Genomic DNA, 56632 nt, shown 5'->3' on the forward strand with positions numbered 1-56632 from the left:
CCCAGATCCACAATCAGGTCATCGCCATTCTCGATTTCCTCAAATTCGAAGTCATCGGGGCCGAAATCCACGTCATCAGGGTCCAGCGGCGTGTTACCACCCGCAATGGTCGCATCAACGTTGGTCTGGTGCAGGTTGCGGATAGACTGCAAACGCCCCGAAAAGCCATAGGTGCGCTTGTCCTGCAGCATGCTTTCGCCATCAAAGCCCAGCCCACCCCAACGCACACCAAATTCGTCGGAAATATCGTTGGTGGCCACAACAACACGCGCCTCAATCAGCACCTGCTGCACCGGAACATCCAGCTGCTCAATCAACTCGCGAATGTCCTGCAGCTTGGCCGCAGTATCCTGAACGATCAGTGTATTGGTGCGCTGATCGACCACGACAGAACCACGCTCGGAAACCAGTGCATCTCCTTTCCCGCCAGCATTACTGATCAGGTTTTTGAGCTCACCGGCATTGGCATAGTTGATATTGATGTACTGGGTACGAAGAGGAGCCAGCGCTTCGATTTTTTTCTGGCTTTCGAGCTCCAGCTGTTCACGTGCCGCGATCTCATCTGCCGGCGCCACCAGCAAGACATTGCCGACCTGGCGCTTGTCCAGCCCTTTGGTCTTGAGAATCAGCTCCAGCGCCTGATCCCAGGGTACATTCTGAAGACGCAGAGTAATGCGACCATCAACCGTATCCGACGCCACCAGATTCAAGCCGGTGAAATCAGCGATCAACTGCAAGACAGAGCGAACCTCGATATCCTGAAAATTAAGGGATAGCTTCTCACCGGTGTACTCAAAAGCATCCTTCTTTTTGCGCTCTACTTCTGCTCGCGTAACCGGCTTCACATTAATACTGAACTGGTTATCGGCTTGGTAGGCCAGATATTCCCACACTCCGGTGGGCTCAATTTCGATGATCGTGCTGCCATCTGCGACCTTGACATCGACCATTTTTACCGGGGTCGCGAAGTCAGTGACATCAAGCTTGCGAATCAGTTCGTCAGGCACACCAGCGCCTACAAACCTGGCAACGATACGCCCCCCCTCTTCCTGGACATCCACAGGAATAGACGCCTTGGAAAGATTGACAATGACCCGGCCCTCGCCTTCATCGCCACGTCGAAAATCCACTCCGTTCACCGCCGACTCGCCAGATGCCACAGATGTCTCTGTCGCCGTGGTTTTCTCTCCGCCCAGCATGACAACCAGCGAATCACCGTCAACACTGGTGGTGTAAGCAGTAAGAGAATCCAGATTGAAGATCAATCGGGTTCGATCTTTCGCTTCAACAATGGTGACACTGCGGGCATTACCGGTGCCTAGATTCTGTCGTTTGCCGGCAACATCGGTGTCAGCACCCAGCAGATCCAGAGCGATCCTGGCGGGCTGCTCAATGCTATAGCCTTTGGACTCTGGCACTCCGCCTTCGAACTTGAGGCGCACCTCCATGGAGTCCCCGGACAATGAATTCGCCTCAATCGACTTCAGGGTCGAAGCATCGGCAATGGTGCTGAGGCCCCCCAGCATGCCAACCAGGGCCACCCCCACCAGACGCCGGGAAGCGCTTATATTTTTCTTCATCTTTGTAGTTTTCATAACTGGATCCCCAGCGACTGTTATTCGGTGATTGAAACGTTACTGGCACGCTCTACCCAGCCGTCACGACCATCCGGAACGACCTCGACAAGACTGACTTTTGCTTCGGACACATCCCTGACCCGCCCGAAATTTTTCCCCATATGACTACCTGGCCGCACCCGCGTCACCGCCCCGGAAGGATCGGCAATCAGCGCCTGCAACGGCTCACCCGGACGCGCGATGGTGCCCACCATTTTCAACGCATCCAGTGAGAATCGTTCCAGATATTCCTTCGGCCGCCCCAGATCAGGCTCCACCTTGCGCCCATCCGGCACGGCAATCAGCTTTTGATCCACAGGCGGACTAAACGGCGAACGCAACTGATGCGCAGAATAAGCATAGGAGGCCACAGGCTTGAACTCCGGCGGCGGCTCGATACGCCCGCGAGGACGGGCCTTGATTTCTTCCAGCCGCGCATCCAGCTCACCGAGATTCGCCCCCGAACTACACCCCCCCATAGAGAGAAAAGTCAGAAGCACAACGGGAAATAGCATTATTTTTTTCATCATGCCCCCTTACCTTTTCTTACCCTTGCCCGATTTTCCGGACTTCGCGTCATCCTTGCTGGAATAGCGATAGGTTTTAGCTGTGATATCCAGATACAACAACCCCAATGCCGCGAGGTTGTTTTTGCTCCCTTCAGGGCGAGATACCGTGTAATCGTGCAGAGTGACAATACGAGGAAGCGCTGCCACACCAGACACAAACGATCCAAAGCTATGATAGTCACCAATGGCCTTGATCTGAATGGGGAGTTCCACATAGAACTCTTTCTCTGCCTCATTCTTCAGCGCGATTTCTTCGAATTCCAGACCACTCCCCAAACCCGTATGAGTGATATCCTCCAGAAGCCCGGGCACCTCTGTATCTTTCGGCAACTGCTTCAACAACGCCCCGAAGGTCTGCTCCATTTCGGCCAACTGTTTGCGGTACTGATCCAGATTGTGTGCCTCAAAGGCCTTTTTCTCGAACGCCGTCAAAAGCGTCTCTTCTTCAGCCCGCTGGCGTTCCAGCTCCACATTCATGTCACTGATTGCAAGGAAGTAACCCAGCCCAAGCACAAGCAACAAGACCAGCACAGCGGCAACAGCCTTGACCGGCGCAGGCCAGCCACCCACATTCTCAAAGTCCAGGGAGTTGATTTGATCAACCAGCTCCCGCAAATCCATATTCTTCAACTCAGAGGCATTCATTATTTGTTTTCCTCTTTGTTGGTACTGGAAGCCTGCTTGACCGTTAATGTGAAGCTGTTCACTTCCGAACCGTCAGCACCGGCGCTCACATTCAGGAGGTTTGCTCCTTCAAACCAGTCGGACTGGTCGAGATTACGCATCAGCCTGGAGATCCGGTTGTTGCTCTCCGCCAGCCCATTGATGGTGAACAGATTTCCCTGACGTTTGATCTGGTTGTAATACACGCCATCAGGGAGGGTCTTCACCAGCTGGTCAAAGACATAAACAATGGAGGGGCGATTACCCTGCAGACTCTGAATCACCTCCATGCGAGCAACCAGTTCAGCGCGGCGCTCCCTGAGCTCCTTGATTTCCTTGATCTTCTCGTCAAGCTCTGCCGTCTTGGCCTGAATATGGCTGTTGCGGGCGCGCTGGTCCGCGGTTTGCTGATCCACACTGCCCTGCCACACCCAAAACAACAGCCCCCCAATGAGAGCTGCCACCACCAGCATTACGATGAATTCCTGCTGCTGCTGTGCGCGACGCTCTTCACGCCACGGCAACAGGTTAATTGTTGTTGTCATTGCTCAAAGCTCCTCAGCGCCAACCCGCAGGCGATCATCAAGGCCGGCGCGTCATTGGCAATGGCAGAGGCACTGACTTTATTGGCCAACGCCATGTCACTGAACGGATTGGCCACAGAACAACTGGCCCCCACCTTTTCCTGGACCAAATCATCCAGACCTGCGATGGAGGCAGACCCTCCCGCCAACAGGATGTAATCCACTTCGTTGAACTGGGTAGAACCGTAAAAGAACTGCAGGGAACGATTCACTTGCTGAACCACCGCATCCTTGAAGGGCTGCAGCACTTCACTCTCATAGTCATCGGGCAGTTCGCCGGTCTTCTTGGCTAGCCCTGCCTCTTCCATGGAAATGCCGTAACGACGCTGAATTTCCTCAGTCAGCTGCTTGCCCCCAAACAACTGCTCACGGGTATACACACTCCGCCCCTGGTGAAAGACATTGAGCGTAGTCATGGTCGCGCCAACATCAAAAACAGCCACAGTCTCGAGCTCATCCGAATTCGGCAGCCCCGGCAACACCAGTTGAAAGGCCCGCTCCATGGAATAGGCCTCCACATCCACTACCTTGGCTTGCAGGCCACCAATTTCAACGGCATCGGTGCGCATTTCCACATTTTCGGTGCGGGATGCGGCAACCAGTACCTCTACGCGCTCTTCATTCCCCTCAACAGGTCCGACGACCTGAAAGTCCATACGGACTTCATCCATGGGGTAGGGAATATACTGATCCGCCTCGGCCTTGAGCTGCGCCTCCAGATCATCTTCGCTGAGGGAAGCATCCTGCTCGATCAATTTGGTGATTACCGCGGAGCCGGATACAGCAACAGCACAGGTTTTGACACCTGGGCGTGTACGGCTGACCAGGCGGGCGATGGCATCCCCCACACCTTCGACATCCGCAATATTTTTCTCGACAACCGCATTGGCCGGCAGGGGCTCTACCCCATAGCTCTCAACCTTGTAACGGCTACCGGATTTGGACAGTTCCAGCAGCTTCACTGCGGTAGAACTGATGTCGATCCCCAGTAGTGTCTGGGCCTTTTTTCTGAGGAAAGGCAGCACTGTCGTCGTCCCGTCTGGTTATTATTGAAGTGTTTTTTCTTGCTAAAGATACACTTACAGGTTTTTTATGTCGAATTACTTTAGGTGTAAGTAATAGCAGAACAGATATTAGATCACAACAACCTTTCCACCATATAATGATCCACTTCACGGGCCGGCTAGGCCTTTCTACCGATCCCAGCCAGTAGTTGCCGAAAACATGCGTTTACCCACCTGGACCCGATTCCTCCTCCTCCTCGCCACTGCCGGCGCGGGCGGCGGGCTGCTCATTCTTGCCGCAAGCTACCTCTATCTTGCCCCACAGCTGCCCCCTGCCAGCCAGATCCGCGAGGTTGAATACCAGATCCCCCTGCGCATTTATAGCCGGGATATGAAGCTTATTTCAGAATACGGCGAGAAGCGACGCCAACCCGTATCCTACGACCAGCTCCCCCAGCCCCTGGTCCAGGCTATCCTGGCCGCCGAGGATGAACGCTTCTTTACTCACAATGGCGTCGACCTCAAAGGCCTGCTCCGTGCCGCCGTGGAACTGGCCCGCTACCGCGAAATTCGCTCAGGCGGCTCCACCATCACTATGCAGGTGGCTCGGAACTTTTTCCTAGGCCGCGAGCAGCGCTTCCTGCGCAAATTCAACGAAATTGTGCTCGCCATCCAGATAGAACGGGTGCTCAGCAAGGAAGAAATTCTGGAGCTGTACCTCAACAAGATCTATCTGGGCCACCGTGCCTACGGCGCCGAAGCCGCTGCCCAAGTGTATTACGGCAAATCCATCAGTGACCTCAGCGTCGCCCAGCTGGCCATGATTGCCGGCCTGCCCAAGGCCCCCTCCGCCTATAACCCGATCACCAATCCGGAACGCGCTCTGGTGCGACGCAACTGGATTCTTCTGCGCATGGAAGAAACCGGCGCCCTGACCCACGAAGAACGGCTCGCCGCCCAGCAAGCACCGGTATCCGCCCGTTTCCACGCCGCACAACCCGAAGTGGATGGCGCCTATTTTGCCGAGATGGTTCGCCTGCAAGCCATGGAATTGCTGGACGGCGACCTTTATACCGCCGGCATCCGCATCGTCACCACTCTGGACAGCGCCCGACAGACCGCCGCAGTCAATGCTCTGCGCGAGGGCCTGCATAGCTATGACGAGCGTCACGGCTACCGGGGCCCGCTCACAAAGATTGACGTCAGCGCGCTACCCTCACTCCCAGACATTTCCGCCGCCTCCAGCGAAGCGACGCCTGAACAGGAAGCCCTTGCCAGCAACGACGACGAGGCGGAACTGAACAAGACCATCACCGGCCTGGATCCGGATATCGCGGCCTGGGCGGCCCTGATCAAGGACCAGCCGCGCATCGGCCCACTGAACCCCGCCATCGTCACCGCCATCACCGACAAGCAGGCCGACCTGCTGTTCCGTGACGGCAAACGTGCCCAATTGGCCTGGGACGACATCCGCTGGGCGCGCCCCTACATCAACGACAAGTACGTAGGTGATGAGCCAAACAAGACCAGCCAGGTACTCAAGCCCGGCCACGTTATCCATGTTCGCCCCTCAGGCAGCGACGAAACGCGCCGCTGGCGACTGGCTCAGCTGCCCCGCGCCCAGTCTGCGCTGGTTTCCCTGGATCCGGACAACGGCGCCATCGAGGCCATGCAGGGCGGCTACAGCTTCTCCGTGTCCAACTTCAACCGGGCAGTACAGAGCAAGCGCCAGGCTGGCTCCGTGTTCAAACCCTTTGTTTATACCTCCGCACTGGAAAACGGCTTCACCCCCGCCTCCATCATTAACGATGCCCCTGTGGTGTTTGACGATGAGAAACTGGAAACCGCCTGGCGTCCCACTGGCGCCAGCGGCAAGTTCTACGGCCCGACCCGGATGCGGGAGGCCCTGTACCGCTCCCTGAATCTGGTCTCCATCCGCATTCTCCGCCAGATTGGCATCAGCCAGGCCATGGGCACACTGGACCGTTTTGGCCTGCCCACTGATTCCTTTCAGCGGGACCTGTCACTGGCCCTGGGTAGCGCCAGTGTCACGCCCATGGAAATCGCCAGCGCCTACAGCATTTTTGCCAACGGCGGCTACCGGGTTTCCCCCTGGGGCATCCTGCGGATTGAAAAGGAAAATGGCGACGTACTCTGGCAGGCGCCTGAGGTGGTGCTCTGCGAGAAACAAGATTGTCAGCAGCCAGACAGTGACGTCGAACTGGAAGCCGTTGACGCTCCCCCCTCCCTGGCCGAGGTGCTGCATAGCGACGAGAGCCTCAACAGCGACGCAGATGGCGAAAAAGAACACCCGGTGATTCAGCCTGACCCGGTGATGGCCCCCAGAGTACTGGATGCACGTATCGCCTGGCTGATGAACTCCATGCTTCAGGATGTGGTACGGCGCGGCACCGGTCATCTTGCCAACTCCCTGGGGCGCCGGGACCTGGCCGGCAAGACCGGCACCACCAATGACCAGGTGGACGCCTGGTTCTCCGGTTACTCCCCGGAGCTGGTCGCCACTGTCTGGGTTGGCTTTGACAACCCCAGCACCCTGGGCTGGGGCGAGTACGGCGGCAAGGCGGCATTGCCTATCTGGATGAGCTACATGGGCCCCGCCCTGCAAGACACTCCTGATCGGCAGATGGAGCAGCCCCGCGGCATCACCACGGTGCGCATCAATCCGGAAAACGGCCTGCTGGCCCGACCCCAGAACCCGGATAGCATCACCGAGTACTTCATCGAAGACCAAGTCCCCGACCTGGAGCCACCTCTTGGGCTGGCCGGCGGCAACAGCGCCCCGGAACAGATCTTTTAGAGAGACACTTAATGCAGCACGCAACACGGAAAGGCGCGAAGCCTGCTGCATGCGTAAAGCCATAAAAAAACCGCCTTACGGCGGTTTTTTTATGGCTGGTGCTACTGATTACAACTCCGGGAAAATTTCATCCAGGGAGTTGAGCGGGTAGTGGGACGGATACCCCTTGCGGGCCACACCGCAGTCCACAGCCGCTTTAGCCACCGCAGCCGACACCTTGCCCAGCAGACGCGGATCATTGGGCTTGGGGATAATGTACTCCGGACCAAAGGTCAGCGGCTCACCACCGTAGGCGTCCAGCACTTCCTGGGGCGGCGCGGTACGCACCAGCTCGGCAATGGCATGCACCGCGGCAATTTTCATTTCCTCGGTGATAGAGGTGGAGCGCACATCCAGGGCGCCCCGGAACATGTACGGGAAGCACAGTACGTTGTTCACCTGGTTCGGGAAGTCGGAACGCCCCGTAGCCACGATGGCATCGGGGCGAGCCGCCTTGGCCACTTCCGGGCGAATTTCCGGATCCGGGTTGGCCAGTGCGAAGATGATCGGCTTATCCGCCATCTTCTTGACCATTTCCGGTGTCAGCATGTCCGGGCCGGACACCCCGATAAACACATCTGCACCTTCCAGTGCATCATCCAGGGTGCGCTTGTCGGTATCGTTGGCCAGCGCAGCCTTGTACTGGTTGAGGTCATCGCGGCGGCTGTGGATCACGCCCTTGCGATCCAGTACCAGGATATTTTCCTTGCGCGCACCCATCTCCATCAAAAGTCGCACGGAGGCAACACCGGCTGCGCCGGCGCCCACACACACCACCTTGATGTCTTCAATGCGCTTTTTCTGGATCTCCAGAGCATTGATCAGACCGGCGCCAACCACAATCGCCGTGCCGTGCTGATCATCATGGAAGACCGGCACATCGCAAAGTTCCTTGAGGATGCGCTCAATCTCGAAGCATTCCGGGGCCCGGATATCTTCCAGATTGATACCACCAAAGGTTCGGTGAATGCGCACCACGGTATCGATGAAAGCCTGGGAGTCTTCCGAGTCCACCTCGATATCAAACACGTCGATACCGGCAAACAACTTGAACAGAATGCCCTTGCCTTCCATCACCGGCTTGGACGCCAGCGCCCCAAGATTACCCAGCCCCAGGATCGCAGTGCCGTCGCTGATGACCGCCACCAGGTTTCCCTTGGAGGTGAAACGGTATGCCAGCTCCGGCTCACGCGCGATCTCGCGCACCGGCTCTGCCACACCCGGGCTGTAGGCCAGGCTCAAATCACGGCTGGTCGCCGCAGGCTTGGTTACCTCAACACTGATTTTCCCGGGCCGCGGCTTGGCGTGATACTCCAAAGCCGCCGTTTTCAAATCCTCGGACATGGTGGTCTCCGCTGGTCCCTGTGAGGGATATACACTGTGTACGCAAGGTCAATAAAGCAAAAAGCACCCGGCTGGGTGCTTTTTACAAGACATGATAACGCGAAGAGAAGCTGGCGTTAGCCTTTCTTGCTGCGCATCACGCCGAAACGCTGCTTGAACTTGTCGATCTGGCCGCCGCTGTCAGCCTGCTTCTGCTTGCCTGTGTAGAAAGGGTGGCAGGCAGAACATACGTCCAGAGACATGTCACCACCACGGGTGGAACGGCTCTCGATCACGTTGCCACAGCTACAGGTATAGGTAGCTGCCTGGTATTCGGGATGGATCTCTGCTTTCATGGTCTTGCTCCGGTATGTGTCGCTTCCTGCCTCTCCGACAGGCACCACACGGCTTGCGTCTGAAAAAAAGAAGGCGAATCATAGCAGCTTGGCTCCAATCCGCAAGCGCCGCGGCACCGTGGCCCTCAGGACCACTCAATATCAGGAAACCTTGTGTCAGCCCGACCCACTCTGCAAATCGCCTTGCCGGTTCCCCTGCCAGGCTGCTTCGACTATCTGTATACCGGTGACGAACCGCCATCCAGGGGCTGCCGGGTACAGGTTTCCTTCGGCCAGCGCACCCTGATTGGCATTGTTCATGGCCACGGCCACAGCGATTACCCGAAGCTCAAACCGGTCAAAGCCATACTCGATTCTGACCCCATCATACCCGCGGAGCTGTATGCCTTGTGTGAACGGGCCGCCCGCTATTACCACTACCCGCTGGGCGAAGTGCTCAACGATGCCCTGCCCAGCCTGCTGCGCCAGGGAAACGACCCTCAGGCCAGCCAGGAAAAGCGCTGGAAGCTGACCGAGCGAGGCCAGCATGTCCTCGACGACCAGGTAAAGCGCGCGCCACGCCAGCTGGAAGCCTTGCAGGTGCTGCGCGAACACCCCAAGGGACTGAGCAGCGCCATGCTCGGTGCTCTGGAAGTCAGCCCACAGGCGCTCGCCAGCTTGCGGAACAAGGGGTGGGCCGAGCAGATCCTGCTCGAAACGCCCATGAACACAGCCCGGGAAGTCCTCGCCGAGCCCCCCCTGCCCGCCAACGCCGAGCAACGCGCCGCCATCCACGCCATTCAGGATGCCAGCGGCTTTATTCCCTTTCTGCTCGACGGCGTCACCGGTAGTGGCAAGACCGAGGTTTACCTGCAGGCCATGGCCCCGGTGCTCGCCGCCGGCAAACAGGTGCTGGTGCTGGTGCCGGAAATCGGCCTGACCCCACAAACCGTGCAACGCTTCCGGCAACGCTTCAATGTTCCCGTGATCACCCTGCATTCCGGCTTGACCGACCGCGAACGACTGGATAACTGGCTGGCAGCCCGGGACGGCAAGGCGCGCATCATCATCGGCACCCGCTCCGCCATCTTCACTCCGCTCAGTGACCCGGGGCTGATTATTGTCGACGAAGCCCACGATAACTCGCTGAAACAACAGGACGGGTTCCGCTATCACGCCCGGGATCTGGCGACCTGGCGCGCCCAGAGTCTGGATATCCCGGTAGTGCTGGGCAGTGCCACCCCGTCACTGGAGACCTTGCAACTCGCTCGTGACGGACGTTTTAGCTGGCTGAAACTCTCTCGCCGCGCCACCGAGCAACAGCGCCCTCACATCGAAATCCTCGACGCCACCCTGACGCCGCCCAACCAGCCGCTGCTGCCCACCTCGCTGCAAGCCATCAAACAATGCGTCAGCGACGGCAATCAGGCGCTGGTATTCATCAACCGGCGCGGCTACGCCCCAATGATCCTCTGCGGGGACTGTGGCTGGCAGGCAGAATGCAAGCGCTGCGACAGCTTTCTCACCTGGCACCGCAGCGAGAACAGCCTGCGCTGCCATCACTGCGACAGCCAGCAGCGCGTACCCACCCATTGCCCTGAGTGCGGCTCCAGCGCCATCCATGAAGCCGGCAGCGGCACCGAGAAGCTCACCGAACTACTGGAACAATCGCTACCCGTCCCGGTGATCCGGGTGGATCGCGATGCCACCCGCCGTAAAGGCGAGCTGGACAGCAAACTGGCGACCATTCGCAAGGGCGAACCCGCCGTGTTGGTAGGCACCCAGATGCTCGCCAAGGGACACCACTTCCCCAAACTGGCGCTGGTGGTGATTCTGGACATGGACGCCGGCTTTCTCAGTGCCGACTTCCGTGGCCCGGAACAAGCCGCCCAACTCTTGCTCCAGGTGGCTGGCCGCAGCGGCCGGGAGGGTAAGGGCCGGGTACTGCTGCAGTCACGTCACCCGGATCATCAGCTTCTGCAGCTGGCCGCCAGCGGCGACTACCCAGCCCTTGCCAGTGCCCTGCTGGAAGAGCGCCGTATGGCCGCCCTGCCCCCCTTCGGGCATCTGGCTCTGTTCCGCTGCGAAGCCATGACCCTCGGCAAGGCCCAGTCCTTCCTCCAGGAACTGGCTATCCAGCAGGTGGCAGAAGGCGTAAACGTCCTTGGCCCAGTCCCCGCACCCATGGAACGACGGGCAGGCCGATACCGGGCACAGCTATTACTGCAAAGCCACCAGCGCGCGCCGCTCCATCAAACCCTGGAACACCTGCTGGCCACCGCCCGCAGCCTGCCCCAGGCCCGCCAGTGCCGCTGGCACGTGGATGTGGACCCGATCGATATGCTTTAAAGACGCTTCTTACCACAGAGGGCACAGAGGAAAACCAACGCTCCGTTTATAGGGGCGGGAATGTGAACCGGTCTGACGTCTGACGCCAAGAAACGGGAAGCCGACAACAGCGCCTGCCGCTCGACCAATGCGACAACTCAAGGAAGAGCATTGCACGGCCATGTCGACTTGGCCTGTATTCGTTACCATTCAGCGTTACCATTCAGAGTACCGCCCCAGATCAGCTGGCAGGTTTTCAACTCAGTGACTTCTGTGCCCTCTGAGGTAAAAAAACAGCCTTACCCATGCGCCCACCGGGCTTTTCCCGTACAATCGCCGGCCAGTCAAACGGCCCCGACGGACCCCATGAAAGAACGCCTGATTTCCCTGATTGAAGCCGCCCTCGATACCCTGATTGCTGACGGCACCCTGCCCGCCGATGCCAAACGTCCGGTGCAGATCGACCGCACCAAGGACAAGAGCCACGGTGACTTCGCCACCAATATCGCCCTGATGCTGGCCAAGCCCGCCGGTATGAAGCCCCGCGATCTGGCAGAAAAGCTGATTGCCGCCCTGCCGGAAGACAGCGCCATCGCCAAAACCGAGATTGCTGGCCCTGGCTTTATCAACTTCTTCCAGGCCAGCGACTGGCTGAACGGCCTGCTCGATCAAGCCCTCGCTGACGAACACCTGTCCGTGGCCCGTCCCGCGCAGCCCCAGACTGTGGTGGTGGATTACTCCTCCCCCAATCTGGCCAAGGAAATGCACGTGGGGCACCTGCGCTCCTCCATCATCGGCGATGCCGTGGTACGCACCCTGGAATTTCTCGGCCACAAGGTGGTTCGCCAAAATCACGTGGGCGACTGGGGCACCCAGTTCGGCATGCTGCTGGCCTACCTCGGCGAGCAGAAAGGCGAGGAAAGCGACGCGGAGCTGAGCCGTGAACTCAGTGACCTGGAAGGCTTTTACCGGGCAGCCAAGCAACGCTTCGACGAGTCTGAAGCATTCGCCACACGCGCCCGCGGCCTGGTGGTCAAACTGCAGGCCGGTGACGAGGAGTGTCTGACACTGTGGCGGGAGTTCAACAACGTCTCCCTGAGTCACTGCCAGGCTGTTTATGACCGCCTCGGCGTCAGCCTGACCGCAGACGATGTCCGCGGCGAGAGCGCCTACAACAGCGACCTTTCCTCGGTAGTGGCAGATCTGGACCGCAAAGGCTTGCTCAGCGAAGACCAGGGCGCCCAATGCGTGTTCATGGACGAGTTCAAGAACAAGGACGGTGACCCGCTGCCAGTGATTGTGCAGAAAGCCGACGGCGGCTATCTGTACGCCACCTCGGACCTGGCCGCCCTGCGCTATCGGGCCGGCACCCTCGGCGCCGACCGCATTCTCTATTTCGTGGACCAGCGGCAGGCCCTGCACTTCCAGCAGATGTTCAGTCTGGCCAAGCTGGCCGGCTTCGTGCCGGAAAGCACCGACCTGTCACACATGGGCTTCGGCACCATGAACGGCCCCGACGGCCGCCCCTTCAAGACCCGTGATGGTGGCACCGTCAAACTCATCGACCTGCTCAACGAAGCGGAAGAGCGCGCCTACACCCTGGTGAAGGGCAAGAACCCCGAGCTGGACGACGAAGAACTTCGCACCATCGCCCGCGCCGTTGGCATTGGCGCGGTGAAATACGCCGACCTGTCCAAGAACCGCAGCAGCGACTACATCTTCAATTTCGACCAGATGCTCAGCTTCGAAGGCAACACCGCGCCCTACCTGCTCTATGCCTACACCCGGGTCGCCAGCATCTTCCGTAAGGCTGGGCTGGAAATGCATCAGGTCAGCGGTGACTTCCAGCTCAAGGAAGAGGCCGAGCAGGCCTTGGCAGCACGCCTGGTGCAATTCGGCGAAGTCCTGCAAAGTGTGGCAGACAAGGGGCTTCCCAACCTGCTGTGCCTGTACCTCTATGAGCTGGCCGGTCTGTTCTCCAGCTTCTACGAGCACTGCCCGATCCTCAACAGCGAGGACGAAGCCCTGAAGCAGAGCCGCCTGAAACTGGCTGCGCTCACTGCCCGCACCCTGAAACAGGGCATGGAACTGCTTGGCCTGACGCCACTCGAACGGATGTAACCGACCACCTCCGACGCACTCCCAGGAAGGATCATGGCGAAGAATACCCGACGGGGCGCAAGCCGCAGCCCCGCCAAAAAGAAAAACACCCAACGGCAAGTCCCCGGCTGGGTATGGCTGTTTACCGGCCTGATGGTAGGCCTGTTTGGCGCCTTCCTGTTCCATCTGGGAAAGACCCAGCTGCAGCAGGCTGGCCAGCAGACCGCCAGCAAACCACAGCCAAAGGTCGAAAAGCCGACACCGAAGAAGGACGAGCCCAAGGCCGGCGAGGACTCGCCCCAGTTCGATTTCTATGCGGTGCTGCCGAAGATGGAAGTGATCGTGCCGCAAAATGAAACCGACAGCGGCACCCGGCAGACCAGCACCACCAAGCCCAAGGAAAGCACCCGCCAGACCAGTACGGAAACCAGCACCCGCAGCAGCGATGAAAAATACTTGCTGCAGGCCGGCAGCTTCCGTCGCAACGAAGACGCCGACCGACGCCGCGCCGAGCTGATACTGAAGGGCTTCGAAGCCTCCATCCAGTCAGTCAACCTTGAGAACGGCGACAGCTGGCACCGGGTCATGATCGGCCCCTACAACAACCTCAACGCCATGCACCGCGCCCAGGACCAACTGGCCAGCAACGGCATCGAGACCCTGCCGATCAAGATGAAAAAATAACACGCCGAACGCTGGATACCCGACGCCTGATGCCCCTGTGGGAGCTCTCAGCGCCCTTCAGGGCATTGAGAGCCCCCACCGCAAAATCCGGCCACTTCCCGCCCCTATGCGCGGCCAACAACATCCCAGCACCAAACCACACCAACCCGCGCCGGTGTTAACTATTCACTATTAACTGCTTTTCAGCGCTTGAATCCCCGGTCACGAGCCCCACATCTGCAGATTCACTACCGAAGGAGTTTAACGTGACCACTATCGTATCCGTACGCCGCGGCAACAGCGTTGTGATTGGCGGTGACGGCCAGGTGTCACTGGGTAACACCGTCATGAAAGGCAATGCCCGCAAGGTTCGCCGTCTTTATCACGGCAAGGTCATTGCCGGGTTTGCTGGCGGCACCGCTGATGCCTTTACCCTGTTTGAACGCTTCGAAGCACAGCTGGAAAAACACCAGGGGCACCTGGTCCGTGCCGCCGTCGAGCTGGCCAAGGACTGGCGCACCGACCGCGCCCTGCGTCGCCTGGAAGCACTATTGGCTGTGGCCGACAAGGAAGCCTCACTGATCATCACTGGTAACGGCGACGTGATCGAACCGGAAGACGATCTGATCGCCATCGGTTCCGGTGGCCCCTTCGCCCAGGCCGCGGCCACGGCCCTGCTGCACAACACCGAATTGAGCGCCGGGGATATCGTCGAAAAGAGTCTGACCATTGCCGGCGATATCTGCGTGTTCACCAATCAACAGCAAACCATTGAAGACCTGAGCTGGTAATACAATGCCCAACCTGACTCCGCGCGAAATTGTTCAGGAACTGAACAAACACATTGTCGGCCAGTCCGCCGCCAAGAAATCCGTCGCCCTGGCGCTGCGCAATCGCTGGCGGCGCATGCAGCTGCCCGCTGAAATGCGTGCCGAAGTGGCCCCGAAGAACATTCTCATGATCGGCCCCACCGGCGTGGGCAAGACCGAGATCGCCCGTCGCCTGGCCAAACTGGCCGACGCGCCCTTTCTGAAAGTGGAAGCCACCAAGTTCACCGAGGTGGGCTATGTGGGTCGCGATGTGGAATCCATCATCCGCGACCTGGTGGAAATGGCCATCAAGATGCTCCGCGAGAAGGCCATTGCCCGTGTAGGCAGCCAGGCCGACGATGCTGCTGAGGAACGTATCCTCGACGCCCTTTTGCCCAGCGCCCGCGGCGAAGAAGAGAGCAAGACCGACAACGCCACCCGCCAGATATTTCGCAAGAAGTTGCGAGAAGGTGAGCTGGACGACAAGGAAATTGATATCGATGTGGCCGCCAACCCGGCGGGCATCGAGATCATGACGCCCCCGGGCATGGAAGAAATGACCAGCCAGCTGCAGCAGATGTTTTCCCGCATGGGCGGCAGCCAGCAGCGCAAGTCGCAAAAGCTGAAAGTGCGCGAGGCCTACCGGCTGATTCGCGACGAAGAGGCAGCCCGCCACGTCAATGAGGACGAGCTGAAAATGCAGGCCGTCGACGCGGTGGAGAACAACGGCATCGTCTTTATCGATGAAATCGACAAGGTGGCCAAGCGTGGCGAGTCCGGCGGTACCGATGTATCCCGTGAAGGCGTGCAGCGCGATCTGCTGCCACTGATCGAAGGCTCCACCGTGTCCACCAAGTACGGCATGGTGAAAACCGACCACATTCTGTTTATCGCCTCCGGCGCTTTCCACCTGTCCCGACCCAGCGACCTGATCCCGGAACTGCAGGGCCGCCTGCCGATCCGTGTAGAACTGAGCCCGCTCAGCCCGGATGATTTCCAGCGCATCCTCACCGAGCCACGCTGCTCCCTGACCGAGCAGTACAAGGCCCTGCTGGAAACCGAAGGCCTGAGCCTGGAGATCACCGACGACTGTATCCGTCGCATTGCGGAAGTGGCCTGGCAGGTCAACGAACGCACCGAAAACATCGGCGCCCGCCGCCTGCATACGGTGCTGGAAAAATTGCTCGAGGAGATCAGCTTCGACGCCGACGATCTGGCCACCCAGTACCACGATAAACCCCTGGTACTGGATGCAGAAGCGGTGGACCGCTATCTCGGCGAGCTGGCGGACGACGAAGACCTGAGCCGCTACATTCTGTAAACCGCCTGAAGTCTGAAGACGGACGTCTGACGCTGAACCCAATGGCGTCAGTCGTCTGACTTCCGACGTCCGACCACTTTCCTGCTATCATCCCCGCCGGAGGAAAATTCATGACCGCCGGCGAACAGCTTCAACATTATCTCGACCGCTTCTTTGACCTGCGCCAGCACGGCGATGACCCCGTGTTTCTGGCCCGCCTGCGCCGCCTGCAGGACTGGCAGGGCGAGCGCCTGAAAAACACCCATGCCCACCTGCTGGAGGATCCGCAGACAGCCGAAGGCGTCCGCTTCCTGCTGGAAGAGGTGTACGGTGGACGTGAGCTGCTGCCGGTGGCCCGGGAAATCCGTCGCGCCCTGCCCAAGGCCATGAAGTTGCTACCCGACAAGGTCATGCTTACCTCTGCCGCCGCCCTGGAAGCCGCCATCCTCACCCAGGAGCTGGATGAGGCAGTGACCGAACTGTTGGCCGATGAGCTGGATCAACCGCTTACGGAACAGCGCTACCTCAACGGTTTCCGCCAGGATGACCACCGCAGTGATCGCCACCGCCAGCTACAATTGGTGGCCGAGCTGGGGCATCGACTGGATCGTTACATCCGCTCACGCATGCTGCTGACCACCTTCCGCATGGTACGCAAGCCAGCCCATGCGGCGGGCTTTTCGAACCTGTATGATTTCATGGATCGCAGCTTCCGGGTCATGAAACCGGTACCCAGCGTAGGGCTGCTACTGGAACAATTAGCCGCCCGGGAAGAGACCATCATGAACCGGGTCTATGACCACCACCCGTCACCGTTTGAGAATCACCATGTCTGACAACGAAAAGGTCACACACTTCGGCTACCAACAGGTACCGTGGCAGGAAAAGCAGCAAAAGGTGGCCGGCGTATTCCGCTCCGTGGCGGGCAAATACGATGTGATGAACGACCTGATCTCCATGGGCAGCCATCGCATCCTCAAACGCATGACCATTGAACTGGCCGGCATTCGTCCGGGCCATTCAGTGCTGGATCTGGCCGGCGGCACCGGTGACCTGGCCATCAAGTTCTCCCGACTTGTGGGCGAAACCGGCAACGTGGTGCTGGCAGACATCAACGACGCCATGCTGGAAGTGGGTCGCGATCGCCTTATCGACGCCGGCTGCAGCCACAACACCCAGGTGGCCCAGGTGAACGGCGAGTGCCTGCCCTTCGAGGACAACAGCTTTCATTGCATCACCATTGCCTTCGGTCTGCGCAACATCACCGACAAGGATGCGGCGCTGCGATCCATGCTGCGCGTATTGAAACCCGGCGGCCGCCTGCTGGTACTGGAATTTTCCACCCCCACCAACAAGGCCCTCGCCAAAGCCTACGACGCCTATTCCTTTGCCGTCTGGCCCAAGCTCGGCAAGATGATTGTCAACGATGCCGACAGCTACCAGTACCTGGCCGAATCCATCCGCATGCACCCGGATCAGGACACCTTGCAGGGCATGATGGACAGCGCCGGCTTTGCCCGTACCGAGTACTTCAACATGCTTGGCGGCATCGTTGCCCTGCACAGAGGATTCAAGTTCTGATGAGCCTCAAAGACCAATCCCGCTCACCGGGGCTGCTTTCCACCACGGCCCTGGCCACGGCAGAGCGCGCCATCAATACTGCCCTGCGCACCGACCCGGCCACCGCCGGTAAACTGGCAGTGCACTCCGGGCGCCTGGTGGCCATCGAAGTCACCCTGCCGCCCCTGGCGATCTATGCCCTGATTGTGGAAGATGGCGTGGAACTCTATCACCGCAGCGACGCCACCGCTGATGTGGCAGTGAAGGGCAACCCCATGGATCTGGCGGCCCAGCTTCTGGACTGGAACACCCGCCCCGGTGTCATTGGCGGCCCGGTACAAATCACCGGCAATAGTGACCTGCTGCAGGAATTGCAGGCACTGGCTCGCCAGCTGCACATCGACTGGGGCGCCTTGCTGGAGCCGATCACCGGTTCCGAACTGGCCCAACAACTGGATTACGGTGCCCGTCAGTTTTTTGGTTGGGCACGACAGGCCGCCAGTCGACTGGTCGACCAACTCGGCGATTACGTGGGCAACGAATCCGGCCTGATCCCCAGCCGCCGTGAAGTGTACGAGTTTGGCCAGGACGTGGACGACATCCGCATGGATGTGGACAGACTGGATGCCCGCATCCAGCGCCTGCGCGCCGCCAGAAGCGGGAGCAACGAACACTGATGCTGCCCCTTACCCGCATTCTGGTGGTCACCCACGTGGTGTGCCGCTACCGGCTGATTGCCCTGCTACCCTCTCATCCGCTGCGCAGCCTGCTGTTGACCCTGTCCTTCCTGATGCCGTCCAGCTGGCTCGGCACCGGCAAACTCAGCGAAGGCGAACGCCTGCAGAAGGCGCTGGAACAACTGGGGCCCATTTTCATCAAATTCGGCCAACTGCTGGCCACCCGCCAGGACATGCTGCCGCCGGAATGGACCGCCGCCCTGGCACGCCTGCAGGACCAGGTGCCTCCCTTCGATGGCGAACAGGCACGCGCGCTGGTTGAAGCCAGCCTGAAACAACCCTTCGACGACGTATTCAACGACTTTGACACCACCCCGCTGGCTGCGGCATCGGTGGCACAGGTGCACCCTGCTACCTTAAAAAACGGCCAACAGGTGGTGGCCAAGATCCTGCGCCCCACCATCCGCCCGGTGGTGGAGAGAGACCTGAAAGTCATGGCCTTCGGCGCCCGCTGGCTGGAGCGGCTATGGCGCGATGCCCGCTACTTCCGCCCTGCGCAGGTGGTGGCTGACTACCGCGACATCATTCTGGGCGAACTGGATCTCAGTGCCGAAGCACGGAACAGCGAAGCCATGCGCCGCCACTTCCTGTTCAGCCCGTTGCTCTACATTCCGGCCATCCACCTGGAGTACTCCAGCTCCACAGTGATCATCATGGACCGCATTAACGGCATCCCGGTGAACGATATCGAGCGCATCAAGGCCGCCGGTATCGATCCCAAGGTGCTGGCCGAACGTGGCGTGGAAATCTTCTTCTCCCAGGTATTCCGCTTCAATCTTTTTCATGCGGACATGCACCCGGGCAACATCTTCGTCAATCCGGAACACCCGGAATCGCCCCAGTACATGGCGGTGGATGCAGCCATTGCCGGCCGCCTCTCCAAGGAGGATCTGAATGTATTGGGTCGCATGGTGCTCGCGGTCATGCGCGAAGATTACAGCGGCCTGGTGGATGCGGTGATCCGTGCCGGCTGGAACCGGGCCCCCATTGACCGGCCCCGTTTCGAACGTGCCGTGACCGATCTGGTGGAGCCGGTACGCTCCGCCCAGCTGGACCAGCTGGAATTCGCCCCGCTGGTGATGAAACTGTTCGATCTGGCCCGCAACTACCACATCGAAATGCCGGTACAGTACATCCTGCTGATGAAAACCCTGGTACATATCGAGGGCCTGGGCCGCAGCATCTACCCACAGCTGGACATCTGGAACACGGGCCGACCGCTACTGGAAGCCTGGATGATGGCCGAATACGGCCCCAGCGCCACCCTGAAGAAACTGCAGAACCGCCTGCCGGAATGGACCGCGCAACTGCCCGATATGCCCGACCTGCTGCGTGACGGCCTGGAAACCCTGCGTGACCTGCCCTATCAACAGGATCGGCTGGAAGCCCGCATGGAGGAGCAACTTGTCCGCCATCGCCACAAGCTACTGGCGGGCTTTGCCGGGCTCGGCTGTGCCGGCGCGGCCCTGTGGCTGGCCAATCCCTACAGCTGGCCCCTTTCCGCGGCGGCTCTGGTACTGGTGAGCTGGGGCTGGCGGCGCTAGACTGTGGGCCTGTTACCCAAACCTTATTGCACAGGAGTCGGCCTGCAAACGCAGAGAGATCCTCGGCGACAATGGGCAACCACTTACATTCCGCCCCACGGCGGACCATAAAGAACACGCAAACTATGTCAGATATCCTTAGCCAACTGCACCAGGTACTGGAATCCCGCAAGGGCGCCGATCCAGACAGCTCCTATGTGGCCAGCCTGTATGCGAAAGGGCTTAACAAGATCCTCGAGAAGGTTGGCGAAGAAGCCGTGGAAACCATTCTTGCGGCCCGGGACGCCGAAGTCAGCGGTGACAACGAGGCATTGATCAGCGAAACCGCCGATCTGTGGTTTCACAGCCTGATCATGCTGGCCAAACTGGGTGAACACCCGGACAAGGTTCTGGCAGAACTGGAACGCCGTTTCGGCCTGTCCGGCCATGACGAAAAAGCCTCGCGCAGTCACAAGCACTGACCAGGCAAACATCCAATAAACGCGGAGAGTACCCATGTTATCCGGTATCAGCATTTGGCAGTTACTGATCCTTCTGGCCATCGTGGTTCTGTTGTTCGGCACCAAGAAACTGCGCAACATCGGCGGTGACCTGGGTGGCGCAGTCAAAGGCTTCAAGAGCGCCATGAAAGATGGCGAGGAAGAACAGGACCAGAAGCGCCTGGCGGATGATGAGAAAGACGAGTCCGTTGCGCAGGATAGCAAGGAAAAGGACAAGGACCAGGCCTGAGCAGTCAGACTGAAGCGAGGCTTCCATGTTCGATATCGGATTTACCGAACTGACCCTGATCTTCATCATTGGTCTGGTAGTGCTTGGCCCGGAGCGGCTGCCCACGGTCGCTCGCACCCTGGGGCACTGGATCGGCCGTGCCCGCTCTACCTTCAACAGCCTGAAGAACGAACTGGAACGGGAAGCGGTGACTCTGGACATGCGCGAGCGCATGGAGAAACAAATGCGTCAGATGGGGCTGGATGAAGACAGTATCCGCGAAGCAAAGGACAGCCTGCTGAGCCCGGAACAGATTGCCAAGGCCCGCAAGCCTGCCGCAGAGGAAGAAAACAACACCATCCAGCCGCCAGACAGCACCCAGGACAACACCCGCAATGACTGACGCCAGCACCGATAACGGCCAGCCACTGATTGCCCATCTGCTGGAACTGCGCAACCGCCTGCTCAAGGCCATGGCCGCCGTCTTTGTGGTCTTCCTCGGTCTGTTCTACTTTTCCCGGGAACTCTATACCCTGGTCGCCCGCCCCTTGATGGAAGCCATGCCGGAAGGCACCAGCATGATCGCCACAGGAGTGGCTGCGCCTTTCCTGGCACCCTTCAAGCTAACGCTATACCTGAGCGTTTTTGTTGCCATTCCCGTGGTTCTGCATCAGGCCTGGGCTTTTGTCGCGCCCGGCCTGTACCGTAATGAAAAGAAACTGGCCATCCCCCTGCTTGCCAGCAGTGTGGTGCTGTTCTACGCCGGTGCGGCGTTTGCCTACTTTGTTGTCTTTCCGCTGATGTTCCAGTTCTTCACTGCCATCGCCCCGGAAGGGGTGGCGGTGACCACGGACATCAGCAGCTATCTGGATTTTGTGCTGGCCCTGTTCCTGGCCTTCGGACTGGCCTTCGAGCTGCCCATTGCCATTGTGCTGCTGGTCAGCACCGGTGCCACCACCGTGGCCAAGCTCAGTGCCGGTCGGGCTTATGTGGTGGTTGGCTGCTTCGTGGTTGGCATGCTGCTGACACCACCGGATGTGGTCAGCCAGACCCTGCTGGCTGTACCCATGTGGTTCCTGTTTGAAATGGGGCTGCTGGCCGCCAGGCTGGTAGAGAAAAAGCCGCAATAAGCCCTCCTCCCTATTCGTCTCATCAAACCGCAAGGCCCAGCTTCACAACCTGTTAAAAGGTATAACCTCTTTCCGGGCCACTGGTGGGCGAGCCGGAATCCAGTGGCGGCAGTACCGGCGCCGCAGGTTCTGCCGGCTGCGGTTCGGAAACCTGTGGCGGTGCCGCGGCACACTCATTCTCTTTCAGAAAGTCCACGATGCGCTGCTGTACGGCCGGGTCCCGGGTGCTCTGCCCATGGCCTCCATGCAAAGGCTGAAACGTCTTCGGCGCCGAGGCCGCGGCGTAAAGACGCTCACCGTGGGCATACGGCACGATTTCATCCTCGTCGCTATGCATGATCAGCAAAGGGGTGGGAGAGAGGGCCGCAATGCGTTGCTCCGGATCCTGCTCCCGTGAAGGCATGCCCGGCACCACCATCCAGCGCAGCGGCCAGAGCAGCCAGCTGGTCTTCATGATGTCGTTGGTGATATCGCGATAACTGGCAAAGGCTGCTTCCAGCACCACACAATCCGCAGCCTGCGCATTCCCTTCTTCGCCCAGCACTGTGGCGGCCATGGCGCCACCCAGGCTTTGTCCAAACACGGTCAACGGTCCTTCGGTACGCCGTGCTGTCCGCAGCCAGTCCAGTCCCAGCTGCACATCCGCATAGACATCAGGTAGACGAGGTTTGCCCTCAGACAGGCCATAGCCCCGGTAATCCAGAAGGAACACGTTATAGCCACGGCCCGGCAACCACTGCACGTTGGCCAGGTGGGTACTGATATTCTGGGCATTACCGTGCAGATAATAGACCGTGCCACGTACCGGCACTTCCGGTGCCGCAGGCAACCACCAGCCATGAATGCGCAAACCACGGGGATGTATCAGGACGATATCCTCGTAACTCAGCCCCTGATTTTCCGGGTTCTGCACCCAGGGTTCCATCGGATAAAAAAACAGCTTGCTGCAACCAGACAGCGCAAACGCCATCAGAAGCACAACGCCTAGTCGTAATACCATCGCCATTGCAGTTTGAACTCGTTCTCGCCATCGCCACGCCAGCCTTCCCGTTCGAAAGACGCCCGTAACCCATGCTGGCGGGTCATTGCCCATTGCACCGCCAGCGTAGACGTATGGCGATACACATCATTGGTAAAATAGTGGCCGACACTGCCCAGCTGCCACTGCCAGTCCCCTCGACGATACAGCATGCCCGCGTCCAGGCCCGCACCGGCCGTCATGAAGCGGTCAAAAGCACTGTTGTTCTCAAGCCTGAAACTGGAAAGCAGATACGGCTGCCAGTTGCCCCAGTGCCAACTCGCCCCGGCACCGCCCTGCACATAGCGGACCAGACGCCGGCGCTCGGCCCACGCACGCTCAAGCCCCCCTTCCACATACCAGCTCAGCGGTTTCATGAAACGGTTTCGCGGCGCCATGGAGCGAATACTCACCACGCCCAGCTCTTCCAGTTTGGGATCACCGGACTCGGTACTGCGCAAGGTCAGGTCTATCCCTTCAATCTGGGCGCCGCGCAGGAAACCATAGGGGTTGTCCAGCAGGTCATGATAGGTAAGACGGTAGCTCAGCTCACCAAAATCCTGATTCACATCGCGCTGCCCGCCGCTGACTGCCAGCATCTGCGTTCCATGCCCCTTTTCCGGGGGTTGGGCATTGTCTGTCTCAGGTATCGTCACTGCGGGCAACCGGTTCATGGCCGAAAGCAGCGCAAAGGAATCTCCTGCCACTTTGTCAGTACGGTCTTCCTTGCGGAACTTCAGGCGCAGAAAGCGGTATGCCACCGTAACAATGACAGCCTGATCTTCTTCGCTGTTGGCCAGGAACGCCTCACTATCCAGTAATGCAGGATCGTCGGCGAGCCGACGGGCCAGCGATTGCTGGCGGCCACTTAACTGGCGACGAAGATTATCCAGCTCTACAGCCTTGGAGGGGCGATAGTGGCGCTCGCTGACAAAGCCCCCGTCATCCAGCGCGCGCACCGTATTGACCGGCACCTCGGCAAACCGCAATTCATCCAGCAGGTGAGAACCGGGACGCGCGACTTCCATCAGTTCCAGCAACCGGAAGGAACAGTTTTCATCAAAAAAGTAGTAATCGAAATTGATGTCCTTGAGTTCCCACAAGTGATCAATCAACCAGTCAATTTCCTGCTGGTCCAGATCCAGGGTGTACTCCCACATGTCCCGGTTCTCCATGTGAGAGTATTCCTGGATCTTCTGCACATAGGGCACCAGCGCAAAACGTCCGGGATAGCCGCCAGCCAGCCCGCGATAGATGTAGAAAAAGGAATTGTCATCGGCCATTGCCACGGCCCCGAAGTTCACCGCCCAGGATAACCACACCGCAGAATCATCCCCCTGGTCCAGGCGCAGCAGCGTGTGCCCAAACATGGATGACGGGCTGTTCAGATAGGCGGCAGGAAAAACCAGCACGGCCCGTTTCGCGGTGACGGCCTGGCGCCATTCCAGATACCCCGCGCAATGGGAAAACGGGGACGCATCGTGCCAATCCAGCTGTTCCGCCAGATAACGGTATCGGGCCGGGAATCGGCAACGGGCGTCGGCGCCGCCTACGGAGAGAGCCTCACGGCTGGCCGTCAGCTCGGCAAGAGGATCGTCCTTGCCGTTATCGGCCAGAAAAAACTGTTCATCATCCACATAACTGCGGTGACGATCACGCAAGGTAGCGCCAGGATTGATATGTAACAACGCCTGCCAGCGTGGCTGCGCGGCGAGTTCCTTGTCAGAGGGAGAAGCAGAAGCTGTCGAGCACCAACACAACAGAATACTCAGGAATACCGCACGCATTGAAAAGTCCGTTTAACCGGCAAAAAATCATAACTGCCTGGCAAAAAAAGCCCATGCCAGACAAACAAAACCCCGCCTGTAGCGGGGCTTTGCGTCAAACCTGAACGCAGACCTTAGGCAAGGTACTTGGACAGGCTGTCGTCTTTCTTCATTACATCAGTAATGGACGCCATTACTTCGTCAGCAGTTACGTCCTGATGTGGGAAGATAGCAGCGAAGTTTTCGTGCATTACCGCGTTAAAGTGAGCACGATCAGACGCTTCGATACCCATGGAAACAGACAGTGCAGTCAGGGCTTCACCCTCACCGGTAGCCATATCCTGAGCCACTTCTTCCATCACACCGGTCATGCCCAACAGGCTCTGGCCGCTGTAAGTCAGCCCACCGCTGGTGTCACAACCGTTGGTACCAGTGGTCATACCGAAGGTGGCATTACCGGAAGTGCCGTTAACCAGGGTTGCCAGCAGATGCATCGGCATGCCGGACTGGCCTTCAAACAGCATGTTGCCCCAACCACAGCCCGGACCACCCGGAGCCACAGCCATGGCAGAAGTAGACGCGCCAAGCATGGCAGCAGCAATCAAAGTCTTTTTCATCCTGAGTACCTCCAAGTTTTTATAAAATCATCCCTGGGGATGCAGAACAGGATAGTCCGCATCGCACTGCCGTCGTAGCAAACAAGGCAGCGCAGTCCCCGTCACCCTTTCCAGGCAACTGATCTCATCATAAACAAGGGCGTCACCTTTGCAACACGAATGTCGCAGTTGATCACAACTCAAGCAAAAATGTGACTGGCCCATCATTTACCAGGGCAACCTGCATATCGGCAGCAAAAACACCGGTGGCAACGGTTACCCCTTCTGCTCGCAGACGCTCCACACAGTATTGGTACAATTCACGCCCCTTCTCCGGCGCTGCAGCACGGGAAAAACTGGGGCGCCGCCCCTTTTTGGTATCTGCCGCGAGGGTGAACTGCGACACTGCCAACAGCGAGCCACCGACATCACGCACGTCGAGATTCATCTTGCCTGCGTCATCGGCAAACAGGCGATAGCCCACTATTCGCTGCGCCATCCGCGCCACCAGCGCATTATCGTCATGACTTTCAATACCAATCAGCAGCAGCAGCCCCTGCCCGACTTCACCAACGGTTTTGCCATCGACCTGAACGCTGGCTTGTGCAACCCGCTGAATCAGCACTTTCATTCTACAATTCTCCTGTGCAACCGTTTGACTGCCGCCACCAGCGCATTGGCGATTGCAGGATGCGAAGCGGAATGTGCGCCACCTGGCACTCGGCTCAGCACACTGTTGGGTAGCACCTGATGCAGGGCATCCGCCTGATCCAGGGGACAGACAAAATCCCGGTCGCCATGCACGATTTCCACCGGCAGCACACTGCCTGCGCAAGCCTCCAGCAAAGGCATCTCGAGAAATCCGCCGTGGCGAAAGTAATGCACTTCCTGGACCGCCATGCACAATTCGTCATCACCCCCCTGGCCGTCCGGCAAGGGAGACATGCCGGCCAGCACCGCTTCCCAGTTACACCAGGCGCGGGCAAAATACCGCGCGCGCTCACCGGCCATGGCTGCCGCATAACGATCAAGCAATGAGCCGGACAGCGCGGCCACAGGCGCGTTTACCGCCTGCCATTCCCTGGGGAATAATCGCGCCGCGCCCTGCGACGTGTACAGCCAGTCCATGTCCTGCTGACGGCAAAGAAACACGCCACGCAACACCATTCCCAACACCCGCTCAGCATGGGCAGCTGCATAGGCCAGCGCCAGCGTCACCCCCCAGGAGCCCCCGAATAGCAGCCAGCGCTCAATGCCAAGATATTCACGGACCTTCTCCAGATCTGCCACCAGGTGCGCCGTAGTGTTGTACCGTATGCCGGCCAGTGGCCTGCTTTGACCTGCACCTCGCTGATCCAGCAAGATAATGCGAAATTGCTGCGGATCAAAAAAGCGGCGCTGCTGTGGGGAACTTCCTCCTCCCGGCCCGCCGTGCAACACCACCACCGGCAACCCGGCTGGGTTACCGCTCTCTTCCACATACAATTGATGACCGTCTCCAACCGGCAAATAAAAATGGTGACGACAATCCAGATAAGGAAACAGTGCCATGGGGATATCTTTATCAAAACTGAAAAAAGCAGCATACCTGCTGATCATGGTGCTGCAACTACTGTTAAGCGGGTGTCAGGACTCCCCGCCCGAAGAGGCGATTCGCACCGCCCTTGCCGAACTTGAGGAAGCCGTGGAAGCCGGCGATACCGGCACCATCATGGACCGCTTGTCAGAATCCGCTGTCATTCACCGTGATCAGGCCATGGATCGTCAATCTCTCAAACGCACCCTGGTAGGGCTGTTCTTCCGCTACCCCAAACGCCAGCTGACTCTGGCAGGCATCCGCATTGACCTTGCCCCCAACGGCAAGACAGCCCGCGCACGTTTTACCGCACTAGTCTGGGGAGGCCACAATGTTTTACCGGAAAAGGCTGACAGCTATCAGGTGGACAGCCACTGGGTGATGGACGGCGACTGGAAGATTGAGAGTCTGGAAAGCGAACGTCTGATTAATTGATAGCGAATAATCAATAACTGCGCGGAAGCACTTTGTTTCGATCTGAAACGCAAGAGGCCGCGCCCAATATTGGGCGCGGCCTCTTTGCTTTCTGAAAAAACCAATGAAAAACGCGTAGCTATTAATTATTCATTATTAACTATTCATTGCTCTATTCAGTCGTCATCACTCCCAAGCTCCCCTTCCATATCGAGCTCCTTGATCTTGCGGGTCAGGGTGTTACGTCCCCAACCCAGCAACGCCGCCGCATCCCGTTTGCGGCCACCGGTGTGCTGTAACGCCACTTCGATCATGGTGCGCTCAAAGCCCGGCACAGCCTGCTCGAGAATACCGCGTTCCCCCTGGGAAAGAGCGCGATCTGCCCAGTTGCGCAGCGACTTGAGCCAGTCACCACTGACATCGCCACCCTGGCTGGCCACTACCTCTTTCAACTCCGGAGGCAGATCATCCACCAGCACTTCACGACCGGAAGCCATGACCGTCAACCAGCGACAGGTGTTTTCCAGCTGGCGGACGTTGCCCTGCCAGGATTGTGACTGAAGATATTTCTCGGTGTCCTTGTGCAACACCTTTGGCTCCACTCCCAGCTCGTTGGCCGCACGCTGAAGAAAATAGTTGGCCAGACGAGGAATGTCCTCGCGTCGCTCTGAAAGCCGCGGAATATGAATACGGATGACATTGAGGCGATGAAACAAATCCTCACGGAAGTCGCCCTCTTTCACCAGCTTTTCCAGATCCTGGTGAGTAGCAGCAATAATACGAACATCCACATGGATCGGTGTAGTGCCACCGACGCGGTAAAACTCATTTTCCTGCAGCACACGCAGAAGACGGGTCTGCGCTTCCAGAGGCATGTCGCCTATTTCATCGAGAAACAGTGTGCCGCCATTGGCCTGCTCAAAGCGCCCGACCCGCTGGTTATTGGCACCGGTAAAGGCGCCCTTTTCATGACCGAACAGCTCGGATTCGATCAGATCTTTCGGGATAGCCGCCATGTTCAATGCCACAAAATTCTTTTCGCGACGCATGGAATGACGGTGCAGAGCGCGAGCCACCAGCTCCTTGCCGGTACCGGATTGACCATTGATCAGAACAGTAACGTTGGAGTGACTGAGACGGCCGATAGCGCGAAACACTTCCTGCATGGCAGGGGCTTCGCCAATAATTTCAGTGGGGGCTTCTTCCACCGCTGCCGGCACCCCCTCCTGGGTTTCTTCGCGATGCTTGATGGCGCGGCGCACCAGTGCCACGGCCTCATCCACATCAAAGGGCTTGGGCAGATATTCGAATGCCCCGCCTTGGTAGGAGGCCACCGCCGAATCCAGATCAGAGTGGGCAGTCATGATGATCACTGGCAGATCGGGGTTCTTGCGCTGCAGAATCTTGAGCATGCGCAGGCCATCCGTCCCCGGCATGCGCACATCGCTGATCAAGACTTCCGGCTCGCTCCCACCCTCTTCCAGAGTATTCAGTGCCTCATCGCCATCCTCAAAACAGGTGACAGCGTAGCCTTCCTGGCTCAGTGCTTTTTCCAGTACCCAGCGAATGGAGCGGTCATCGTCTACAACCCAAATACTTACACTCATGACCAACCTCTCCGTGGATTTCCGATTGTTTTACTCATAACGCGTGTATCTCTTTTTCGACGTCCTCCGGCTGCTCCATGGGCAGCAGGATACTGAAAACCGTTTCCCCGGGTACGCTTTCGCATTCGATCAAGCCGTGATGCTGACTGATGATCGACTGGGCAATGGACAGCCCCAACCCGGTACCTGCCGCACGGCCACTGACCATGGGATAGAACAGGGTTTCCTGCACCTCCGGATCGATGCCGGGGCCGTTATCGATCACATCCACCCGCAACACCAACCGGTGCCGCAAGGAACCAATGGTGAACTGGCGCAACACCCGGGTACGCATAATGATCCGGGCATCTTGCGTGGAGGATTCCAGCAAGGCCTGGGTGGCATTGCGGATCAGATTGAGCAGCACCTGTATCATCTGGTCACGGTCGGCAATCACGTCCGGCAAACTGATATCGTAATCTCGCCAGATCGCCACCCCACTGGGATGCTCCGCCAACAGCAGCTGGCGCACATGCTCCAGGCATTCATGCACATTTACCGGCCGGAACTGCGGCGGCTTGCGCGGCCCCAGCATGCGATCCGCCACATTCCTTAGCCTATCGGCCTCATCGATGATGACCTTGGTGTACTCGGTGAGCTCCGGGTCTGGCAGAGCCCGTTCCAGCAACTGGGCTGCGCCGCGGATACCACCAAGCGGATTCTTGATTTCATGGGCAACGCCCCGCACCAGCGCCCGGGTTGCCTGATGGGCATGCAACAAGGCCTCTTCCCGGGTAATACGCAGCAGGCGATCCAGCGCCTGTAACTCCAGCAGAAGACACAACGGCTGGCCGGGTTCATTGATGGGACTGACCGAATAATCCACGGTAACTTCATAGCCGGGAGCAACAGACAACCTGGCTTCACGTCGCGTAAATGGATGCTCGTCCTCAATGCACTGCTGAAGTGCAGTTCGAGCGTCTTCGTCGTCATAAAAATAGTCGGGGAGGGTTTGCCCGATGGCACGCACGGCGCTGGTGGCCAACAACATCTCTGCTGCAGGATTGAGGTAGCGCACGCATAGCTCACTATCGAGCATTACCACTGCCGTGCGCAGGTTATCCAGTAACCGCTTGTGCAAAATGCCACCACCCATAAACTATTGGCCCATAACAGGGCATAAGCAATTATCAGGCCATCTTGCACGCACCGTTAAATCGCCCGATTTCAGGTTCAATGATGCGTTTTAAGACACATCCAGAAAGGAGTGTATCGGGAAGGGAAGGCTTGTTGCACCATAAAGGTGCAACTTAGTTGCGAGGAGCAGGCCGCGGCAGGGCAGGACGGGCTGGGCGGGCCGGCTTTGCGGCACCGCCCACCGAGGCCGCACCACCCGCACTGGCAGCCCCCCCCACGCTGGCAGAACCGCCCACACTGGCAGCTCCGCCCACATTTGCCGCAGCTCCATTACGATCGAAACCCGGGCGCTGCCGGAAATCACTGACCGTACTGCGATGGATATAGAACTCGATTACAGGAGAGGAGATTTTTACCTTGCCATCCGCATCCAATACCTTCACTTCCACACGGTGCAGACCCCGATCAGGCATCTCAAGCTCCATGCCCGGCTGCGCTACTCCATTGTCGTAAAGGACCATGGAATCACCCGGCTTCAGTGCCGGCTCCAGCTTCACTGACACAGGGACTGCCGACTCTGGATTACGGACCGTGGCTTCGTTGTCTGGCGAGGTAATCACCAGGCTGGAATACCCTTCCTCTGCCGTTTCTTGCGGCTCATTGCCAGAATCCAGCACCTGCTTCATTTTGTCCGTGGGCACCGTATTGAGCTCCCGCAACTGCACCTGTTCGGCGTCGCCGCTTTCCGGTGGCTGATCCGTGAACACCACATTGCCATTGGCATCAACGCTTCGGTAAATGCCGCTGGCAGGCTTGTCTTCTGCTTCTGCCACCAGCGCCATCGGCAAAACTATCAATCCCAGCACCAGACCCCATTGCTTTTTCATAACCGTCTCCATGACTCTCTTCCCTGATTCTGTCTTCTCCTTCGACATCAGGAAAGGGCTAATTGCTCAAATTGCTGCAGTGTCGATTGCCACCAGACGCAAGGGGCCTGAAGCCTGATCCGAAAATGCCCCATTGCCCACGGCAAACCAAAAAAAAGCCCCCGACAAGCGGGGGCCCTCTTTCTGCAATGTTTCCCGAAGGAAATTAGCAGGAGTAGTACATATCGAACTCGACCGGGTGCGGGGTCATGTTCAGACGCTCGATCTCACCACGCTTCAGGGAGATGTAGCCTTCGATCATGTCCTTGGTGAACACGTCACCTTCGGTCAGGAAGTCCATGTCGGCTTCCAGACAATCCAGGGCCATGGTCAGGGTATGCGCCACGGTCGGGATGTCTTTCGCTTCTTCAGCCGGCAGATCGTACAGATCCTTGTCCATGGCGTCGCCAGGGTGCAGCTTGTTCTTGATACCGTCCAGGCCAGCCATCAGCAGTGCCGCGAAGCACAGGTAGGGGTTGGCAGACGGATCAGGGAAGCGTGCTTCGATACGACGGGCCTTGGCGCTGCTCACGAACGGAATACGGATGGAAGCAGAACGGTTACGGGCAGAGTAAGCCAGCATTACCGGGGCTTCGAAACCGGGCACCAGACGCTTGTAGGAGTTGGTGGAACCGTTGGTGAAGGCGTTCAGGGCACGGGCGTGCTTGATGATGCCGCCAATGAAGTACAGCGCTTCGTCGGACAGGCCAGCGTAGCCGTCACCGGCGAACAGGTTCTTGCCGTCTTTGGCCAGGGACACGTGAACGTGCATACCGGAGCCGTTATCGCCGATCAGCGGCTTGGGCATGAAGGTAGCTGTCTTGCCGTAGGCGTGAGCCACGTTATGTGTGCAGTACTTGAGGATCTGCACTTCGTCGGCTTTGGCGGTCAGGGTGTTGGCGCCAACACCGATCTCACACTGGCCAGCAGTGCCCACTTCGTGGTGGTGAACTTCGATCTTCAGCCCCATGGACTCCATGGCAGAACACATGGCGCCACGCAGGTCGTGCAGGCTGTCTACCGGCGGAACCGGGAAGTAGCCGCCTTTCACACCCGGACGGTGACCAATGTTGCCACCTTCGAAGTCTTCGTGGGAAACCCACGCGGCTTCTTCGGAGTGAATGTTATACATGGAACCCTGCATGTCGGATTTCCACTGCACGGAATCGAATACGAAGAATTCCGGCTCCGGACCGAACAGCGCGGAATCCGCGATGCCGGTAGCCTTCAGGTACTCTTCAGCACGCTTGGCAACAGAACGCGGGTCACGCTCGTAACCGGTCATGGTGTTCGGCTCGAGAATGTCACAACGCAGGTTAACGGTGGCCACGTCAGTGAACGGGTCCAGCACGGCAGTAGAGTCGTCAGGCATCATCACCATGTCGGACTCGTTGATGCCTTTCCAGCCAGCAATGGAAGAGCCATCGAACATTTTGCCATCGGTGAAGAAATCTTCGTCGATTTCACCCACCGGGAGAGTTACGTGCTGCTCCTTACCACGGCTATCGGTGAAGCGCAGGTCCACCCATTTGACATCGTTTTCTTTGATTAGCTTGAGGGTCTTTTCAGACATTATCGTGCGTCCTCCTAAGGAACAGCGGGTTTATCTCTGACTCTTTCCATTGCACCGGTCTGGAGCAACGCAGAGAGCCGGTATTCTCGGCCACTCGGCCTTCAATGCCAATAGGGAGGCAAATACCATGCCAGCCCTTTTTTAGCGCATCAAGCCAGTTTTACGGTCTTCAGCAATGTTTGCACATCATTCATTGCACCAATTATGAGCACACACCCCCGATTGCGCACTAAAAAAGTGCACCATTGTCTTCGCCCACCCGCAGGACAACAAAAACCTCATTGCCCTCTTCGCCGGTTTCCAGCACTTCATGGCCATTAATCCGGCACCAGGCGGGGATATCATTCAAAGCGCCAGGGTCGGTACTGACCACCCGCAGGCAGTCCCCGGTGCTCAGTGTGCGGACTTTATTCTGCGTTTTGATGACCGGCATCGGGCACAGCAGGCGCCGGGTATCCAGTTCGTGCATCGCTTCAGACATTTCCATACCCGTTCTCTCAGCCCACATTCCAGGCAACAGGCACGTCATCCGGCAGCGCAGGCTTGACCGTTACCTGACGTGCCACGCCATCCGGCTGACGCACCTCCAGGGTGACTTCATCCAGCACTCGCCCCTTGGAATAGCGCGCAACGATGGCCGCGGCCTGCTCCAGCTCTTCCTCACTGTCAAAGGCACCATCCACCAAAGCCAACGGGCCCGGGCAACTGACAGTGGTAATACTGGTAAACATGTATCGGTAGCCTTCCAGGAAGCGATTTTCTCCCTCTTCACGGCTGATGATCAGCTTGTAGTGAGGCTGGGGACGCAAGTGGCGCCCCACCTTGAGCAGCATGATGTCATCCAGCTCATAACGGCGCTCGTTACGTGCCTTCCACAGGTCCGCCAGCTTGTTGGAATAGGACTCATCAGTCAGGAAGCAACAGCCGCCTGCCGGCTGGGCAAAGTCATCCAGCCCGAATTTTTTCGCCAGCGCCATCTGCGGCTTGCGGTTCCGGCCGGAAAAGTCGTACAACTCGTCGCGATTAACCCACCCTTCGCGCTCCGGCAGGGTAGCTGGCAGGTTCCGGGCGCAGAGCGGGCGCAGCAGGCGGTCGTCTGCACCGGATTCCTGACTGATGATCGGCATGGTTTCCTTGCGCTGGCTCTTGGGCCGCTGGCCGATCACCTCACCGGTAACAATGAAGTCAAAGCCCCTGTCCCCGGCAAGCTCCCGCGCCTTGTTGATCATCAAGGTGGCCTGGTTAACCATGAAAATCTTGCAGTCCAGACAAGGATTCAGGTTGGCGCCATAGCCATGCTTGGGGTTGAGCACCACATCCTTGTACTCCTCGGAGATATCAATGATGTGCATCTTGATGCCCAACTGCTCGGCCACCCACAAGGCATTGTTGCGCTTGTCTTTATCCTTGTCCTTCTTGCGAATCGCATGGGTGTGTCCTTCCACACAGAAACCGGTGAAGAAGTTCACCCCTTCCACTTCGATGCCCTGCTCCTGCATGACCTTAACAGCCAGCATGGAATCCAGCCCTCCGGACACCAGCGCGATAGCGCGTCGCTTGATGGGTTGGGTTGCCTCAGTCATGAATAAACCTGCCTGTCAGTGGCGCAATGGACGCCCTGAGCCTGAAAATTGGGCGGCGAAGTATAGCAACGGGCCGGTTTGCACGCATCCTTCACGGCCACCGCCTGTCACTTGCACGTCATGGCAGACCATCACACTGCCGATTCCCAGGCCAAGACACCACTGCGATCATGAGAGACAGGCTCCGCTCCATCAGCATCATTGCGCTGTTACTCGTCAGCAGCGCCATTCTCGCCTGGTGGTGGCATACCCCGGCCGGGCCCTGGCTGGTGCATCAGCAGCCGCTGGCGGGCCAGCGCATCTGTGTAATTGGCGATGCCGGCTGGGGTAATCCGCCGGCTCTGGCCGTCGGCAAGGCCCTGGTGCAGCTGGAGTGCGACCAGATCCGCTACCTGGGCGACCTGGTTTACCCGGATGGTATCAGCGGGCCGGATGACCCCTTGATTGAAGAGCGCTTCCTGCCCCCACTGCGTCCCGCCCTGGCCGCCGGCATTCCGGTTTATCTGGTACTGGGAAACCATGACTGGAAACAGGATGGAGAGGCCTGGCTGAAGGTAGCCCGCCGCCACCCCCTGATCCATCTGCCGCATTTTTATTATTTCGAAACCTGGCCAGATGCCTGCGCATTCAGCCTTGAAACCACCTGGTTTGAAAAGTGGTACCACCTGCACCGCCAGGGGAACTGGCTGGACAACAGCCGCGAACTGGCGCGCCAGCACCAGTGTCAGCTCAGCCTTGGCTTTGCCCACCACCCCATGTTCAGTACCGGCTCCCATGGCAACGCCCATGAGATGATCAATCTGGGACTCAAGAACAAGCTGGTGGGCAGTCTGGATCTGATCGTGGGTGGCCACGACCATATCCTGTCCGATGAAGGCGAATATCGGGGAACACGCCAGTTAATTTCCGGCTCCGCCAGCATCAACAATGACCTGGGTATCGCCAGCGCAAACCAGGCATTTACCCGCGCCACCCACGGCCTTCTCACCCTGGACATTCAAGACGATGGCGACGGATTGTATGTGGACTACCGCTTCTACAGCGTTCTGGGCGACCCCCAGGCACCCTTGATTAGCCTGCTGTGGCAGGGCGATCAGCAAGGCAAGGGGGTACGCTAGGCTAGCTGGATTCAGAGCTTGCGAAAGAACAGGGAAATATCGTTCAGCACTGAAGCCAGCGCGTCCCTCAACCTGGACAGCACTGCAGATTCATCCGCAAGCGGCTGATCGTCAGCAGTGCTGATGGTCATTTCCGACAAGCCTCCCGCCTTCAGAGGCATGGCCACCTTGTAATCCTCTCCCACATAGGCAAGCGCATCCCAGCTGGCCACCAGACGATACGGCCGATCAGGGTGCGCCGCAAACAGCGAGGTGCCAATGGAGTAATCCGATGCCGGATTGGTCACGCCAAGCAAGGGCAGCAGAGTTGGCACCACATCCATGTGACTGGTGGGGCGAGTCACTACCGCTGGCGCCCGCCCCGGCACGGCCATTACCAGAGGCACACGGACTTGCTGCTGATGGAACTCTGAGTTGTGCCCCCAACGACCGTTTTCCATGAACTCCTCACCATGATCACCGGTAATGATCACCACCGTATTTTCTAGACAACCGCTTTCCTCCAGCGCCGCCAGCACCCTGCCAAGCTGCTGATCCAGGTGATGTGACGCATTGATATAGCGATTGAAAATGCCTTCGATATCCTGCTCAAGATCCATGGTGGCGTAATTCAGTTCCGGCAGAAAATCCTCTCGAATCACACTCTCTTCTGGAAAGTAGTAGCGGGCATGGGCCGATTCAAAGAACATGAAACCCATAAAGGGCTGATCCGCAGGGTTGGCATCCAACCAGTCAAGCAATCGCCGCACATTGCGGCGATCCCGCTTCCAACCTTCTTCCTTGTCGTCGCTGACCATGTTTTCTTTGGGCACATTGACGAACACCGTGCGATCGAATTCCGGATAACTGAAGTTGGCACTGGTAAACAAGCCAAGGCGGTAATCCCCTTTCTGGAGCAGATCCATCACCACCGGCGAACGGCGCTCGTCCAGAATGCTGAACCAATAGTTGCCGGGCAACCCGTAAAACAGGCTGAAGATCCCCATCCGGGTACCGTTGCCGCCACTGAGATGGTCGGTAAAGCGTGTGCCGTGGCGCTCGGCAAACCGCCACAGGTTCGGCATGATTTCCGGCGTCAGCATGTCCCAGCGCAGGGACTCTGCCACCAGAATCATGACATTGGGCCGGGGCGCCTCGCCCCCAGTTTGCAGGGGATGACGAGGATAATTCAGCCGGCCACTCACCTCAGCATCCAGCTCCACGCTGCGCACCATCTCGATACCCCAATCCTCAGCCGCACGGCGAAACGTCGTCGGCTGGTAAAACGGTACCGACTGCGCTGCCATCAATACTGGCCGGTATCCTTTGAGATGACTGAAACCGTATACCGTGCGCTCGCCCACCATGCACAGCACCAACACGACTACCACGTAACGCAGACCTGGCACTGAGCGTGACCGGGTCAGCAGCAACAGCCCTCCCTGCAACATCACCACCAACAGGCAGATAGCCACCATCGTCAGGGAGGCGGATTCACTGCCACCCATGGACTCGATACCACCGGGAGTGGTCACCAGGTTCCAGACGAACCCATTCAGATGGAAGCCGTACATGCCATAGATCTGGCTGTCCACCAGAAGCAAGATCGTCAACAAGGACAGCATCAGCACAGCGAGCATCGGTTCAAGAGCCTGCCCCACAAGCCAGCCCGTCAGCCGGCAAAGCCCCGCCACAAGCCCCACATACAGGGCGCCATAGCCCGCCGCAGCGGCCAGCAGAAACAGGACGCCCGCAAGCGGCAGATCGGCAAGTGCCGCACGGCCGATATACAGCTGCAGCAAAAAAAGAAACAGTAAATTGAGCAGATAGAAGGCCCGCAGACAGGGCCTTGGTGCAGCAACACCAGACATGGTGAACACCCCATAATAACCGTCGGAAAATATTGCCAAGCCCGACTTAACAAAAACTTAAGAAGCGGTTGAAGCACGCCTGATGCGATCTGAGTCGCGCCAAGGCGCAAGCTGGCCGGAGCCTTGCCCTGCGGAACAGAGGAAGATCTCTTTGTCAGTTCTTTTGGATCTTTCCGTTTCTGAAGGCCCGCACCCGGCAGAACATTGCGCTCCCCGAGATCAACGGTGCCGGCACCGGCATACTAGCTCAGCCGTTAACCCTTGTTACTGCTGCTCTTCTGCCGCCAGGGGCACTGCGCCCGCCACCGCAAATTGCTGTTTGGAGAACGCCACCCGCTCGGCGGCCGGCATGTCTTTCCCTTTCAGGGCATCAAGCCGCTTTTCAACAATGGCGCATCGACGTAGCAAGCCATCATCCATGGCAATCTGGATGTTGAGACCCGGCCGCGCATTCAATTCCAGCATCATCGGCCCATGATCACGATCCATCACCAGATCCACCCCCAGATAGCCAAGACCGGTCAGATCATAACAACGGGCAGCCAGCGCCAGACAATCTTCCCAGTCCGGCACGGTCAGTCCAGCCACCGCATTGGCGGTATCCGGATGGCGCTCGATGCGCTGATTATGCCAGGTCCCTCCCAGGGTCACCCCGCTGGACAGATCCAGGCCAACCCCAATGGCGCCCTGATGCAAATTCGCCTTGCCCTGGGATTGCCGGGTTGGCAAACGCAACATGGCGGCCACCGGATAACCCTTGAGCACAATAATGCGGATATCCGGCACACCTTCGTAGCTGATGCGATTGAACAGCTCGGTGGAACGCACCCGATACTCGATCAGCGCCTCATCGCGATGCCCACCCAGAGAGTAGATCCCGGACAGAATGCCGGAGATGTGATGCTCCAGCTCATCCTGGGTAATGATGCGTCCGGATGCGGAGCGGAAATAGTGCTCAAAGCGGTCCGCGATCACCATGATGCCGTCACCACCGGCCCCCTGGGCCGGCTTGATGACAAAATCGCGGTGGGTATCCACCACCTTGCGCAGGGTGCTGATCCCCTGCTCGGTGGCAATGGCACCATACAGTTCCGGCACCCGGATCCCGGCATCAATGGCCATTTTCTTGGTCTTGAGCTTGTCGTCCACCAGCGGGTACAGGCTGCGCTTGTTGTAACGCAGGATATAGTCGCCGTTACGCTGGTTGATGCCCATTACCCCACGGGCTCGCAGCGCCTTGCGGGTCTTTGACCAGAACATCAGTGCTTGTCTCCATCCACCATGGCCCGGAAGCGAACCAGCTCAGTGAGCCGGTAACCCCGGTAATGGCCCATCATTACCATGAAGGCTGCCACACACAGCAGGATGCCGGGGAAGGTGAAGACAAAGTAAGTCAGCGGCTGCCAGACCATCAGAAGGTGGCTGAGCACCGCCACGAACAGGGTACCCAATCCCACTTTCAAGGACTGACTGCCTCCCCGCTCCTCCCAGACAATGGACGTGCGCTCGATGACCATGGTCAGCACCACCATGGGGAACAGGCCCACGGAGAGACCGGAGCCGATACCCAGCTTGTAGCCCAGCAGGCTCATCAAGGCCATGACCATCACCACAAAGGTCAGCACCACCGACAGCCGCGGCAACAACTGTAATTTGAGATGCTCAAGATAGGAGCGTAACGACAATCCCAGTGCAGTGATAAAGACAAACAGCATGACGCCGTAAATCACCTGGGTTTCCCGGAAAGCCAGCGCGATCAGTACCGGCGTAAAGGTACCCAGGGTTTCCATGCCCACCAGCGACCGCATCAGCAACACCAGAATGACCCCGATGGGAATCATGATCAGGGTCCGGTAAAGCTGCTGGGCAGGCAACGGCAGTTCGTACAGCGAAAAATCGATAAAGCTGCTGGCATCTTTCAAGCGCAGGGTCTGGGCCAGCTGCAACGCACTCATTTCGTTACGATGCACACTGAAGACCATGTCCGCAGACTTGCCACCATCCACCTTCATCAGCGGCTCCCAGCCGCGCCACCACACCAGCCTGTCCTCAGGCAGGCCCTGCTGACCATTGACCGGGTTGTAGTACAGCCATTCGCGGCCGTTATAACTGCGCAGCCACAGCTCAGGCTCCTGCTCCTGGGATTCTGCCAAACGCAAGGTATGCACAGGCTCCACCGGAATGTGGGACAAGCCGAGCAACAAATCCACTACCCGGGCACGGTTACGGGCGGACACATCACTACCCAGCAACAACTGGGCATTGTCGTTCTCCAGCTCATTGACCCGTTTGATGGTTTCACTGATAAAGGTTTCCACATCCGCGGAGTGCTGGCGAATGGGTTCAAGCAGCGCCTCTGCCGCCAGCCGTTCAGGACCTTCAACGTTAGGAGCCTGACGGAACTGCGGGCCGGGCTCCACATCCGGGTTTTTTGCGTAGCGATGCGTCAGCATCAGCCGGTAGTAGAGAAACTGGCGACCATCAGCACGGCGGGAGGACCAGGTCACCTGACGGTTACCCTTTTCCTCGTTCACGTTCACGCCGTAGTTGTTGGAAATGAAACTCTCATTGAGGGTGGTAAAACCACTACTCAGCGGCGGCACGAACATGCGCACCTTTACCGGCTTGTTCGGTCGGGCAGAAAATCCCACCTGGGCATCAATCACCCAGACAGGATCCTTTTCATCCTGGCTGAGAGGGACATTCTGAACAAATACCTGATACAGAATACTGCCCACACCCAGCAGCAGTAGTGCCAGCGCCAGAAGGCGAGCCTGAAACTTCACTGAACCCATTATTGCGCCTCGGCAGCCTCCGTCGTCTCGTCGAGTTGATCATCCAGTTGCAATGTGCAGCGTGGTTGGCCCGCGGTCATCACCAGAGAAGGATCCACCACCGCCCCAAGCCGTTTCAGAGCATCCGCGCCAATCAACAGTGGAAAACTGAAATCACTGCGATCGGTCAGGTTCACCTCAATCTGCTCTGCCCGTCGTCCCATGCAGACCGTCAACATGACCATGGGCCGACGATTGTACCCTCTTTCCTCCTCCACGAGACTCTCTGCAAGACGTTTGATACGCACATGCCCCACTAGCGGAAGCTGGATATCGTCCCACTGCTCACGCTGGATACCCAGAGCCTCCCGATCCTGTGGCATCAGGGCCAGATCAAACTCGACCATGTCGACGCCGTCCTGCTCAAAAATCTTGATATGGCGAGCACTCAGCGAGGCGGATTCCGCCCCGGTATCCAGCTTGGCCGGCACCGTCACGCCCAGCTCCCGCAGCTGGACATGCTCATTCAAGCCATAAATCACCTTGCTGCCGGGCGCCTCGGCCCGAGCCAAAAGCGCACATCCGGCCAACAGCAGCCAAAGAGGAAATCGCATCATAACAACCTGAAAGTAAAAGCGTTACTGCCCGGCAAACCGGTCAAAGAGACATGTCTGTGACAAACATCAGGACAAAAAGGTTGCGCCATTCTAGGTCATCCAACGGTTCTTCGCAGGAACAACCGTAAAATCATGACTTCTGTCACAAACAAGAAAGCTGACCGATGGGCTATCACCTGCCACCAGCGCTGCTATAATGCGCGCCCCTGCGAGCCTCAGACCGGGTTCGCCCATTCTTCACTGGAGCTACACTCGTGATTGAACGCTTGCGCAATATTGCCATTATCGCCCACGTTGACCACGGCAAAACCACCTTGGTGGACAAGCTGCTGCAACAGTCCGGCACCCTGGGAGATCGCGCTGGCGACATCGAACGGGTCATGGACTCCAATGACCTGGAGAAGGAGCGTGGCATCACCATCCTCTCCAAGAACACGGCCATTCAGTGGAACGACTACCGCATCAACATCGTGGACACCCCCGGACACGCTGACTTCGGCGGCGAAGTAGAGCGGGTTATGTCCATGGTGGATTGTGTACTGCTGCTGGTCGACGCGGTGGACGGCCCCATGCCACAAACCCGCTTCGTCACCCAGAAAGCCTTTGCCGCCGGCCTTAAGCCCATCGTGGTGATTAACAAGATCGACCGTCCCGGCGCCCGTCCTGACTGGGTCATGGATCAGGTATTTGACCTGTTCGACAACCTGGGCGCCACCGACGAGCAGCTGGATTTCCCGGTGATCTATGCCTCCGCCCTGAACGGCATTGCCGGCATGGAAGCCGACAACCTGGCCGACGACATGACCCCGTTGCTGCAGGCCATCGTCGACAAGGTGGACTATCCGGATGTGGACGCTGACGGCCCCTTCCAGATGCAGATTTCTTCCCTGGATTACAACAGCTACCTGGGCATCATCGGCATCGGCCGGGTCAAGCGTGGCAAGATCAAGGCCAACAGCCCGGTCAAGGTGATCGGCGCCGACGGCAATGTGCGCAGCGGCAAGATCCTCACCATCATGGGCTACCACGGCCTTGAGCGTGTCGATGCGCCCACCGCCTCTGCCGGTGAGATTGTCTGCATCACGGGTCTCGACCCGCTGAACATTTCCGACACCCTGTGTGATCCACTGAATGTGGAAGCGCTGACTCCGCTGAGTGTGGACGAACCTACCGTGAGCATGTTCTTCCACGTAAACACCTCACCGTTCGCTGGCCAGGACGGCAAGTTTGTCACCAGCCGCCAGATCCGCGAGCGTCTGGAAGCCGAGCTCAAGCACAACGTGGCCCTGCGTGTGGAAGAAACCGGCAGCGCCGACCAGTTCCGCGTCTCCGGTCGTGGTGAACTGCACCTGTCGGTACTGATCGAGAACATGCGTCGTGAAGGCTTCGAGCTGGCCGTAGGTCGTCCGCAGGTGATCATTCGTGAAGAGAATGGCGTCAAGCAGGAACCCTACGAAACCGTTGTCGCTGATGTGGAAGAACAGCATCAGGGCTCCATCATGGAACAGCTCGGCCTGCGCAAGGCGGAAATGACCAACATGGAACCGGACGGCAAAGGTCGGGTTCGCCTGGAATTCCTGGTACCCAGCCGCGGCCTGATCGGCTTCCGCAGCCAGTTCCTGACCCTGACTTCCGGTACCGGCATCCTGAACAGCACCTTCAGCCACTACGGTGAATTCAAGGCCGGCGACATGGCCAAGCGGATCAACGGTGTGCTGGTCTCCATGGTGAAAGGCAAGGTGCTGGGCTTCGCCCTGTTCAACCTGCAGGAACGTGGTCGCATGCTGATCGACCCGAACGTGGATGTGTATGAAGGCCAGATCATCGGCATTCACAGCCGCGGCAACGACCTGGTGGTCAACCCCACCAAGGGCAAGCAGCTGACCAACATGCGCGCCTCCGGCACCGATGAAAACATCGTCCTGACCCCGCCAATCCGTTTCAGCCTGGAGCAGGCACTGGACTTCATCGAAGATGACGAACTGGTAGAAGTGACCCCCAACTTCCTGCGCCTGCGCAAGAAGCTGCTCACCGAAACCGAACGCAAGCGCGCTGGCCGCGCCTGATACAGGGCCGCAGCCAACAAAAAAGCCGGGCACATGCCCGGCTTTTTTAATGCCGTTTCGCGGACTTCCAGGAAAACCCGATTTGCCCCACTTTCCGCTAGAGCGCCGCCAGCGGACGCTCCTGAAGCAGCTTCCTGGCAAGCAGTCCTTCGAAACTCGTTACTCGCAACCCGATACTCATCTCAAAAGCATCAGCATCACCAGCACACCGGCAAAGAACCCCACCAACACCCCGGAAAGAAAGCCCGCCGCGGGAACCGGAGACAAAGAAGGCCGGGATGAAGGAAGATCAGGCTGCTCCCGCTGGTAGCTCTCCACCACTTCAAGAGCACGATCCTCTTCCTCGTTATCCACCCACACAGAAACCAGCCCTGCCGCCGGCAACTCGCCAACACCGCCTTGCAAGAGGTCACCCTGCACGCGAGCAGAAACACCAACCTGCTGCAGAAGATCTGCCACCATGTGGGCCTCCAGCCCATCGCGGGCCTGGTAGACGCAGCGCAAGGCTCAGTCCTGCTGGTTCACAGCAGTTTTCTCAACCACTTCCAGCAAGGTATAACGCTCGGAACTGGCATCGGCGGGCGCATTTTCCACCGACGTCACCTTCACCCGCAGGGTGTACTGGTGACCCGGCTCAAATTCAAAGCCCTCGATCTTGCTGTAAAACAGTGAATAGTTATCTTCGCCCTCACGACGCACCTGCAGGCACTCCATGGGGCCCACGCCAATACAGGCAGTCCGGTAAGGCGCGACATCCAGCAACTGTCCATCAGGCACAGACTCCTGGCAGCCGGCCAACCCCGCCAGCACCACGACCCATCCCAACCATACTCGCTTCATAGCCATTCCCTGTTATCCTTGCCTGTCACTCATGAGTACCACGGCTGCGCCCTCACGGCAAAATACAATGCTGCATATTGCACTTTATGAACCGGAAATTCCGCCCAATACGGGCAACATCATTCGCCTGGCCGCCAATACCGGGGCGCACCTGCACCTGATCGAGCCCCTGGGCTTTTCGCTGGATGAAAAAAAACTGCGGCGCGCCGGGCTAGACTACGGGGAATTTGCCAACCTGCAACTGCATGAAAACTTCGACGCCTTTCTGGCAAAGATTCCCGGCCAACGTCTGTTTGCCCTGACCACCCGCGCCAGCCGGGCACACAGTGCCGCCACGTTTCAGGATGGCGACGTCCTGCTATTCGGCCCGGAAACCCGCGGCCTGCCCACTGCCATCATCGATTCCCTGCCGGCAGCGCAACGCCTGCGGCTACCCATGGTCCCCGACAGCCGCAGCCTCAACCTCAGCAACGCGGTGGCAGTGACCGTGTATGAAGCGTGGCGACAACTGGGATACGAAGGGGCAATTAATAGTTAATAATGAATAATTAATAACGTCGCGGGATAGATTCTATCCGCATTGAAACGCAAGAGGCCGCGCCCATCGTCTGGGCGCGGCCTCTTGCGTTTCGGAATAACAACGCTGCTCGGGCAGCTATTAATTATTCATTATTAACTATTAATTGCACTTCACTGAACCGTTTCACCCGCCGCTTCAGCCTGGGCTTTTGCCTGTTGCTGACGTTGCTGCTGGTAAAGCGCATCGAAGTTGATCGGCTGCAGCAGCATTTGCGGGAAGGAGCCCTTGGCCACCAGGTCAGACACCACTTCGCGCACGTAGGGGAACAGCAGGTTCGGGCAGTAGGCGCCCAGCAGCTGGGCCAGCTCTTCGCCTTCGATGCCTTTCACCGTGAAGATTCCAGCCTGTTTCACTTCCGCCAGATAAAAGACTTTTTCTTCCTTTTCGTCCTTGGCCGTCACGGTAACGGTGAGCTCAACCTCATATTCGGCACTCTCGCCAACACGACGGGCACCATTGTTGATCTGCACATTCACCTTGGGCTTCCATTCCTGCAGGAACACTTCCGGGGCACCGGGACACTCAAAAGAGGCATCCTTGAGGTAAACACGCTGCAGTTGGAAAACCTGTTGTTGTTCGTCAGCCATTATTCTCTCCAGTTACTGATCGGCTCCGAGCAGGGCATCCAGTTCCCCCGCCCGCTCGAGAGCATAAAGTTCATCACACCCGCCGATGGGATGATCATTGATAAAGATCTGTGGCACCGTATGGGCCCCGCCACGTTGCATCATTGTCTGACGTTGAGACGGATCCCGATCCACATCAGTGTCTTCATAGGACACATTCTTGCTGTCCAGCAGCCGCTTGGCGCGGACACAGAAAGGGCACCACGCAGTTGTATAGAGCTCCACTTTCGCCATGCTGCCCTCCTGAATGACAGTTAACCCTTCACCACCGGCAGCGATGCCGAACGCCAGGCGTTGAGGCCACCCTGAATCCGGTAGAGCTGCTCGAAGCCCTTGGGACGCAGCTGTCTGCCAAGATGTGAGGCCTTGCTGCCCATATCACAAGTCAGAATCAGCGGTTTGTCCTTGTATTTTTCCAGTTCTGCAATACGCTCTAGAGCCTGACTGGCAGGAATGTTGAGACTACCGGCAATATGGCCGGCACGAAACTCATCACTGTCTCGCAGATCAACAATGACAGCCTCATCCCGGTTTACCATATTGGTAGCCATCTGTGGCGTCACAGGCTTGCCGCCGCGGCGGGATTCAAGCACGAAAAACACAGCCCAAAGCAGAAAAAAGGCGGACACCAGAAGATAATGGTTGCTGGCGAATTCAAACAGTTGGCTCATGGGAACCCCGAATCAGTGGCGTTAATCCGTCCGGAAGGGAAATCCCTCCACCGCCGGATCGATGAAAAATCGGCGCCAAGTATACACACCCCCAGGGGGGTAAGGTAAAACCATGGCGTCCAGATTCTCGCCCCGCCCGCCCATCGCGGCGTTCTGTGGGCTATTGCTCACCGCGCTGCTATGCAATCCCCTGCTGGCTGAAACCACCCCCTCCAAGGCCGAACTCGAAGCCCTGAAACGCCGCATCAGCGAACTCAGCGAGGCTCAGGTCAAGGAACTGCGCGAACGCGACTCCGTACAGGCCGACCTGCGTGAAGCGGAATTGCGCATCAGTCGTCTGGCCCGGGAGAAACGCGACCTGGAAAAGCGCGAGGCCGAGGCCCTGCGCAAGCTTGCTACCCTGGAAAAGGAACAGGCAGCCCTGGCCAAAGACAAACGCACCCAGGTGGAATGGCTGGCTCGCACCGTTCGCGCCAGCTACCAGAGTGGTCGTCAGGAACGCCTGAAGCTATTGCTGAATCAGGAGCAGCCGGATCAGATCGCCCGACTGATGCGTTATCAGGAGTACTATCAGCGCGCCCGCACTGACCGCCTGCAAGCAGTAAAAACCGAACTGGTGGAACTGCAGGCAGTCAGCGAAAGGGTTGCCGGGGCCCGTCAGGCACTGCTGGAAAAACGCAGCGAACTACAACGCCATGCCGACAAACTGAATGACGCCCAACAACAGCGTCAGCAAAGCCTGGCGGCACTCAATCGCTCGCTGGATAGCCGTGGCAGCGACATCACTCAACTGAAAAGCGATCAGCAGCGCCTGGCCAAGCTGCTGGATGACATGCGCCGCAGCTTTGACGACATTCCCGCTGACCTGGGCGGAAAGCCCTTTGGCAAACTGGCCGGCAAGCTTCCCTGGCCACTGCCCGGCCGAATCACCACTGGATACAATAGCCGCAGGGAGGGCGCCCTGCGCTGGCAGGGGGTCATTCTCGGCGCCCCCGGGGGTACCCCAGTACGCGCCATTCATCCCGGGCGAGTGGTCTTCGCGGACTGGCTGAGAGGCTACGGCCTGCTCACCATCGTTGATCATGGCGACGGTTACCTGAGCCTGTACGGGTATAACCAGGCCCTGCTTCGCGAAGTGGGAGAATGGGTATCTGCCGGGGACAGCCTGGCACTGGCGGGCAACTCTGGCGGTAACATGGCCAGCGGTCTGTATTTCGAGATACGCCATCGTGGCAAGGCGGTGAACCCGACACGCTGGTGCGACCGCCGTGTTACACTGCCCCCTATCGCAAGGAACGACCAATAACACGCACGGACTTCACCGTGCTTCGGGGACACCTGATGCCAACACTGTTTTCCCAGCGCGCCCGATCGGCAGCTGTTGCCAGCTTACTTGCTCTGGCCTCTTTTTCTGCCCAAGCCGCCGATCCGGCCCTTGATCAACAGGCCGAGCAACAGGGTGTGCCTGTTGAAGAACTGCGCGCCTTTGCCGAAGTCATGGAGCGCATTCGCTCTTCCTATATCGAAGACGTGAGCGACCGCGACCTGCTCGAGTCTGCCATCCGCGGCATGCTGTATGAGCTGGACCCCCATTCCAGCTACCTGACTCCTGATCAGTTCGAAGATCTTCAAGTCACCACCACCGGTGAGTTCGGCGGCCTGGGCATTGAAGTCACCATGGAGGACGGCTTCGTCAAAGTCGTCACCCCGGTCGATGAGTCCCCTGCCAGCAAGGCTGGCATTCAGGCCGGTGACCTGATTCTGAAAATCGACGACACCTTCGTGAAAGGCCTGACGCTGAGCGAAGCCGTGGAGCTGATGCGTGGCGAGATCGGCTCCGAAATCGAATTAATGGTGCTCAGTCAAGGGGACGAGAATCCCCGCAAGGTCAGCGTCAAGCGAGACAAAATCCAGCTGCACAGTGTTCGTTCGCGGCTGCTGGAACCCGGGCTTGGCTACATCCGCATTTCCCAGTTCCAGAACAACACTGGCCCGGATACTGACAAGGCGCTGGACAAGCTCAACAAGGACGGCGAACTGCGCGGCCTGGTACTGGATCTGCGCAACAACCCTGGCGGGGTATTGGGTGGCGCGGTACAAGTGGCGGACCTGTTCCTCGACAGCGGGCTGATCGTCTACACCCAGGGACGAAACCCGGAGAGCCGCAGTGAGTTCAAGGCCTCCAGTGGAGACCGCCTGGCAGGCGTACCGCTGGTGGTATTGGTTAATGGCGGCAGCGCCTCGGCCTCGGAGATCGTGGCCGGAGCCCTGCAGGATCAGCACCGCGCGCTGGTGGTGGGCAATCGGACCTTCGGCAAGGGCTCCGTGCAAACGGTGCTGCCGCTCAGCAAGGACAAGGCTCTGAAGCTGACTACCGCCCGCTACTACACCCCTTCCGGCCGCTCCATTCAGGCCGAAGGCATCGTCCCGGATATCACCGTGGATCAGGTCACTCATCTGGAAGTACTGGAAGACCAGCAACTGCGCGAAGCCGATCTGCCTCGCCATCTGGACAACGAAAATGGCGAAAGCAGCAATTCACGCACTGCCCCTTCGCTGGCACAGGAGGATTATCCCCTTGCCCAGGCACTGGCCATTCTCAAAGGGGTAGTGATGTCCCGTGCGAGTGCCAGTCAGGCTGTCACTGACACACCCTGATGCAGGCACTTTTCAGGATCATGGCCCTGATCACGCTGGCGGCTCTTGGCGCCAACGTGGCCAACGCTGCCCAGCCGCGCATCGCCATCATCATTGATGATCTGGGCTACAACCGTCAGCACGGTCAGTCCATCGTCGATCTGCCCGCCGCGGTGACCTGTGCCGTGATTCCCTTTTCGCCCCATGGTCAGCGGTTGGCCCGACGCGCCAGCCAGGCCGGAAAGGAAGTGATCGTCCATATGCCCATGGCCGCTCGCCAACACCAGAAGCTGGATCGCGGCGGCCTGACCACTGACATGTCCGAAGCGGAGCTGCTGAGCCAGGTTCGCCAGGCACTGCGTCAGCTGCCCGAAGCCCGCGGCCTGAATAACCACATGGGCAGCGAACTCACTGAACAAACCCGGGCCATGAACTGGCTGATGAGCGAGCTCAAGGCGCACCAGCTGTTCTTCGTGGATAGCCGCACCAGTGGCCGCTCCGTGGCCCAGCAACAGGCTGTACGGGCCGGCATTGCCAATGCCGGCAGGGATATCTTCCTTGATAACGACCGCAGCCTGGTGAAGATCAACAACCAGTTCAACAAACTGATCAAACTGGCTCGGCAACGGGGCCATGCCATTGCCATTGGCCACCCCTACCCGGAAACCGTGCACTATCTCCAGCAGGTTCTGCCGCTACTCAAGCAGGCTGGCATTGCGGTGGTGCCGGTATCAGAACTGCTTTCTGCACCGGCACTGAATACGGCCTCGGCCCAGGGCTCCGATCACGGCGAAACCTGAGCGTTGCGTCCGATTCCGGTGAGGCGGGCGTAACCAATCATCAGGAAACCAAAGGCAAACATCAGCACCCCGTAAACCGCAGAGGGCACAGACATGGCCTCGGAGTGAAGCAGGGTCAGCGTAACCATCAACCCCAGGGTGCCATTCTTGATACCCAGTTCGATCGCCACAGTGAATGCCTGATCCCGGCTCAACCCGATCAGGCGACCACCCAGCATCCCCAGCACAATCCCCGCCACATTCAGAATAATCGCCGACATACCCGCCTTGCGGAACAATTCGAATGCCTCATCACCCAGCTTGATCAGCAGCAACGCGATCACCGCGATCAACACCACCAGGCCGAGCAATCCCACAGCCTTTTCACCTTTCGCGGCCAGCACCGGCTTGAAATGCCGCACCGTCATGCCGATCGCCACCGGTAGCAGCACGATCACGATCAGGGTCAGCACGGTACGCAGCACGGGCAACTCAATGGCCATGGCCTCGTCATGGAAATGCTTCAGTCCCCAGCCGGTGAACGCCGGCAGGGTGACAATAGTGATCAGGCTGGCGATCACCGTCAGCACGATGGAGAGCGCCACATCGCCGCGGCCCAGGTAGACAAACAGATTCGAGGTGGTACCGCCGGGACAGGCTGCCACCACAATCAGCCCCACCGCCAGTGCCGGAGAAAGATCCAGGGCCACAGCCACCGCAAAAGCCACCAGCGGCAAAAGCAGGATCTGACAGATCAAGCCGAAGGCCGTCCCTTTCGGAGCAATGACCACCTCACGAAAATCCTTCGGTGTCAGGGTCATGCCCATGCCGACCATGATCAGAAACAGGGATATCGGCAGTCCGATATCAATCAGCGCACTGGAACCCATTGCGTACTCTCCCGGTATCGTTTTTATAGATATACATTCGAGAGTAATTCAGTGTGAGGGATGCGGCCAGCAGGAAACCACATAGGCATTAAGGATGGCGCTTTTGGCCATGATAGAGGCCTGATGCTGGACGCCTGAGGCCTGACACACTGATTGAGGGAGCTTGCCTGCAAGCGATAGCTCTTCGATCAAGACTCCATCGCTTGCAGGCAAGCTCCCACAGCGGGGCTATCCACAAAAAAGCCCGCCGGGCATTCGGCGGGCTTTTGCATCAGGCCTCGAGCCTCAAGCCTCTGGCGTATTACAGCCGCATCTCAATGCCGGCGTTCTGCATGAAACGCTTGGCTTCTTCAACGGAATATTCGGCGAAGTGGAAGATGGAGGCTGCCAGCACAGCATCGGCTCCGCCCTGAATGACACCGTCCACCAGATGCTGCAGGTTGCCCACTCCACCACTGGCAATCACCGGCACCGGGACCGCATCGGAGATGGCACGGGTCAGGGCAATATCAAAACCGTTCTTGGTGCCATCACGGTCCATGCTGGTGAGCAGGATCTCACCCGCACCGTAATCGGTCATGCGCCTGGCCCACTGCACAGCATCCAGCCCGGTGGGCTTGCGGCCGCCATGGGTAAAGATCTCCCAGCGATTGGGTTCGCTCTCCGCGCTCACCTTCTTGGCATCAATGGCCACCACGATGCACTGGGAGCCGAAACGCTCCGCCGCCTCGCGGACAAATTCCGGGTTATGCACGGCCGCAGAGTTAATCCCCACCTTGTCCGCGCCGGCGTTAAGCAGGTTACGGATATCGTCCAGGGTACGCACACCGCCCCCCACCGTCAGCGGGATGAACACCTGGCTGGCAATCTGTTCCACCGTATGCAGGGTAGTATCGCGGCCTTCATGGCTGGCGGTGATATCGAGAAAGGTAATCTCGTCGGCGCCGGCATCGTTGTAGCGCTTGGCCACTTCCACCGGATCACCGGCATCACGGATATCCACAAACTGGACACCCTTGACCACGCGACCGTCGTCCACATCCAGGCAGGGAATGATTCGTTTGGCGAGCCCCATCGTCGTCTCCGCCTCAGGCCTTGATCAGTTCGTCAGACAGCGCCTGACCGTCTGCAAAGTTGAGGGTGTTCTCGTAAATGGCACGGCCAGTGATAGCACCGCTGATGCCTTGATCCGCCACGCCACAGAGGTTGCGTACATCGTCCAGATTGGTGATGCCGCCGGAGGCAATAACGGGAATGGACATGGACTGGGCCAGGCGCACGGTGGCTTCCACGTTAACGCCCTGCAACATGCCATCGCGGCTGATATCGGTATAAACGATGGCGGACACACCATCGTTTTCAAACTGTTTGGCCAGATCGATCACATTCACATCAGTGACGTTGGCCCAGCCGTCGGTGGCAACCATGCCATCCTTGGCGTCCAGACCAACAATGATATGGCCGGGGAACTGCTTGCACATGTCGCGCACGAATTCCGGTTCATTAACGGCCTTGGTGCCAATGATGACCCACTGCACGCCGGCATCCAGATAAGCCTGAATGATTTCCGGGCTGCGAATGCCGCCACCAATCTGAATCGGCAGATCCGGGTACTTGTGGGCAATCGCCTTGACGATATCGCCATTCACCGGCTCACCGGCAAAAGCACCATTGAGATCGACCAGATGCAGGCGCCGCGCACCCTGCTCCACCCAATGACTGGCCACCGCCACAGGATCTTCGGAAAACACCGTGTCGTCTTCCATCCGCCCCTGCTTGAGGCGAACACATTTTCCGTCTTTCAGGTCGATGGCAGGAATCAAAAGCATATCTAGTTCTCAAGGCTTGGCGCCGCACCTGCGGCACAGGAAAAACGATGGTTTCGCTGTCAACTGTTAACAGGCTTCAAGGCTGCCAACGCAGGAAGTTTTCCAGCAGGGTCAATCCGGCATCGGCACTTTTTTCCGGGTGGAACTGCACCGCAAAGACATTGTTGCGGGTGGCTGCAGCGGCAAAGCGGCGCCCATAGTCGCAGTAGCCCGCCACTTCCTCATCGGCCAGGCCGGTGACACAGTAGCTGTGCACGAAGTAGAAGCGGGCGTTATCGGCAATGCCCGCCCACATGGGATGCGCCATACCCTGCTGCACCTGGTTCCAGCCCATGTGCGGGACCTTCAGCTTGCTGCCGGTGTCATCCTGCATCTCGCCAAAGAAGGTCACTTCACCATCGAAAACCCCGAGGCAGTCGACCCCGTTATTTTCTTCACTGTGGGCCATCAGTGCCTGCATGCCGACACAGATGCCAAGCACCGGTTTGCCGGCGGCAATCACATCACGGATGGCCTGATCCAGACCGGTTTCCTGCAACACGGCAATGCAGTCACGAATGGCGCCCACACCGGGAAACACCACCCGATCCGCAGCACGAATCCTGTCTGCATCACCCGTGATCAGGATCTGTTGACCGTTAGCCACTTTTTCCAGAGCCTTGCCTGCAGAGTGCAGGTTGCCCATGCCGTAATCGATAACGGCAACTACTTCGCTCATGGCTGCACTTACTCGCTTTCGCTCAGGGTGCCCTTGGTGGACGGGGTGATCCCGCTCATCCGCGGATCAGGCTCTACCGCCATGCGCAAGGCACGACCAAAGGCCTTGAAGACAGTCTCGGCCTGGTGGTGGGCGTTCTTGCCACGCAAATTGTCGATATGCAGGGTAATCATGGAATGGTTCACCATCCCCTGGAAGAATTCGTAGAAAAGATCCACATCGAAGCCGCCGATGCTGCCTCGGGTGAAATCCACGAACATCTCAAGACCAGGGCGACCGGACAGATCCACCACTACACGGGACAGAGCTTCGTCGAGCGGCACATAGGCATGGCCGTAGCGGCGAACGCCCTTCTTGTCACCCACGGCCCGGGCAAACGCTTGCCCCAGGGTAATGCCGATATCTTCCACGGTATGGTGAGCGTCGATGTGCAAGTCACCTTTGGCGGTGATTTCCAGATCGATCAGGCCGTGACGGGCCACCTGATCCAGCATGTGCTCCAGAAACGGCAGGCCGGTATCCAGTTTGCACTGACCAGTACCATCCAGATTGATGGAAACCTGAATCTGGGTTTCCAGGGTATTGCGCTCAACAGTGGCGCTTCGCTTGCTCATCTATACCTCCCGGGCATTGGGCCGGCTATTATACGCAGCCTGACGGCCTGTTGACACCATTGTGGCAGAGCCCCCATTCCCCCAACCAGCGGAGTCGCCCCATGCCTATCAGTGTTCAGGCCCACCCTCTCTCCCCGGAAGAATGCCAGACCTTCGAGCAGGTGCTGCGTGATAACCCGGAATACCGGCAAAAACTGCAGGATACGCAGGAAAAAGGGGATCGCAGGCTGTTTGCCGCCCATTTCAACGGCAAGCGGGTGGCGATTGCCCTGGTCGAGAAAGATCAGCCGCTGGTGGACTGGATGGTGGTGCACCCCGCCACCCGTGGGCGCGGCGTGGGCAAGGATTTCCTGCGCCTGATCGGTCAGACGCTGGGCGAGCCGGTCAGCCTGCCGGCGCACTGCCAGCAGGCCAACTCCTGAGCTGACACCAACAGACTACTCTGTGCCTGCCCCCTCGTACTCGGCCAGCGGCAGGCGCAGATGCAGACTGAAGCCCCGGCCAGGACCGGGGCTTTCCGCCCACAGCTGCCCGCCGATCTGCTCCACCATGACGCGCGCCATGGCCAGCGACAGACCGAAACCTTCTTCATGGTGTCGCGACCCCATGACAAAGAACGGCTCCATGATTTTCTCCAGCTGGTCCGCCGTGGCGCCCTTGCCCTCATCCCTGATCTGAATATGGGCAAATCCTTCAGCCACATTCACTTCACTGACCACTTCCACACTGCCGCCCTCGGCACTGAAACGCAGGGCGTTATCCAGCGCCATGGCGAACACTTCCTTCAGCTCACTCTCGCTGGCCCGCACCCGAAGATTGGGCGAGACACGGTTACGCAGGGCAAGACGTAATTGCTCAATGCGATCCGACTGCTCCCGCACCAGGGCATCTATCATCCACATGGGCTGGCAGGCTCCTACCGGTGGGGGCTGATTTCGATCTGAGAGATCAAAATAACGCAGCGAGGTGCCGACAATGCCGATAAGGCGTTTCTGCCCCTTGCGCACCATGGCCCAGACATCCACATCATTGTCTTCGGCATTGCCGCTACCCAGGGTATCGGCCGCACCGATCCAGTTGATGGGCGTATTCAGTTCATGACTGATGTACTGCAGGAACATGGATTTGTCCTGGTTCATCTGCTCAATATCGGCCAGGTGCCGCTCCAGATTTTGCTGAGCTTCCAGCGCAAGCTGCTTGCGTTCATTCTCCAGAAAGCGGATCCGGTCCCCCAGTGCCAGAGACAACATGACCACCACCCACAGCGCGCCGATATGGGGGAGATAGGGAACGATGGCGTGATACGGGATCAAACCCAGATTCCCAATGGCGTAGAGGAATATCGTCAACAGAAACACAGACCAGGCCAGCACATAGAGGCGTGCCACCCGGAAGCCCTGTCGCCACACCGTCCAGCCCAGCCAGCTGAACAGGACCACCGTCATCAGCGCGATACAGGTGGAGAGGTGATAGGAATAGGGCGGCTGCAATACCCACTGCAACAGGAAGGCCGTGCCGATCAGGATCAGATAATGGCGCAGCAAACGATCGTAACGGGGAAACCGCTGAGCCAGTTGAAGAAACTGTCGCGAATAGAGCGCCAGTGCCAGTGCGATCACATAGGTGGACAGCCAGAAATATTCATTGATCTTCGGCGTTTCCGGCCACAGGAACTGCAGGCCGTAACCGCCCACCGTAATGTTGAAGAAAATGATACCGGCCAGAAACATCACGAAATGGAGATGAACATTATCCCGCAGGGATAAAAACAACATCAGGTTATAGATCAGCATGATCGCCAGCGAGCCATAGAACAGCCCCTGAATCAGTTGCTCCACGTAAGTAGATTCCACCAGCCCCTTGGCGCTGTAGAGCATGGGCATCATGTTCAACGCGCCCTTGCCTTTCAGTTTCAGGTAATACTCTGTCTCACCGCCATTATCCGTATCCAGTGCAAATACAAAGGAGCGATGATCCATCGGCCGCAACGAAAATGGCCGGGTATCACCAACCGGAAACGACTTATAGCCGCCACCCGGACTGGGCACATAGAGGGTCAGCTCATCCAGAATCGGGTAACGCTCCACCAGGAACCAGCTGCCATCCGCATCGCTGGCATCCACTGCAAACCGTAACCAGATGGTACTGTCAGTAAAACCAAAACTCAGCGCCGAACTATCACTATTGCGGAACCGGCTGGCGAACTGGTTGCGCACTTGATCCAGCGTCCAGTGGCTTTCCGGATCCTCCAGAATTTGCATTCTGGCCCCCAGCGTCACCTCGTTCCCCGCTCCCTTGAGGACAACAGGCTCAGGTTTGATCGCCTGCGCCACCGAACTCAGCAGCGCAAAAACGGCAAACACAACCAAATGGAACTTTTGCAAAGGTCCTTCCCCTAACTATGAACCGATTCTACGGTTATGGTACGTCAATCCCGACTGCTATAATCCGGTTCAATCGGCCAACACGCAAGGAGAGCTCCATGGGACGCCTGTTAAAAATTTTGCTGATCACCATATTTGCCATCATTCTGCTATTGGCGATAGCCGTATTTGTGATCACACAGGTCATTGATCCCAACGAATTCAAGCCTGAAATCGAAAAACAGGCCCGCGAACAAGCCAACCTCACACTGAATATTGAAGGTGATCTGGCCTGGCAATTCTGGCCCTCCCTGGGGGTCAGTATTGGCCGCACTGAAGCCCGTATTGCCGACCAGGAAGAGCTGTTCGCCGCGCTGAATGAAGCCGCGCTCAGTGTCGCTGTGCTTCCGCTGTTTTATGGCCAGGTCGAAATGGATGGCATCCGTCTTGCCGGCGTGGAAGCCAACCTGGTGGACGGCCCTGACGGCGCCAACTGGGAACTGATTGGCCCGCAAAGCACCGGAGAAGAAACCGACACCAGCGACGACAGCAGCGCCACGGACAGTGCCGAAGCCGGCAGCCTGGATATCCCGCTGACCATTCCGGAAGTCGTGGTCGCCGACAGCAAGATCCGTTACCGCAATATTTCAGACGGCACCGACATCGTCGTGGAGCATTTCAACCTGAACGCCCAGGACGTGAACCTGGACAGCCCCTTCCCACTGCAACTATCCCTGCGCTATCAGGACCAGAGCGACATGCGCGTGGACATGAATCTGGACACGGTACTGGCCGCCGACATCGACAACAGTCACTTCGTGCTGAACCCCATGACCCTGGATGCCAATATCGCCGGCGCCACCACCATGCCGGTGGACATACACCTGGAACAGAATCTGGATGTAAACCTCACCGAGGACACCCTGACAATCAAGGATCTGCTGCTTACCGCCGCCGGCACCGAAACTCGCGGCAATGTAAATGTGAAGGCCCTCACCGGCGACTTGCAGCTTGGCGGCAAGCTGACCACCCAGGCGTTCAATGCCAACAAGGTGTTGCAAGCCATTGGAGAAACTCCCATCGAGACCTCGGATGCCAACGCCCTGAGCAAGGTGTCCATGGATGCGACCCTGGGCGGCCAGCCCGGCAGCATCATGGTCAACCCGCTAACCATCAAACTGGACAACAGCACGCTCAATGGCAGTGCCGGACTGGCCAGCCTGGAAAGCGGCAAAATCGTGTTTGATCTGCTGCTCGACAAGATCAATCTGGATGGCTACCTGCCTCCGGACTCCGAAGAGGAAAGCGTTGATGCCGCCCCCGGTGGCGGCAAGACCGGCGGCACCGCCAGCCTCTCAACTGATGAACTGATCCCGGTGGATTCCCTGCGTCCGCTGCTGATCGACGGCAAGTTTGCCATCGGCAACCTCAGCTACGATGGCATCACCGCCAGCGACATGAAGTTTGCCGTCACCGCCAAAGACGGCATCCTCAAACTTACCCAGGCCACCGGCAAGACCCTGGATGGCACTTTCAGCGCCAAGGCGACACTGGATGCCTCCGGCAAAACGCCAAAGATCACCGCCAGCAACACGGTGACCAGTGTGCAGATCCAGCCCATCGCCCAGATGGCGCTTGACGACGATCTGGCCAAG

General features: G+C 58.5%; 56 protein-coding genes (2 of these 56 only partly in view). 23 read left to right on the forward strand and 33 right to left on the reverse strand.

The window, feature by feature from the left end:
- The 5 genes in view from pilQ to GQF00_RS06665 are tightly spaced (at most 21 nt apart) and all read right to left on the reverse strand, a layout consistent with a single transcriptional unit that may run on beyond the window.
- Nucleotides 1–1595 carry the 5' portion of a type IV pilus secretin PilQ family protein gene (gene pilQ, locus GQF00_RS06645; RefSeq protein WP_202560416.1) on the reverse strand. 562 nt of this gene lie to the left of the window's left edge, so only the first 1595 of its 2157 coding nucleotides appear in the window; the start codon lies at nt 1593–1595; the stop codon falls past the left edge of the window.
- 20 nt (nt 1596–1615) lie between these two features.
- Nucleotides 1616–2131 (reverse strand): pilus assembly protein PilP, encoded by a 516-nt coding sequence (locus GQF00_RS06650; RefSeq protein ID WP_237440429.1) that lies wholly within the window; start codon nt 2129–2131, stop codon nt 1616–1618.
- Between the two features lie 21 nt (nt 2132–2152).
- Nucleotides 2153–2830: a type 4a pilus biogenesis protein PilO gene (locus tag GQF00_RS06655; RefSeq protein WP_161318392.1), complete on the reverse strand. Its 678-nt coding sequence runs from the start codon at nt 2828–2830 to the stop codon at nt 2153–2155.
- Nucleotides 2830–3393, reverse strand: a complete 564-nt coding sequence (locus tag GQF00_RS06660; protein ID WP_161318393.1) for a PilN domain-containing protein — start codon at nt 3391–3393, stop codon at nt 2830–2832. Before GQF00_RS06660 ends, GQF00_RS06655 begins: the two co-directional genes overlap by 1 nt.
- Nucleotides 3390–4457, reverse strand: coding sequence for a pilus assembly protein PilM (locus GQF00_RS06665; protein ID WP_161318394.1), 1068 nt, complete (start codon nt 4455–4457; stop codon nt 3390–3392). Before GQF00_RS06665 ends, GQF00_RS06660 begins: the two co-directional genes overlap by 4 nt.
- Nucleotides 4458–4656: 199 nt before the next feature.
- On the opposite strand from GQF00_RS06665, the gene GQF00_RS06670 reads away from it, so the two are divergent.
- A complete protein-coding gene (locus GQF00_RS06670; protein ID WP_161318395.1) occupies nt 4657–7254 on the forward strand; it encodes a penicillin-binding protein 1A in 2598 nt (865 codons plus the stop codon).
- A gap of 108 nt (nt 7255–7362) precedes the next feature.
- On the opposite strand, the gene GQF00_RS06675 is transcribed toward GQF00_RS06670, so the two are convergent.
- Together GQF00_RS06675 and rpmE are read right to left on the reverse strand one after the other, a co-directional pair.
- A complete protein-coding gene (locus GQF00_RS06675; protein WP_161318396.1) occupies nt 7363–8637 on the reverse strand; it encodes a malic enzyme-like NAD(P)-binding protein in 1275 nt (424 codons plus the stop codon).
- A gap of 116 nt (nt 8638–8753) precedes the next feature.
- Nucleotides 8754–8972, reverse strand: coding sequence for a 50S ribosomal protein L31 (gene rpmE, locus GQF00_RS06680; RefSeq protein WP_161318397.1), 219 nt, complete (start codon nt 8970–8972; stop codon nt 8754–8756).
- Nucleotides 8973–9125: 153 nt separating this feature from the next.
- Here rpmE and GQF00_RS06685 point away from each other — a divergent pair, with 153 nt between their 5' ends.
- The 13 genes from GQF00_RS06685 (at nt 9126) to tatC (ending at nt 21830) form a co-directional block, all read left to right on the forward strand.
- Nucleotides 9126–11300 (forward strand): primosomal protein N', encoded by a 2175-nt coding sequence (locus GQF00_RS06685; RefSeq protein ID WP_161318398.1) that lies wholly within the window; start codon nt 9126–9128, stop codon nt 11298–11300.
- 345 nt (nt 11301–11645) lie between these two features.
- On the forward strand, nt 11646–13400 hold the full coding sequence (gene argS, locus GQF00_RS06690) for an arginine--tRNA ligase (RefSeq protein ID WP_161318399.1): 1755 nt from the start codon (nt 11646–11648) through the stop codon (nt 13398–13400).
- A gap of 33 nt (nt 13401–13433) precedes the next feature.
- On the forward strand, nt 13434–14063 hold the full coding sequence (locus GQF00_RS06695; RefSeq protein ID WP_161318400.1) for an SPOR domain-containing protein: 630 nt from the start codon (nt 13434–13436) through the stop codon (nt 14061–14063).
- Between the two features lie 245 nt (nt 14064–14308).
- Entirely contained in the window at nt 14309–14833 is a 525-nt protein-coding gene (hslV, locus tag GQF00_RS06700) for an ATP-dependent protease subunit HslV (RefSeq protein WP_161318401.1), read from the forward strand.
- Nucleotides 14834–14837: 4 nt separating this feature from the next.
- Entirely contained in the window at nt 14838–16172 is a 1335-nt protein-coding gene (hslU, locus tag GQF00_RS06705) for an ATP-dependent protease ATPase subunit HslU (protein WP_161318402.1), read from the forward strand.
- A gap of 110 nt (nt 16173–16282) precedes the next feature.
- Complete coding sequence (locus tag GQF00_RS06710; RefSeq protein WP_161318403.1) at nt 16283–16987, forward strand: hypothetical protein; 705 nt, start codon at nt 16283–16285, stop codon at nt 16985–16987.
- Nucleotides 16980–17732 carry a bifunctional demethylmenaquinone methyltransferase/2-methoxy-6-polyprenyl-1,4-benzoquinol methylase UbiE gene (gene ubiE / locus GQF00_RS06715; protein WP_161318404.1) on the forward strand — a complete coding sequence of 251 codons (753 nt, stop codon included), beginning with the start codon at nt 16980–16982 and terminating at the stop codon, nt 17730–17732. The genes GQF00_RS06710 and ubiE overlap by 8 nt, the downstream gene beginning before the upstream one ends.
- A complete protein-coding gene (locus tag GQF00_RS06720; protein WP_161318405.1) occupies nt 17732–18388 on the forward strand; it encodes an SCP2 domain-containing protein in 657 nt (218 codons plus the stop codon). The genes ubiE and GQF00_RS06720 overlap by 1 nt, the downstream gene beginning before the upstream one ends.
- Entirely contained in the window at nt 18388–19992 is a 1605-nt protein-coding gene (locus tag GQF00_RS06725) for an AarF/UbiB family protein (RefSeq protein WP_161318406.1), read from the forward strand. The genes GQF00_RS06720 and GQF00_RS06725 overlap by 1 nt, the downstream gene beginning before the upstream one ends.
- Before the next feature lie 125 nt (nt 19993–20117).
- A complete protein-coding gene (locus tag GQF00_RS06730) occupies nt 20118–20453 on the forward strand; it encodes a phosphoribosyl-ATP diphosphatase (RefSeq protein ID WP_161318407.1) in 336 nt (111 codons plus the stop codon).
- Nucleotides 20454–20487: 34 nt separating this feature from the next.
- The gene (gene tatA / locus GQF00_RS06735; RefSeq protein ID WP_161318408.1) at nt 20488–20721 is read left to right on the forward strand and encodes a Sec-independent protein translocase subunit TatA; all 234 of its coding nucleotides are present in this window, start codon (nt 20488–20490) and stop codon (nt 20719–20721) included.
- 25 nt (nt 20722–20746) lie between these two features.
- Nucleotides 20747–21103 carry a Sec-independent protein translocase protein TatB gene (gene tatB, locus GQF00_RS06740; RefSeq protein ID WP_161318409.1) on the forward strand — a complete coding sequence of 119 codons (357 nt, stop codon included), beginning with the start codon at nt 20747–20749 and terminating at the stop codon, nt 21101–21103.
- A complete protein-coding gene (tatC, locus tag GQF00_RS06745) occupies nt 21096–21830 on the forward strand; it encodes a twin-arginine translocase subunit TatC (RefSeq protein ID WP_161318410.1) in 735 nt (244 codons plus the stop codon). Before tatB ends, tatC begins: the two co-directional genes overlap by 8 nt.
- 52 nt (nt 21831–21882) lie before the next feature.
- Here tatC and GQF00_RS06750 read toward each other — a convergent pair whose 3' ends face one another.
- The 5 genes from GQF00_RS06750 to pip all read right to left on the reverse strand — a co-directional run bounded on the left by GQF00_RS06750 (nt 21883) and on the right by pip (nt 26761).
- Entirely contained in the window at nt 21883–22836 is a 954-nt protein-coding gene (locus GQF00_RS06750) for an alpha/beta hydrolase (protein WP_237440430.1), read from the reverse strand.
- Nucleotides 22815–24635 (reverse strand): DUF4105 domain-containing protein, encoded by a 1821-nt coding sequence (locus GQF00_RS06755; protein ID WP_161318411.1) that lies wholly within the window; start codon nt 24633–24635, stop codon nt 22815–22817. The genes GQF00_RS06750 and GQF00_RS06755 overlap by 22 nt, the downstream gene beginning before the upstream one ends.
- A 113-nt stretch (nt 24636–24748) precedes the next feature.
- Nucleotides 24749–25231: a DUF3015 domain-containing protein gene (locus GQF00_RS06760; protein ID WP_161318412.1), complete on the reverse strand. Its 483-nt coding sequence runs from the start codon at nt 25229–25231 to the stop codon at nt 24749–24751.
- A gap of 172 nt (nt 25232–25403) precedes the next feature.
- Nucleotides 25404–25841 carry a D-aminoacyl-tRNA deacylase gene (gene dtd, locus GQF00_RS06765; protein ID WP_161318413.1) on the reverse strand — a complete coding sequence of 146 codons (438 nt, stop codon included), beginning with the start codon at nt 25839–25841 and terminating at the stop codon, nt 25404–25406.
- Nucleotides 25838–26761, reverse strand: a complete 924-nt coding sequence (gene pip / locus GQF00_RS06770; protein WP_161318414.1) for a prolyl aminopeptidase — start codon at nt 26759–26761, stop codon at nt 25838–25840. The genes dtd and pip overlap by 4 nt, the downstream gene beginning before the upstream one ends.
- Between pip and GQF00_RS06775 the strand changes: the two genes are divergently transcribed.
- On the forward strand, nt 26760–27221 hold the full coding sequence (locus GQF00_RS06775) for a nuclear transport factor 2 family protein (protein WP_161318415.1): 462 nt from the start codon (nt 26760–26762) through the stop codon (nt 27219–27221). The genes pip and GQF00_RS06775 overlap by 2 nt on opposite strands.
- Nucleotides 27222–27376: 155 nt before the next feature.
- Here GQF00_RS06775 and glnG read toward each other — a convergent pair whose 3' ends face one another.
- From glnG to GQF00_RS06805, 6 genes are all read right to left on the reverse strand, one after another.
- Nucleotides 27377–28813 (reverse strand): nitrogen regulation protein NR(I), encoded by a 1437-nt coding sequence (gene glnG / locus GQF00_RS06780; RefSeq protein ID WP_161318416.1) that lies wholly within the window; start codon nt 28811–28813, stop codon nt 27377–27379.
- A 28-nt stretch (nt 28814–28841) separates the two neighbouring features.
- Nucleotides 28842–29942: a nitrogen regulation protein NR(II) gene (glnL, locus tag GQF00_RS06785; RefSeq protein ID WP_161318417.1), complete on the reverse strand. Its 1101-nt coding sequence runs from the start codon at nt 29940–29942 to the stop codon at nt 28842–28844.
- A gap of 154 nt (nt 29943–30096) precedes the next feature.
- Nucleotides 30097–30810 (reverse strand): DUF4124 domain-containing protein, encoded by a 714-nt coding sequence (locus GQF00_RS06790; RefSeq protein WP_161318418.1) that lies wholly within the window; start codon nt 30808–30810, stop codon nt 30097–30099.
- Between the two features lie 205 nt (nt 30811–31015).
- Nucleotides 31016–32422: a glutamate--ammonia ligase gene (glnA, locus tag GQF00_RS06795; protein ID WP_161318419.1), complete on the reverse strand. Its 1407-nt coding sequence runs from the start codon at nt 32420–32422 to the stop codon at nt 31016–31018.
- 229 nt (nt 32423–32651) lie between these two features.
- The gene (locus GQF00_RS06800; protein ID WP_370519467.1) at nt 32652–32909 is read right to left on the reverse strand and encodes a sulfurtransferase TusA family protein; all 258 of its coding nucleotides are present in this window, start codon (nt 32907–32909) and stop codon (nt 32652–32654) included.
- A 10-nt stretch (nt 32910–32919) separates the two neighbouring features.
- Entirely contained in the window at nt 32920–34005 is a 1086-nt protein-coding gene (locus tag GQF00_RS06805; protein ID WP_161318420.1) for a tRNA (5-methylaminomethyl-2-thiouridylate)-methyltransferase, read from the reverse strand.
- Nucleotides 34006–34175: 170 nt separating this feature from the next.
- Here GQF00_RS06805 and GQF00_RS06810 point away from each other — a divergent pair, with 170 nt between their 5' ends.
- A complete protein-coding gene (locus GQF00_RS06810) occupies nt 34176–35123 on the forward strand; it encodes a metallophosphoesterase (RefSeq protein ID WP_161318421.1) in 948 nt (315 codons plus the stop codon).
- A gap of 11 nt (nt 35124–35134) precedes the next feature.
- Here the strand turns inward: GQF00_RS06810 and GQF00_RS06815 are convergent, their stop codons facing one another.
- The 4 genes from GQF00_RS06815 to GQF00_RS06830 form a co-directional block, all read right to left on the reverse strand.
- Nucleotides 35135–36973: a sulfatase-like hydrolase/transferase gene (locus GQF00_RS06815; protein WP_161318422.1), complete on the reverse strand. Its 1839-nt coding sequence runs from the start codon at nt 36971–36973 to the stop codon at nt 35135–35137.
- Between the two features lie 264 nt (nt 36974–37237).
- Nucleotides 37238–38233, reverse strand: a complete 996-nt coding sequence (locus GQF00_RS06820) for an alpha-L-glutamate ligase-like protein (protein WP_161318423.1) — start codon at nt 38231–38233, stop codon at nt 37238–37240.
- A complete protein-coding gene (locus tag GQF00_RS06825; protein WP_161318424.1) occupies nt 38233–39768 on the reverse strand; it encodes an inactive transglutaminase family protein in 1536 nt (511 codons plus the stop codon). The genes GQF00_RS06820 and GQF00_RS06825 overlap by 1 nt, the downstream gene beginning before the upstream one ends.
- Nucleotides 39768–40361 (reverse strand): RimK/LysX family protein, encoded by a 594-nt coding sequence (locus GQF00_RS06830; RefSeq protein ID WP_237440431.1) that lies wholly within the window; start codon nt 40359–40361, stop codon nt 39768–39770. The genes GQF00_RS06825 and GQF00_RS06830 overlap by 1 nt, the downstream gene beginning before the upstream one ends.
- A 257-nt stretch (nt 40362–40618) precedes the next feature.
- Between GQF00_RS06830 and typA the strand changes: the two genes are divergently transcribed.
- Nucleotides 40619–42430: a translational GTPase TypA gene (typA, locus tag GQF00_RS06835; RefSeq protein ID WP_161318426.1), complete on the forward strand. Its 1812-nt coding sequence runs from the start codon at nt 40619–40621 to the stop codon at nt 42428–42430.
- A 177-nt stretch (nt 42431–42607) separates the two neighbouring features.
- Here the strand turns inward: typA and GQF00_RS06840 are convergent, their stop codons facing one another.
- Together GQF00_RS06840 and GQF00_RS06845 are read right to left on the reverse strand one after the other, a co-directional pair.
- Nucleotides 42608–42934: a DUF2007 domain-containing protein gene (locus GQF00_RS06840; protein WP_161318427.1), complete on the reverse strand. Its 327-nt coding sequence runs from the start codon at nt 42932–42934 to the stop codon at nt 42608–42610.
- Between the two features lie 3 nt (nt 42935–42937).
- The gene (locus tag GQF00_RS06845; RefSeq protein WP_161318428.1) at nt 42938–43276 is read right to left on the reverse strand and encodes a DUF4377 domain-containing protein; all 339 of its coding nucleotides are present in this window, start codon (nt 43274–43276) and stop codon (nt 42938–42940) included.
- 61 nt (nt 43277–43337) lie between these two features.
- On the opposite strand from GQF00_RS06845, the gene trmL reads away from it, so the two are divergent.
- Nucleotides 43338–43808 (forward strand): tRNA (uridine(34)/cytosine(34)/5-carboxymethylaminomethyluridine(34)-2'-O)-methyltransferase TrmL, encoded by a 471-nt coding sequence (gene trmL, locus GQF00_RS06850; RefSeq protein WP_161318429.1) that lies wholly within the window; start codon nt 43338–43340, stop codon nt 43806–43808.
- A gap of 152 nt (nt 43809–43960) precedes the next feature.
- Here trmL and secB read toward each other — a convergent pair whose 3' ends face one another.
- From secB to GQF00_RS06865, 3 genes are read right to left on the reverse strand one after another with little or no spacing between them, the layout of a single operon-like run.
- Nucleotides 43961–44437 (reverse strand): protein-export chaperone SecB, encoded by a 477-nt coding sequence (gene secB / locus GQF00_RS06855; RefSeq protein ID WP_161318430.1) that lies wholly within the window; start codon nt 44435–44437, stop codon nt 43961–43963.
- Nucleotides 44438–44449: 12 nt separating this feature from the next.
- Complete coding sequence (gene grxC, locus GQF00_RS06860) at nt 44450–44710, reverse strand: glutaredoxin 3 (protein WP_161318431.1); 261 nt, start codon at nt 44708–44710, stop codon at nt 44450–44452.
- Nucleotides 44711–44730: 20 nt separating this feature from the next.
- The gene (locus GQF00_RS06865) at nt 44731–45147 is read right to left on the reverse strand and encodes a rhodanese-like domain-containing protein (RefSeq protein ID WP_161318432.1); all 417 of its coding nucleotides are present in this window, start codon (nt 45145–45147) and stop codon (nt 44731–44733) included.
- A 112-nt stretch (nt 45148–45259) separates the two neighbouring features.
- Here GQF00_RS06865 and GQF00_RS06870 point away from each other — a divergent pair, with 112 nt between their 5' ends.
- Genes GQF00_RS06870 through GQF00_RS06880 form a run of 3 tightly spaced genes read left to right on the forward strand, consistent with a single transcriptional unit; the run spans nt 45260 to nt 48584 of the window.
- A complete protein-coding gene (locus GQF00_RS06870; RefSeq protein WP_161318433.1) occupies nt 45260–46453 on the forward strand; it encodes a murein hydrolase activator EnvC in 1194 nt (397 codons plus the stop codon).
- Nucleotides 46454–46488: 35 nt separating this feature from the next.
- Nucleotides 46489–47805 (forward strand): S41 family peptidase, encoded by a 1317-nt coding sequence (locus tag GQF00_RS06875; RefSeq protein ID WP_161318434.1) that lies wholly within the window; start codon nt 46489–46491, stop codon nt 47803–47805.
- Complete coding sequence (locus GQF00_RS06880) at nt 47805–48584, forward strand: divergent polysaccharide deacetylase family protein (protein ID WP_237440432.1); 780 nt, start codon at nt 47805–47807, stop codon at nt 48582–48584. The genes GQF00_RS06875 and GQF00_RS06880 overlap by 1 nt, the downstream gene beginning before the upstream one ends.
- Here GQF00_RS06880 and GQF00_RS06885 read toward each other — a convergent pair.
- The 5 genes from GQF00_RS06885 to hisB form a co-directional block, all read right to left on the reverse strand.
- Nucleotides 48569–49453, reverse strand: a complete 885-nt coding sequence (locus tag GQF00_RS06885) for a bile acid:sodium symporter family protein (RefSeq protein WP_161318435.1) — start codon at nt 49451–49453, stop codon at nt 48569–48571. The genes GQF00_RS06880 and GQF00_RS06885 overlap by 16 nt on opposite strands.
- A gap of 301 nt (nt 49454–49754) precedes the next feature.
- Nucleotides 49755–50528, reverse strand: coding sequence for an imidazole glycerol phosphate synthase subunit HisF (gene hisF, locus GQF00_RS06890; protein WP_161318436.1), 774 nt, complete (start codon nt 50526–50528; stop codon nt 49755–49757).
- A gap of 13 nt (nt 50529–50541) precedes the next feature.
- Nucleotides 50542–51282, reverse strand: a complete 741-nt coding sequence (hisA, locus tag GQF00_RS06895; RefSeq protein WP_161318437.1) for a 1-(5-phosphoribosyl)-5-[(5-phosphoribosylamino)methylideneamino]imidazole-4-carboxamide isomerase — start codon at nt 51280–51282, stop codon at nt 50542–50544.
- Nucleotides 51283–51358: 76 nt separating this feature from the next.
- On the reverse strand, nt 51359–52000 hold the full coding sequence (gene hisH / locus GQF00_RS06900; protein WP_161318438.1) for an imidazole glycerol phosphate synthase subunit HisH: 642 nt from the start codon (nt 51998–52000) through the stop codon (nt 51359–51361).
- An 8-nt stretch (nt 52001–52008) separates the two neighbouring features.
- Nucleotides 52009–52614 (reverse strand): imidazoleglycerol-phosphate dehydratase HisB, encoded by a 606-nt coding sequence (hisB, locus tag GQF00_RS06905; RefSeq protein ID WP_161318439.1) that lies wholly within the window; start codon nt 52612–52614, stop codon nt 52009–52011.
- 101 nt (nt 52615–52715) lie between these two features.
- Between hisB and GQF00_RS06910 the strand changes: the two genes are divergently transcribed.
- On the forward strand, nt 52716–53036 hold the full coding sequence (locus GQF00_RS06910; protein ID WP_161318440.1) for an acetyl-CoA sensor PanZ family protein: 321 nt from the start codon (nt 52716–52718) through the stop codon (nt 53034–53036).
- Nucleotides 53037–53051: 15 nt separating this feature from the next.
- On the opposite strand, the gene GQF00_RS06915 is transcribed toward GQF00_RS06910, so the two are convergent.
- Nucleotides 53052–54875, reverse strand: a complete 1824-nt coding sequence (locus tag GQF00_RS06915) for a sensor histidine kinase (protein WP_237440433.1) — start codon at nt 54873–54875, stop codon at nt 53052–53054.
- 221 nt (nt 54876–55096) lie between these two features.
- On the opposite strand from GQF00_RS06915, the gene GQF00_RS06920 reads away from it, so the two are divergent.
- Nucleotides 55097–56632: the 5' portion of an AsmA family protein gene (locus tag GQF00_RS06920; RefSeq protein WP_161318442.1), read on the forward strand. The gene runs 681 nt beyond the window's last position; only the first 1536 of its 2217 coding nucleotides appear in the window; it begins with the start codon at nt 55097–55099; its stop codon lies off the right edge, out of view.

Source organism: Alcanivorax sp. DP30 (assembly GCF_009882945.1).
Lineage (GTDB): Bacteria > Pseudomonadota > Gammaproteobacteria > Pseudomonadales > Alcanivoracaceae > Alcanivorax.

Excerpts from the sequence above, each read along its gene's own strand:
- GQF00_RS06650 (WP_237440429.1), bottom strand. The coding sequence starts at position 2,131 with ATGCTATTTCCCGTTGTGCTTCTGACTTTTCTCTCTATGGGGGGGTGT.
- GQF00_RS06655 (WP_161318392.1), bottom strand. The coding sequence starts at position 2,830 with ATGAATGCCTCTGAGTTGAAGAATATGGATTTGCGGGAGCTGGTTGAT.
- GQF00_RS06660 (WP_161318393.1), bottom strand. The coding sequence starts at position 3,393 with ATGACAACAACAATTAACCTGTTGCCGTGGCGTGAAGAGCGTCGCGCA.
- GQF00_RS06670 (WP_161318395.1), top strand. The coding sequence starts at position 4,657 with ATGCGTTTACCCACCTGGACCCGATTCCTCCTCCTCCTCGCCACTGCC.
- GQF00_RS06675 (WP_161318396.1), bottom strand. The coding sequence starts at position 8,637 with ATGTCCGAGGATTTGAAAACGGCGGCTTTGGAGTATCACGCCAAGCCG.
- rpmE (WP_161318397.1), bottom strand. The coding sequence starts at position 8,972 with ATGAAAGCAGAGATCCATCCCGAATACCAGGCAGCTACCTATACCTGT.
- argS (WP_161318399.1), top strand. The coding sequence starts at position 11,646 with ATGAAAGAACGCCTGATTTCCCTGATTGAAGCCGCCCTCGATACCCTG.
- GQF00_RS06695 (WP_161318400.1), top strand. The coding sequence starts at position 13,434 with ATGGCGAAGAATACCCGACGGGGCGCAAGCCGCAGCCCCGCCAAAAAG.
- hslU (WP_161318402.1), top strand. The coding sequence starts at position 14,838 with ATGCCCAACCTGACTCCGCGCGAAATTGTTCAGGAACTGAACAAACAC.
- GQF00_RS06710 (WP_161318403.1), top strand. The coding sequence starts at position 16,283 with ATGACCGCCGGCGAACAGCTTCAACATTATCTCGACCGCTTCTTTGAC.
- ubiE (WP_161318404.1), top strand. The coding sequence starts at position 16,980 with ATGTCTGACAACGAAAAGGTCACACACTTCGGCTACCAACAGGTACCG.
- GQF00_RS06720 (WP_161318405.1), top strand. The coding sequence starts at position 17,732 with ATGAGCCTCAAAGACCAATCCCGCTCACCGGGGCTGCTTTCCACCACG.
- GQF00_RS06725 (WP_161318406.1), top strand. The coding sequence starts at position 18,388 with ATGCTGCCCCTTACCCGCATTCTGGTGGTCACCCACGTGGTGTGCCGC.
- GQF00_RS06730 (WP_161318407.1), top strand. The coding sequence starts at position 20,118 with ATGTCAGATATCCTTAGCCAACTGCACCAGGTACTGGAATCCCGCAAG.
- tatA (WP_161318408.1), top strand. The coding sequence starts at position 20,488 with ATGTTATCCGGTATCAGCATTTGGCAGTTACTGATCCTTCTGGCCATC.
- tatB (WP_161318409.1), top strand. The coding sequence starts at position 20,747 with ATGTTCGATATCGGATTTACCGAACTGACCCTGATCTTCATCATTGGT.
- tatC (WP_161318410.1), top strand. The coding sequence starts at position 21,096 with ATGACTGACGCCAGCACCGATAACGGCCAGCCACTGATTGCCCATCTG.
- GQF00_RS06750 (WP_237440430.1), bottom strand. The coding sequence starts at position 22,836 with ATGGCGATGGTATTACGACTAGGCGTTGTGCTTCTGATGGCGTTTGCG.
- GQF00_RS06755 (WP_161318411.1), bottom strand. The coding sequence starts at position 24,635 with ATGCGTGCGGTATTCCTGAGTATTCTGTTGTGTTGGTGCTCGACAGCT.
- GQF00_RS06760 (WP_161318412.1), bottom strand. The coding sequence starts at position 25,231 with ATGAAAAAGACTTTGATTGCTGCTGCCATGCTTGGCGCGTCTACTTCT.
- dtd (WP_161318413.1), bottom strand. The coding sequence starts at position 25,841 with ATGAAAGTGCTGATTCAGCGGGTTGCACAAGCCAGCGTTCAGGTCGAT.
- GQF00_RS06775 (WP_161318415.1), top strand. The coding sequence starts at position 26,760 with ATGGGGATATCTTTATCAAAACTGAAAAAAGCAGCATACCTGCTGATC.
- pip (WP_161318414.1), bottom strand. The coding sequence starts at position 26,761 with ATGGCACTGTTTCCTTATCTGGATTGTCGTCACCATTTTTATTTGCCG.
- glnL (WP_161318417.1), bottom strand. The coding sequence starts at position 29,942 with ATGGGTGGTGGCATTTTGCACAAGCGGTTACTGGATAACCTGCGCACG.
- GQF00_RS06790 (WP_161318418.1), bottom strand. The coding sequence starts at position 30,810 with ATGAAAAAGCAATGGGGTCTGGTGCTGGGATTGATAGTTTTGCCGATG.
- glnA (WP_161318419.1), bottom strand. The coding sequence starts at position 32,422 with ATGTCTGAAAAGACCCTCAAGCTAATCAAAGAAAACGATGTCAAATGG.
- GQF00_RS06800 (WP_370519467.1), bottom strand. The coding sequence starts at position 32,909 with ATGGAAATGTCTGAAGCGATGCACGAACTGGATACCCGGCGCCTGCTG.
- GQF00_RS06805 (WP_161318420.1), bottom strand. The coding sequence starts at position 34,005 with ATGACTGAGGCAACCCAACCCATCAAGCGACGCGCTATCGCGCTGGTG.
- GQF00_RS06810 (WP_161318421.1), top strand. The coding sequence starts at position 34,176 with ATGAGAGACAGGCTCCGCTCCATCAGCATCATTGCGCTGTTACTCGTC.
- GQF00_RS06815 (WP_161318422.1), bottom strand. The coding sequence starts at position 36,973 with ATGTCTGGTGTTGCTGCACCAAGGCCCTGTCTGCGGGCCTTCTATCTG.
- GQF00_RS06820 (WP_161318423.1), bottom strand. The coding sequence starts at position 38,233 with ATGTTCTGGTCAAAGACCCGCAAGGCGCTGCGAGCCCGTGGGGTAATG.
- GQF00_RS06825 (WP_161318424.1), bottom strand. The coding sequence starts at position 39,768 with ATGGGTTCAGTGAAGTTTCAGGCTCGCCTTCTGGCGCTGGCACTACTG.
- GQF00_RS06830 (WP_237440431.1), bottom strand. The coding sequence starts at position 40,361 with ATGCGATTTCCTCTTTGGCTGCTGTTGGCCGGATGTGCGCTTTTGGCT.
- GQF00_RS06845 (WP_161318428.1), bottom strand. The coding sequence starts at position 43,276 with ATGGCTATGAAGCGAGTATGGTTGGGATGGGTCGTGGTGCTGGCGGGG.
- trmL (WP_161318429.1), top strand. The coding sequence starts at position 43,338 with ATGCTGCATATTGCACTTTATGAACCGGAAATTCCGCCCAATACGGGC.
- secB (WP_161318430.1), bottom strand. The coding sequence starts at position 44,437 with ATGGCTGACGAACAACAACAGGTTTTCCAACTGCAGCGTGTTTACCTC.
- grxC (WP_161318431.1), bottom strand. The coding sequence starts at position 44,710 with ATGGCGAAAGTGGAGCTCTATACAACTGCGTGGTGCCCTTTCTGTGTC.
- GQF00_RS06865 (WP_161318432.1), bottom strand. The coding sequence starts at position 45,147 with ATGAGCCAACTGTTTGAATTCGCCAGCAACCATTATCTTCTGGTGTCC.
- GQF00_RS06870 (WP_161318433.1), top strand. The coding sequence starts at position 45,260 with ATGGCGTCCAGATTCTCGCCCCGCCCGCCCATCGCGGCGTTCTGTGGG.
- GQF00_RS06875 (WP_161318434.1), top strand. The coding sequence starts at position 46,489 with ATGCCAACACTGTTTTCCCAGCGCGCCCGATCGGCAGCTGTTGCCAGC.
- GQF00_RS06880 (WP_237440432.1), top strand. The coding sequence starts at position 47,805 with ATGCAGGCACTTTTCAGGATCATGGCCCTGATCACGCTGGCGGCTCTT.
- GQF00_RS06885 (WP_161318435.1), bottom strand. The coding sequence starts at position 49,453 with ATGGGTTCCAGTGCGCTGATTGATATCGGACTGCCGATATCCCTGTTT.
- hisF (WP_161318436.1), bottom strand. The coding sequence starts at position 50,528 with ATGGGGCTCGCCAAACGAATCATTCCCTGCCTGGATGTGGACGACGGT.
- hisA (WP_161318437.1), bottom strand. The coding sequence starts at position 51,282 with ATGCTTTTGATTCCTGCCATCGACCTGAAAGACGGAAAATGTGTTCGC.
- hisH (WP_161318438.1), bottom strand. The coding sequence starts at position 52,000 with ATGAGCGAAGTAGTTGCCGTTATCGATTACGGCATGGGCAACCTGCAC.
- hisB (WP_161318439.1), bottom strand. The coding sequence starts at position 52,614 with ATGAGCAAGCGAAGCGCCACTGTTGAGCGCAATACCCTGGAAACCCAG.
- GQF00_RS06910 (WP_161318440.1), top strand. The coding sequence starts at position 52,716 with ATGCCTATCAGTGTTCAGGCCCACCCTCTCTCCCCGGAAGAATGCCAG.
- GQF00_RS06915 (WP_237440433.1), bottom strand. The coding sequence starts at position 54,875 with ATGCAAATTCTGGAGGATCCGGAAAGCCACTGGACGCTGGATCAAGTG.